The organism is Alloprevotella tannerae ATCC 51259 (assembly GCF_000159995.1).
In the GTDB taxonomy this organism is placed as follows: Bacteria; Bacteroidota; Bacteroidia; order Bacteroidales; family Bacteroidaceae; genus Alloprevotella; species Alloprevotella tannerae.
Genome location: NZ_GG700642.1, coordinates 1,116,926 through 1,174,596, shown reverse-complemented (window position 1 = coordinate 1,174,596; position 57,671 = coordinate 1,116,926). Strand labels below are relative to the sequence as shown.

General features: G+C 50.4%; 48 protein-coding genes, 1 tRNA gene and 1 pseudogene (2 of these 50 running past the window's edge). 11 read left to right on the top strand and 39 right to left on the bottom strand.

Annotated elements, in window-relative coordinates:
- Both GCWU000325_RS10975 and GCWU000325_RS12175 read right to left on the bottom strand, forming a co-directional pair.
- Positions 1-442, bottom strand: partial view of a CD225/dispanin family protein gene (locus GCWU000325_RS10975; RefSeq protein ID WP_006255093.1) — the 5' portion only. It extends 44 nt beyond the left edge of the window; only the first 442 of its 486 coding nucleotides appear in the window; the start codon lies at positions 440-442; its stop codon lies beyond the left edge, outside the window.
- Between the two features lie 64 nt (positions 443-506).
- Positions 507-917 (bottom strand): YwiB family protein, encoded by a 411-nt coding sequence (locus tag GCWU000325_RS12175; RefSeq protein WP_169303822.1) that lies wholly within the window; start codon positions 915-917, stop codon positions 507-509.
- Positions 918-1,040: 123 nt separating this feature from the next.
- On the opposite strand from GCWU000325_RS12175, the gene GCWU000325_RS12170 reads away from it, so the two are divergent.
- The gene (locus tag GCWU000325_RS12170; RefSeq protein ID WP_169303821.1) at positions 1,041-1,256 is read left to right on the top strand and encodes a hypothetical protein; all 216 of its coding nucleotides are present in this window, start codon (positions 1,041-1,043) and stop codon (positions 1,254-1,256) included.
- Positions 1,257-1,357: 101 nt separating this feature from the next.
- Here the strand turns inward: GCWU000325_RS12170 and GCWU000325_RS04925 are convergent, their stop codons facing one another.
- The 4 genes and pseudogenes from GCWU000325_RS04925 to msrA all read right to left on the bottom strand — a co-directional run.
- A complete protein-coding gene (locus tag GCWU000325_RS04925) occupies positions 1,358-3,238 on the bottom strand; it encodes a C10 family peptidase (RefSeq protein ID WP_006255091.1) in 1,881 nt (626 codons plus the stop codon).
- Positions 3,239-3,247: 9 nt separating this feature from the next.
- The gene (cls, locus tag GCWU000325_RS04920; RefSeq protein WP_006255090.1) at positions 3,248-4,663 is read right to left on the bottom strand and encodes a cardiolipin synthase; all 1,416 of its coding nucleotides are present in this window, start codon (positions 4,661-4,663) and stop codon (positions 3,248-3,250) included.
- A 28-nt stretch (positions 4,664-4,691) separates the two neighbouring features.
- Positions 4,692-6,212, bottom strand: a complete 1,521-nt coding sequence (locus GCWU000325_RS04915) for an ATP-dependent DNA helicase (protein ID WP_006255089.1) — start codon at positions 6,210-6,212, stop codon at positions 4,692-4,694.
- Between the two features lie 125 nt (positions 6,213-6,337).
- A pseudogene (msrA, locus tag GCWU000325_RS04910) lies at positions 6,338-6,853 on the bottom strand (peptide-methionine (S)-S-oxide reductase MsrA); the annotation flags it as partial.
- Positions 6,854-7,145: 292 nt separating this feature from the next.
- On the opposite strand from msrA, the gene GCWU000325_RS04905 reads away from it, so the two are divergent.
- From GCWU000325_RS04905 to GCWU000325_RS04880, 6 genes are all read left to right on the top strand, one after another.
- Complete coding sequence (locus GCWU000325_RS04905) at positions 7,146-7,322, top strand: DUF4250 domain-containing protein (RefSeq protein WP_006255086.1); 177 nt, start codon at positions 7,146-7,148, stop codon at positions 7,320-7,322.
- A complete protein-coding gene (locus GCWU000325_RS04900) occupies positions 7,316-7,696 on the top strand; it encodes a VanZ family protein (protein WP_154646580.1) in 381 nt (126 codons plus the stop codon). The genes GCWU000325_RS04905 and GCWU000325_RS04900 overlap by 7 nt, the downstream gene beginning before the upstream one ends.
- Entirely contained in the window at positions 7,693-8,490 is a 798-nt protein-coding gene (locus GCWU000325_RS04895; RefSeq protein WP_006255084.1) for a DUF3822 family protein, read from the top strand. Before GCWU000325_RS04900 ends, GCWU000325_RS04895 begins: the two co-directional genes overlap by 4 nt.
- 59 nt (positions 8,491-8,549) lie before the next feature.
- Positions 8,550-9,107 carry an RsmD family RNA methyltransferase gene (locus GCWU000325_RS04890; RefSeq protein WP_006255083.1) on the top strand — a complete coding sequence of 186 codons (558 nt, stop codon included), beginning with the start codon at positions 8,550-8,552 and terminating at the stop codon, positions 9,105-9,107.
- A gap of 631 nt (positions 9,108-9,738) precedes the next feature.
- Entirely contained in the window at positions 9,739-12,078 is a 2,340-nt protein-coding gene (locus GCWU000325_RS04885; protein ID WP_154646579.1) for a TonB dependent receptor, read from the top strand.
- 400 nt (positions 12,079-12,478) lie between these two features.
- A complete protein-coding gene (locus tag GCWU000325_RS04880; protein ID WP_006255078.1) occupies positions 12,479-14,146 on the top strand; it encodes a formate--tetrahydrofolate ligase in 1,668 nt (555 codons plus the stop codon).
- Between the two features lie 129 nt (positions 14,147-14,275).
- Here GCWU000325_RS04880 and GCWU000325_RS11950 read toward each other — a convergent pair whose 3' ends face one another.
- From GCWU000325_RS11950 to GCWU000325_RS04855, 6 genes are all read right to left on the bottom strand, one after another.
- On the bottom strand, positions 14,276-14,602 hold the full coding sequence (locus tag GCWU000325_RS11950; RefSeq protein WP_154646578.1) for a hypothetical protein: 327 nt from the start codon (positions 14,600-14,602) through the stop codon (positions 14,276-14,278).
- Positions 14,603-14,832: 230 nt separating this feature from the next.
- A complete protein-coding gene (locus GCWU000325_RS04875; RefSeq protein ID WP_006255076.1) occupies positions 14,833-15,390 on the bottom strand; it encodes a TlpA family protein disulfide reductase in 558 nt (185 codons plus the stop codon).
- A gap of 57 nt (positions 15,391-15,447) precedes the next feature.
- Complete coding sequence (locus tag GCWU000325_RS04870; RefSeq protein WP_040598937.1) at positions 15,448-16,266, bottom strand: purine-nucleoside phosphorylase; 819 nt, start codon at positions 16,264-16,266, stop codon at positions 15,448-15,450.
- 96 nt (positions 16,267-16,362) lie between these two features.
- Positions 16,363-17,484: a tetraacyldisaccharide 4'-kinase gene (gene lpxK / locus GCWU000325_RS04865; RefSeq protein WP_006255074.1), complete on the bottom strand. Its 1,122-nt coding sequence runs from the start codon at positions 17,482-17,484 to the stop codon at positions 16,363-16,365.
- A gap of 75 nt (positions 17,485-17,559) precedes the next feature.
- Positions 17,560-19,323, bottom strand: a complete 1,764-nt coding sequence (sppA, locus tag GCWU000325_RS04860) for a signal peptide peptidase SppA (RefSeq protein WP_006255073.1) — start codon at positions 19,321-19,323, stop codon at positions 17,560-17,562.
- A gap of 21 nt (positions 19,324-19,344) precedes the next feature.
- Entirely contained in the window at positions 19,345-20,097 is a 753-nt protein-coding gene (locus GCWU000325_RS04855) for an exodeoxyribonuclease III (RefSeq protein ID WP_006255072.1), read from the bottom strand.
- Between the two features lie 336 nt (positions 20,098-20,433).
- Between GCWU000325_RS04855 and GCWU000325_RS04850 the strand changes: the two genes are divergently transcribed.
- Positions 20,434-21,600: a glycosyltransferase family 4 protein gene (locus GCWU000325_RS04850; RefSeq protein ID WP_006255070.1), complete on the top strand. Its 1,167-nt coding sequence runs from the start codon at positions 20,434-20,436 to the stop codon at positions 21,598-21,600.
- 99 nt (positions 21,601-21,699) lie between these two features.
- Here the strand turns inward: GCWU000325_RS04850 and GCWU000325_RS04845 are convergent.
- The 10 genes from GCWU000325_RS04845 to GCWU000325_RS04795 all read right to left on the bottom strand — a co-directional run bounded on the left by GCWU000325_RS04845 (position 21,700) and on the right by GCWU000325_RS04795 (position 31,805).
- A tRNA-Pro gene (locus tag GCWU000325_RS04845) sits at positions 21,700-21,772 on the bottom strand.
- Positions 21,773-21,824: 52 nt separating this feature from the next.
- On the bottom strand, positions 21,825-22,883 hold the full coding sequence (locus GCWU000325_RS04840; protein WP_006255069.1) for a DUF1573 domain-containing protein: 1,059 nt from the start codon (positions 22,881-22,883) through the stop codon (positions 21,825-21,827).
- Positions 22,884-23,075: 192 nt separating this feature from the next.
- Positions 23,076-23,363: a GNAT family N-acetyltransferase gene (locus tag GCWU000325_RS04835; protein WP_006255068.1), complete on the bottom strand. Its 288-nt coding sequence runs from the start codon at positions 23,361-23,363 to the stop codon at positions 23,076-23,078.
- A gap of 565 nt (positions 23,364-23,928) precedes the next feature.
- Positions 23,929-25,656: an acyl-CoA dehydrogenase family protein gene (locus tag GCWU000325_RS04830; protein WP_006255066.1), complete on the bottom strand. Its 1,728-nt coding sequence runs from the start codon at positions 25,654-25,656 to the stop codon at positions 23,929-23,931.
- A 3-nt stretch (positions 25,657-25,659) separates the two neighbouring features.
- On the bottom strand, positions 25,660-26,682 hold the full coding sequence (locus GCWU000325_RS04825) for an electron transfer flavoprotein subunit alpha/FixB family protein (RefSeq protein ID WP_040599347.1): 1,023 nt from the start codon (positions 26,680-26,682) through the stop codon (positions 25,660-25,662).
- A gap of 170 nt (positions 26,683-26,852) precedes the next feature.
- Positions 26,853-27,725 (bottom strand): electron transfer flavoprotein subunit beta/FixA family protein, encoded by an 873-nt coding sequence (locus GCWU000325_RS04820; protein ID WP_006255063.1) that lies wholly within the window; start codon positions 27,723-27,725, stop codon positions 26,853-26,855.
- A gap of 701 nt (positions 27,726-28,426) precedes the next feature.
- Positions 28,427-29,302: an IS3 family transposase gene (locus GCWU000325_RS04815; RefSeq protein ID WP_040598933.1), complete on the bottom strand. Its 876-nt coding sequence runs from the start codon at positions 29,300-29,302 to the stop codon at positions 28,427-28,429.
- An 8-nt stretch (positions 29,303-29,310) separates the two neighbouring features.
- The gene (locus tag GCWU000325_RS11400; protein WP_006043733.1) at positions 29,311-29,679 is read right to left on the bottom strand and encodes a hypothetical protein; all 369 of its coding nucleotides are present in this window, start codon (positions 29,677-29,679) and stop codon (positions 29,311-29,313) included.
- 313 nt (positions 29,680-29,992) lie between these two features.
- Positions 29,993-30,805 carry a GLPGLI family protein gene (locus GCWU000325_RS10970; RefSeq protein ID WP_169303820.1) on the bottom strand — a complete coding sequence of 271 codons (813 nt, stop codon included), beginning with the start codon at positions 30,803-30,805 and terminating at the stop codon, positions 29,993-29,995.
- A 187-nt stretch (positions 30,806-30,992) separates the two neighbouring features.
- Complete coding sequence (locus GCWU000325_RS04795) at positions 30,993-31,805, bottom strand: GLPGLI family protein (protein ID WP_040598925.1); 813 nt, start codon at positions 31,803-31,805, stop codon at positions 30,993-30,995.
- A gap of 177 nt (positions 31,806-31,982) precedes the next feature.
- Between GCWU000325_RS04795 and GCWU000325_RS04790 the strand changes: the two genes are divergently transcribed.
- The 3 genes from GCWU000325_RS04790 (at position 31,983) to GCWU000325_RS04775 (ending at position 37,173) form a co-directional block, all read left to right on the top strand.
- Entirely contained in the window at positions 31,983-34,577 is a 2,595-nt protein-coding gene (locus GCWU000325_RS04790; RefSeq protein WP_006255054.1) for a TonB-dependent receptor, read from the top strand.
- A 573-nt stretch (positions 34,578-35,150) separates the two neighbouring features.
- Positions 35,151-36,002: a GLPGLI family protein gene (locus GCWU000325_RS10965; RefSeq protein ID WP_083787973.1), complete on the top strand. Its 852-nt coding sequence runs from the start codon at positions 35,151-35,153 to the stop codon at positions 36,000-36,002.
- 106 nt (positions 36,003-36,108) lie between these two features.
- The gene (locus GCWU000325_RS04775; RefSeq protein ID WP_006255051.1) at positions 36,109-37,173 is read left to right on the top strand and encodes a DUF2027 domain-containing protein; all 1,065 of its coding nucleotides are present in this window, start codon (positions 36,109-36,111) and stop codon (positions 37,171-37,173) included.
- 140 nt (positions 37,174-37,313) lie between these two features.
- Here the strand turns inward: GCWU000325_RS04775 and GCWU000325_RS04770 are convergent, their stop codons facing one another.
- The 17 genes from GCWU000325_RS04770 to GCWU000325_RS04685 form a co-directional block, all read right to left on the bottom strand.
- Entirely contained in the window at positions 37,314-39,095 is a 1,782-nt protein-coding gene (locus GCWU000325_RS04770; protein ID WP_006255049.1) for a biotin/lipoyl-binding protein, read from the bottom strand.
- A 165-nt stretch (positions 39,096-39,260) separates the two neighbouring features.
- Positions 39,261-40,940 (bottom strand): leucine-rich repeat domain-containing protein, encoded by a 1,680-nt coding sequence (locus tag GCWU000325_RS04765; protein ID WP_006255048.1) that lies wholly within the window; start codon positions 40,938-40,940, stop codon positions 39,261-39,263.
- 776 nt (positions 40,941-41,716) lie between these two features.
- On the bottom strand, positions 41,717-42,610 hold the full coding sequence (locus GCWU000325_RS04760; RefSeq protein ID WP_006255044.1) for a carbon-nitrogen hydrolase: 894 nt from the start codon (positions 42,608-42,610) through the stop codon (positions 41,717-41,719).
- Entirely contained in the window at positions 42,607-43,737 is a 1,131-nt protein-coding gene (locus GCWU000325_RS04755) for an agmatine deiminase family protein (RefSeq protein WP_006255043.1), read from the bottom strand. The genes GCWU000325_RS04760 and GCWU000325_RS04755 overlap by 4 nt, the downstream gene beginning before the upstream one ends.
- Before the next feature lie 21 nt (positions 43,738-43,758).
- Positions 43,759-45,357, bottom strand: a complete 1,599-nt coding sequence (locus GCWU000325_RS04750; protein ID WP_244832876.1) for a bifunctional metallophosphatase/5'-nucleotidase — start codon at positions 45,355-45,357, stop codon at positions 43,759-43,761.
- A gap of 10 nt (positions 45,358-45,367) precedes the next feature.
- On the bottom strand, positions 45,368-48,244 hold the full coding sequence (locus tag GCWU000325_RS04745) for a bifunctional fucokinase/fucose-1-phosphate guanylyltransferase (protein ID WP_006255041.1): 2,877 nt from the start codon (positions 48,242-48,244) through the stop codon (positions 45,368-45,370).
- Positions 48,241-48,639: a GtrA family protein gene (locus GCWU000325_RS04740; RefSeq protein ID WP_006255040.1), complete on the bottom strand. Its 399-nt coding sequence runs from the start codon at positions 48,637-48,639 to the stop codon at positions 48,241-48,243. The genes GCWU000325_RS04745 and GCWU000325_RS04740 overlap by 4 nt, the downstream gene beginning before the upstream one ends.
- A 761-nt stretch (positions 48,640-49,400) precedes the next feature.
- Positions 49,401-50,714, bottom strand: coding sequence for a UDP-glucose dehydrogenase family protein (locus tag GCWU000325_RS04730; protein WP_006255037.1), 1,314 nt, complete (start codon positions 50,712-50,714; stop codon positions 49,401-49,403).
- Between the two features lie 67 nt (positions 50,715-50,781).
- Positions 50,782-51,111 carry a preprotein translocase subunit SecG gene (gene secG / locus GCWU000325_RS04725; protein WP_006255036.1) on the bottom strand — a complete coding sequence of 110 codons (330 nt, stop codon included), beginning with the start codon at positions 51,109-51,111 and terminating at the stop codon, positions 50,782-50,784.
- A 1-nt stretch (position 51,112) separates the two neighbouring features.
- A complete protein-coding gene (locus tag GCWU000325_RS04720) occupies positions 51,113-51,865 on the bottom strand; it encodes a hypothetical protein (protein ID WP_006255035.1) in 753 nt (250 codons plus the stop codon).
- Between the two features lie 7 nt (positions 51,866-51,872).
- Complete coding sequence (gene lptE, locus GCWU000325_RS04715) at positions 51,873-52,388, bottom strand: LPS assembly lipoprotein LptE (RefSeq protein WP_006255034.1); 516 nt, start codon at positions 52,386-52,388, stop codon at positions 51,873-51,875.
- Positions 52,372-53,568, bottom strand: coding sequence for a sigma-54 interaction domain-containing protein (locus tag GCWU000325_RS04710; protein WP_006255033.1), 1,197 nt, complete (start codon positions 53,566-53,568; stop codon positions 52,372-52,374). The genes lptE and GCWU000325_RS04710 overlap by 17 nt, the downstream gene beginning before the upstream one ends.
- A gap of 334 nt (positions 53,569-53,902) precedes the next feature.
- Positions 53,903-55,669, bottom strand: a complete 1,767-nt coding sequence (locus GCWU000325_RS04705; RefSeq protein WP_006255032.1) for a hypothetical protein — start codon at positions 55,667-55,669, stop codon at positions 53,903-53,905.
- 40 nt (positions 55,670-55,709) lie between these two features.
- Positions 55,710-55,895: a hypothetical protein gene (locus GCWU000325_RS04700; protein WP_006255031.1), complete on the bottom strand. Its 186-nt coding sequence runs from the start codon at positions 55,893-55,895 to the stop codon at positions 55,710-55,712.
- 499 nt (positions 55,896-56,394) lie between these two features.
- Complete coding sequence (locus tag GCWU000325_RS04695; RefSeq protein WP_006255029.1) at positions 56,395-57,132, bottom strand: nitrilase-related carbon-nitrogen hydrolase; 738 nt, start codon at positions 57,130-57,132, stop codon at positions 56,395-56,397.
- A gap of 24 nt (positions 57,133-57,156) precedes the next feature.
- Positions 57,157-57,468: a hypothetical protein gene (locus GCWU000325_RS04690; RefSeq protein WP_006255028.1), complete on the bottom strand. Its 312-nt coding sequence runs from the start codon at positions 57,466-57,468 to the stop codon at positions 57,157-57,159.
- 174 nt (positions 57,469-57,642) lie between these two features.
- Positions 57,643-57,671, bottom strand: the final stretch of a protein-coding gene (locus GCWU000325_RS04685) for an ROK family protein (RefSeq protein WP_006255027.1). The gene runs 943 nt beyond the window's last position; only the last 29 of its 972 coding nucleotides appear in the window; its start codon lies off the right edge, out of view; its stop codon occupies positions 57,643-57,645.

The following is a 57,671-nucleotide window of genomic DNA, read 5'->3' as shown; positions in this document are numbered from 1 at the left end:
CAATTATCGGCATCAAGAAGATGGAGAGAATTGCGTATATGACTGCGAGGGCGATCCCCGTGATGCAACCGGCGATGCTCCAATTCATGGATTTCTTAGCCATTGCCTGAGCCTCCTCATACTTGCCTTGCAAATAAAGGGGGTCAACTTTCATTGAGTAGTATACACCTACAAGGCCCAAAGGTAGGCAGAAGAGTATCGTGCTTAAGATTGCCCAAACTAAGTTGCTATCGGGGCGCGACGGGCGTATGCCTACCGCGTTGAAGAGTTGGCTTTTGGAGAAATAAGGCTGCAACTCAATAATCGTGCCTGCTAGTTGCCACTGCGCCATACCGGCCGTCCAAACGTAAGTAGTAGGCGTGATGCCGTAAGCTGCAAATTGTGTCGGCGGAATCGGGCCGCATTGCCGCTGTTGCGCGTCTATGTAAAAATAGGTGCTCATATTTGAGCAGCAAATATAAAAAAATCTATGCAAAGGTCAAGATTTGCTCCTTAGATTTTTTAATTTATTTGTATACTTTCCAAGTAATAAGGAGTTTGTCGTGGGAAATGAAGCGCCCGGAGAGGTAAAGTTCATACGCCGTTTCCAATGTTCCGCCTTCGGTATCGTGCTTTGTATGATACTGTTTCGTGACTACGTGCATCTGCAGCGGACCGTGGGGCGTCTGATACGTAGATTCGAAGCGCCCGCCTTGGGTAAAACGCATCGCCGAACTGAAACTTCCATTTCTGCGAAGCTGTGCGCGCTCCTCAGATACGAGTAGGTGCACCTGCGTCTGTTGATCTTGCTCCGTAAAGCGCAACATATGATTCTCAGGGCCTATATCGAGCAGTCCGTCTACAGCTTGCTCAATGATTTCCTCCTCGTTGTCGATTCGCGTCACCAAGCGCGTGGTGATGGCTATCTGTTTTGACATCGTTATTTTCTTTTTAGTTATCAAATACAAACCACTTGGCTTTGCCGCCCGTGGGGTTTGTATCGCTTCCGGTGCGCTGCGGGTTTGCTTTGTCTTGTTTCGACGGGCCGCAAAGTCAACTTTTTGAGGCAGAAGACAGATTTTGTCATTAGCCGACCAATGCGGAGCGTCGTTTGCTCGGGCCAAACCATCGTTTGCCGGCAGCATACTGTGGTTTGTTGGCAGCATACGATGGTTTGCCGGCACCAAACGATGACGAATGCCGATTGCGGCGAAATAGTTTCGCGGACTGACAACGTAAAGGTCGCTTCTCGTGGGGTGCACGCTGACGTCGGCTGAAGCAGCGCCGGTCGTCCTCGTTCGCTCGCCTTATTGTCTGATTACGATTGGCGGCCGCCTCGTGCGCATTTGCATCGATGCGGCCCGATTAGTCGGACGTTTTAGGGCCGAAATACTTTCTTCCCGCGATAAATGTATACGCCGCGCTGTCGTGGAGCGTCGGCGGCGCGCCCATTCGTATCAATCCATTTTGCCGGCGCGTCCTGCGCTTTGTGAATTGGGTCGAGGCTTGTCGTAGGCATTGTGAAACTGATTTGTTTTACAACTGCCCAAGGATAGCGAACAGACAGCGTGTAAGGCTCGCCCGCTTTTAGGCCTTGAAAATGCACCGTGTCTTGCGCCGTTTCGCCTGCTGCTACGTAGAGATAGCGCCCGTGGCGCGTGCCTTCCCGCTCCCTCTTCGCCGTAAGTTCGTAGGTGATAAGCGCACCCACACGCTCGTCGCCGGCCGTAGCCGATAGGACGAAGCGCACGGCGTGGTCCGAAAGAAAAGTAGGTGCTGAAAGCTCAAAATTTAAGTTGGCCGCGACGGCCGGCAAAATATTCGTACTCTCCAAATTGCGCCAACTGACGCCGTCCTGCGTGATGCGCAACAAACGTTGGCCTCCGGCGTCAGCCCGCACGTGAACAAGGAGTTCACGCTGCGCCCCCGCTTCGAGCGAAAGCCCCGTAAGGCCGATAAAATCGCCTTGTTGAATGGCGGCTGTATCAGTTTGCAAATTCGTAAACAAGACCAAGGGCGTGGTGAGTGCGTGCGGAGCGGCGTTGTGTACATAAAGGCGAAGCGGCGTATAAGTGCCGACGCGCGGAGCAGCCTCCCAGCGAATCGAGTCGACGACAATCTCGCTCCCTGTCCGCTCCAGCGAATCGGGCATTGCGACCTGCTGCGCGTCAGGGTGGAGCAGGAGAGCCTCTTGGTTGCAGAAGAAACCGTTAACCTCGTCATCAGGTTGCACATCATAGGCCGGTGCGGCAGCACATAAGACGTTCAGGTCAAAATAACCATCATACTGCCCACCATATCCCCACAAAACGTGGAAACGTCCGGCTTCGTCCACGCCATCTATGATAAAAGCGTGACCATTGAGGCGCATCGTGCTCCCCGCATAGTAGATCGGCCGCCCGCTTTCAAGTTCGCGGTAAAGCATAGGCAGCCACACGTCCGGCGCATAGCGATAACTATCGACATAATGTACGTATTGCCAACCAAAACTGCGGCGTAGCGGCTCGGCAGCCCGCTGCGAGTTGGCGCTGCTTGCGTTTAGTCCCCATTTCATGTGGACGGCCAGTCCTAACCAATAGCTCAACGTGGCCACCGCCGCACAGGCCTCCGGCGAAGATTGATCATCGTAGACATCTAATATATGTTGCGTGTCGACTTGCGAGCCCGCCGCGACGTCAGTTACGGTGTAGTGCGGCGTAGACCAGCCTCGGAGCGGTTCAAGCAAAGAGATGGGGCGCTTATAGTGCGCCACGATCTGCTCCAAAGCCGTTGCCACGCAGCCCACAATGCATCTTTCCGAAGAAAGTGTGCCGTCATCTTGTAAATAATAAGGACATAGCGCGTTGAAAGGTGCTTCTTGGTGGCGAATCGTTTGCAGCAAGGGCGCAACGGTCCGATGAGGCGGAGACGCAGTAGGGCGCATAGGCGCTGCAGAGCGAAGCGCGTGGAGGCGGAGTGCTCGATCATAATCGTGGATCAAGTCCTTGAGTGCCGGCGGCAAGTGCCCGTCGCGGCAGCGCCCATAGCCGATGACCTCGGGTAAAGCATCGTCGGCAGCCGTCAAGATAAAATGATCGCCGAGTGAGAAAAGATAGGTCGCTTTTGCTTGGTGGCGCAAAAGCGGTCTTTGCATCGTTTTCAGAGATAAAGCCTTGCGGAAAAAAGCTTGCGCCGTTTGCCGCGCCGTGAGCGAATCAATCGGCGCCGTTCGCGCGCAGCAAACGTAAAAACTAAACAGAAGGAAAAGCAAACTACGCATAAGCAGCAATTAAAGTAGGGGCGAGAGAATCCGCGTATGACTCTCAAAATATTTACGCCAGAGCGCGCGGCGCTTCCACCGTTCCGGGTCGATGGCTTCGCAGCGTTCGGCATCGCGAAGAAAGACCGCCTTCACCTCAAGCGCTAAGCGGGCGTCGTAGATAAAAGCATTGGCCTCCATATTGTCTTCAAAGCTGCGAAAATCCATATTCGACGAGCCTACAGAACAGCACGTGTCGTCGCAAACCAAGACTTTCGCGTGGAGAAAACCCTCCTTGTAGAGCAGAACCTTGACGCCGGCGCGCAAAACGTCAGTGAAGTAGCACTCATTCGCCCACCGAAGCCAAAAAGCGTCGGGCTTCTCCGGCAGCATCAGGCGCACATCGACGCCCATCATAGCCGCCGTTTGCAGCGCTTGAAGCACCGGCTCGGAAGGCATAAAGTAAGGCGTCTGAAGGTAGATATAGTGCCGCGCATTCTGCAATAGCCACGTAAAAGAATACATTATTGATGGATAGCGAGAAAGAGGGGAAGTGGCCGCTATCTGAACCGGTAGCATCGTATCCGCACTTGCTCGTCCGGCAGGGAAATATTGCGCACCGGAGCAGAGTTGGCCTGTCGTGAAATGCCAATCTCCCAAAAATATTCTTTGCAGTTGGCCGACGGCATCACCTTCTACGCGAAGCTGCATGTCTTTCCATTGATCCGTAGCGTATCTTAGGGCGATATTCATGCCGCCTATGAAGCCTACGCTCCCATCTATGACGCAAATCTTGCGGTGGTTGCGATTGTTAACGCGCCTCGTCAGACGCGGGAAGCGCACGGGGAGGAACGCACCTATGGCTATGCCGGCTTCCATCATACGTTTGAAGAAGCGATCCGGCACTTTCCAGCAGCCTACATCGTCGTAGAGCAGGCGAACTTCGACGCCGCTGCGCGCTTTGTCGATCAAGGCGTCGGCAATCAGGCTGCCAACGGCATCTTCTTCAATAATGTAGGTCTCAATGTGGATACTATGTTTCGCGTTGAGAATGCTTTGTAGCAGCGAAAGGAAAAAAACGCGACCGCAATCCAAGACTTCCACGCTGTTGTGTGCGGTCAAGGGTTCGCCGCCATTGTTGTGCAAAAGCTGAATCAAGGGGGCGTAGTCGGGCACCGTGTCGGCTGAAATCTCAGGCGGGGCTTTGCCGCGCATACTTCGGACAATGTAGTCGTAATTCTTGCGGATGAGCTTGTATTTCTTTCTTAAGTCTTGCCCGAAGAAGTAAAAGAAAATCAAGCCTGCGCCGGGGAGCAACATAATCACTACTAACCACGCGATCGTCTTGGCCGGCTGGCGATTTTCGAGGACAATGACCGTCGCCGTACTGATTACGAGTACGGCGTATAAGGCTAAAGCCACCCAAAATATCACTTCAGTCCACATAGATCGGAACAAAACTACTGAAAATTAGTCATTCTGGCAAGTTTTCTTGCTGTTCTTCGGGCCAATTCACAAGATAGAGGCGGTCAGTCGTACGTGTGAACGCCGTATACAGCCATCGGAGATAATTATCTCCCATCATCTCGTCCGTAACGTAGCCTTGGTCTACAAAAACCCTTTCCCATTGGCCGCCTTGCGCCTTGTGGCAGGTCACGGCATAGGCATATTTAATTTGTAGCGCGTTGTAATAGGGGTCTTGGCGCAAGGCTTTCATCCGTTCGCGCCTTGTCGGGATCGATTCGTAGTCGTCTAATACGTTCTCGTACAACGTGCGGCGCTCCTCCGTTGTGAGTGATGGCGATTCAGACGTGAGTGTGTCGAGCAAAACCCGACATTCCATTTCGTAATTGCGATAAGCATCGAAGCGGAGTACGCAGTCGGCGAAGTGAAACCCAAACTGGTCTTGCCGATTATGGACAGCGATTACCTCCGCCGTTTCTCCGTTGGCGATGAAGTCGAACGGCGGCCGCTCTGCTGCAAATTCCTGCTCCCGCGGTAGGAGTCCGGCTTTCAAGCGTGCTTCTCGCCGCTTCGCTTCCGCTTTTTCGATGGCCTTCAGTAGGCGTTCAGTCCAAAAATAATTATTCTTGACGATCATAATTCTATCGCCGCGCGTCAGCGGTCCTTCGCGGTCGAAAATACGTTCGCGAATGCCGGCGTTATATACGTTTGCCCGTTTGTTAGAACGCGTTATAACGATCGTATCTGAGGTTCCGCAGTCGCCATACGCTGTAATGAGCGTCTCGATCAGTTCATCTCCCGGCACGAAGCGCACTTCTCCTGTCTCGCTGCCTTGAATTACGGGCCGCCCCGTAAAGCCCTCGGTCAGCAAAGTGCGGATATGCGTGGCGCCCGACAAGACATCCGATCCCCGATGTTGGCGCACAACTTCCGTCAAGTCGATTTCGCCGACGGCAAGTCCGTAAGCGCGTAAGTTGTTTGCGTTGAGCGCCGGACTCTCTTCGTCTCCGACCGGCGGAAGCTGAGCCGTGTCGCCCACCAACAAGAGTCGGCAGCCTTCGCGTTGGTAAACGAACTCGATCAAGTCGTCTAAGAGTGCACCCGATCCGAAAAGCGAGTCCGCCGCGTGCTCTCCCGAAAGCATCGAAGCCTCATCGACGATAAAAAGAGCATCTTTCAGCCGATTAAAATTAAGGTTGAAGCGCGTCTGTTCGCCATTAAAAGTTTCTTGGCGGTAAATGACCTTATGAATCGTCGAGGCCTCTTGCGCAGCGTGCGCTGCAAAAACTTTCGCCGCCCGTCCTGTAGGCGCAAGGAGCACCACCGGGCGTCCCAGTTCGCAAAGCGTTTTGACCAGTGCCCCGATGAGTGTCGTTTTGCCCGTACCGGCGTAGCCGCGGAGTATGAAAGCGGGCCGCTGTATCGGCGTATAGACAAACTCCGCCAGCATTGCCGCCGCCCGCGCTTGCTCCTCCGTGAAGGAGAAATGAAATTCCGCCGCTAAGCGCTCAAATAGTTCTTCGTAAATCAACCTCTTGCTAAATTTTAGCCTTTATATATGTCTACTTAAGTTGGGTTGCGCGCCGTTAGAACAGTCTTTGCACCCACTTTCGTTGGTTTTTCTGCCTCTCAAGCTTTGTCCTCCTCCGTTCGCAGTGCGTTCGCTTTCGCCGCCCATTGGAAAAGTTCGGGTCTGAGGTGGCAATAGCCGTCAGGATGTTTGTCCAAATAATCCTGATGATAATCTTCAGCCGCATAAAAGTTCTTTAGCGGTAGCAGTTCCACCACGATTGGGTCCGCATAGTGCTTTGCCAGTTCGTCCAAGGCTTGTCGCGCCTTCGCTTCGTCTTGCGGATCCGTAAAGAAGATGCCCGTTCTGTATTGCGAGCCGGCATCTCCGCCTTGCCTGTTCAAGGAAGTCGGGTCGATCGCTTTGAAATAGAGTTGCAACAGCAAGTCCAGATCCACCTGCGTCGCATCAAACGTCACGCGCACCGTTTCCGCAAAACCCGTGCGTCCCGTGCAGACCTCCTCATAGTCGGGGCGTGTCCGATTACCATTCGCATAGCCGGCCTGCGTTTCCACGACGCCGCGCACCTGTTTGAAATAATGCTCGACGCCCCAAAAACAGCCGCCGGCGAAGTAAATGATATGTAAATCTTGAGCTTTCATTGGATTTTGTTTGTGTTAAATATAAGGGCCGATGTCCGCGTTTTGAGGCAATTCCTACGGCTTTTCGCCGCTTGCGCCTACGTTTTGGACGGCTCGGGTTTTACAATGCGCGGCAATATTACGACTTTTCTTTGGATAGCAGGCTACTCCGCCCGCGAAAGTTAGCCCTTTCTCCCTTTCTATAGGGAAAAAGGCCCCTTAAGTACGCATTCCGTTGATGATAAGCACTTATCCCTCGCTTTTTTATGTACCTTTGCGGCTCACAATATATATATAATAGCGCATTAAGAAGATGGAATTACCCAAAGATCCTGCGATGCTGTTCAGCGTAATCAACATGAAGCTGCGCGACAATTACGGCTCGCTCGACGAACTCTGCCGTAAGATGGACATTGATCAAGATTGGCTTACGCAAACACTCGCTGCAGCGGGTTTTGAGTATAGCAAAGCAAACAATAAGTTTTGGTAAAAGTTCTGCGTAGTTATCCCTGTTCGCTGCTGTGTGTGGTGGCGATTTTGTGGCTCTGCCTCTGCCGGCCGCCCCACGTAAGTATGAGCGGCGTGAGTGGACTTGACAAGGTGGCGCATTGCATGATGTTTTTCGGCCTTTCGAGTCTCATCCTCTGGGAGTATAAAAAACGCCACGCGCGTGAAAATCTGCGCCTGCTCTTGCTGATTGCCTTTGCCGCACCCTTGGCTTTTGGCGCACTCATTGAGGTGCTGCAAGGCGCGCTTACCGATTATCGCAGCGCTGATCTGTTTGATTTCCTGGCTGATGCCCTTGGCGTGCTTCTCGCTTGGCCTTTGGTGCGCTTCTTTCTGAAAAAATATTATCGCGAATGAAACTTTATCTCCGCCTCTCTGCCGGCAGCCTGTCGATGGCGCAGTACGAATTGGGCCGCGAGCCTTATTTCGCCTTTTCCACGTATCGCTTGCGTACGGAGACTTCCCTTACCGTCAATTTGCAGCACGCACGAGAGACCGAAGAAATCCTCAGCCGACCTACATCCGGCATTGAAGTCTTGGTGACGGGCCCCGTGGTGGCGGTGCCTTTAGCAGATTTTCGCGAAGAAGACTGTGATGCACTTTACAACTATTGTTTCGCTTCGCAAGTGCGCCGCCGCGTTTTCTATGATACCTTGCCGTTGGCCAATGCCATCTTGCTGTTCGCCTTAGACGAGGATAAGTGTACCGCCGTTGAGGATGTCTTTGGCGAAGTCCATTACCGCTCGGCCCAGACGGCCGTTTTGCGCTATTTTGGTGCGAAAGGCATTGCCGGCGCTCGCAGTCGGCGCCTCTTTGTTCATCTGCACGAGCGTCAGGCCGACATCGCCGTTTTCGATGGTGGGCGCCTGCTCTTCGTCAATACGTTTGACGTGCGCGAGGAGGCTGACGTGGCTTATTACGTCTTTAATGCCGTGCGTCACGTCGGGATGGACGTGCGCCGCGATCCCATCTTTGTCTTCGGTGCGGCCGATTTGCGCACGCGTATGGTCAACGAATTGGGCCGTTTTGCTCAGCGAGTGGTCAGCATAGACCCACACGAGGAGTTTAACCACAGCATTGTGACGGCCAATGCCGCCGTGCCTTACGATATGGTCTGCGAACTGTTGCGCTTAGAGTCTCGCTTCCAATAAGTCGTCTAAGGTTTTTATAGCCGAACGCTTGTTTTACGCACCTCTTATAAGTAATATTCATGCGAGTCATTACCGGAAAATATAAAGGACGACATTTCGACGTGCCGCGCACCTTTAAGGCGCGCCCTACGACCGACTTTGCCAAAGAAAATCTCTTCAACGTCCTGCGCGCCTATATCGACTTCCCGTCGACCCGCGCGCTCGATTTGTTTGCCGGGACGGGATCTATCACGCTCGAGTTGCTTTCGCGCGGCTGCCCGCTTGTCGTTTCAGTCGAGAAAGACCGCCAACATTTTAGTTTCATCAGTGCCGTACTTCGCAAACTCGACGATCCCGGCGCCCGCCCTTATTGCGGCGATGCTTTGCGCTTTGTGGCGCGTTGTCGGGAGCAGTTTGATCTTATTTTCGCTGATCCCCCTTACGCCCTGCCCGAATTGCCCGAACTGCCCGACCGCGTGATGCAGAGCAGTGTCCTCGCGCCCGACGGCATCTTCGTCTTAGAGCACGGCGCAAGGCACGATTTTTCGGCCCGCCCCGATTTCTTGGCGCACAGGGCTTATGGCAGCGTCAATTTCTCCTTCTTCCGCCACCCGCAAGTGGCCGATGAGGAAGAATAAGCAGGGCTAATACTTGCCAACATTCAAAGTAAACAACGGCAGCGGCGGACTTCAGCATCCATCTCTGCCGTTTTCTTTTTGCCTGCTTTGGCTGGCGTGCGCCTTTCTCCTTCTTTCTTTCGCTGAAAGTCTCACATTGCCGGTCGCCGACTTCGTTTGCTTCCTTTTTTATCACGAGCGCAAACCTTTTCTCTCACGAGCGCACACGCTTTTTATCGTGAGCGCAAACCTTTGTTGTCGTGATAAAAAAGGGTAGCGCCCAATCTTAGTGACTTGCAAAAGGCGGCATAAACGGTGAAAAATAAAGTTGCGCACGCTCCATTTGTCAACCTTACCAAATCGGAGGTGAACTTGTAGACGAGCAATGCCGTATGCAGATAGAGCAGATCTTGTTACGGATCAAAAGACATGGCACTTGCGGGTTTCAATTTGCCGATTTTCTCGATGGAAGATGAAATTTTCTTGTTAAAATAGTTGTATCGGGGGGGGGATTATTAACTTTGCAGGCGCGAAAAGACTATTGACGATTTGCGAAAGGCAAACGCCGATGGCTATTCGCTTGATTTAATGCACCATAAAACGCACTTTGATTAACCTTTTCTCCTTTGAGGAGATTGAGAACCAAGATAAAATGAAATATAGAAACCTTCGCAGCGCCTGCTGCCTGATCCTGTTTTGCTGTCACTTCGCCATTCTTTTTGCGCAACGCATCGACGGACGCGTCACTGACGCGCAAGGCGTGGGACTGCCTTATGTAAACATCAGTATCTTGACCTTGCCCGATTCGGCTTTTGTCGTGGGGACAACAACCGGCGAGGATGGGCATTTCCGGTTGGACATACCGGTTGGAAATCATACTGTAAAAATCACAGGCCTTGGCTACGCCGCGCAGTATCGCGCCTGCACACCGCAGGACTTGGCCCGCATTGTGCTGCAAGATGCCGACAGCCAACTGGGAGAAGCCGTCGTGCGCGCAGAGCGCCCCAAAGTGTTGGTCAAAGGCGAGGGGCTGAAAACCATCGTGGCCGGTTCGGTGCTCGAAAAGAATGCTACGATAGAACGACTCTTAGAGTGTATCCCCAATGTCAGTGTGCAGGGCGACAAAGTCGTCGTCTTCGGCCGCGGCGAAGCTTTGATCTATATCAATGGTCGGAAGATGAGAGACAAAAGTGAGTTGGACCGACTCACACCCGATAACATCAAAGACGTAGAAACGATTCTCAACCCCGGTGCACGCTATCCGGCGGCTACGAAAGCCGTCGTACGCATCACTACGAAAAAGCCGCTCGGCGAGGGGTGGGCCGTAGATGCTCGCCTGCACGCTGATGTCAATGAAAAAGGCACGTGGAACGAGTGGACGCGCGTGGGGCTGAATTATAGAAAGAAGCGCTTGGATCTAAACTGGTACTTGGAGGCTAATGATTATGACAACTATAGTGAGAAATGGTTTGAATTGGATGCTTACTTGGCGCATACCTGGCAACAGTCTCTGTCTATCTCCGGGCATAACAGCGCGAAAGCATTTGATACAAATTTTTCTGCAGCTTATCAGATAGCTCCCGACCACTCTATCGGAGGGCGTCTGACTTTTTTACCGGATCGTCCATCGATGTCCTTTCTTCAAAGTAACCAAATAAGGCGAAACGGCGCGCTGGTTGAAACCGGTCTCGGCAAATTAGAGCAGGGGGCAGGAAGTTTTGAGCACTCGTGGGGGAGCAGCTTGTATTATGTGGGTAAAATCGGCCCCCTTATGATCGACTGGAGCGGCGATTGGTGGCAGAAAAATCAGCGCGATGCGCTTGAAACGCAAGAACAGTTTACGCCGGCCGGTGGCGTGATGCAGCAGAATGAAGTGAAAACGCAAACTAAGACTGACAACAAACTACTGGCTTCAAGGCTGGTTCTGACTGCGCCAATTTGGGAGGGATCTCTCTCCGTCGGCGGCGAATATTCCGGGACACGCCGCTTGACAGATTACACCATTCTGCCCGTAGGCTTGATACCGGAGACTCATAATCAGTTCAGGGAATATTATAGCTCGGCCTTTGCCGAATATGGACGCAGTTTCGGCCCGCTCGATGTAAACCTTGGCCTGCGCTACGAGCACGTAGACTTCAATTATTACAATGCCGGTGTCCGCGTGGCGGAACAAAGTCGCATCTACAACAACCTTTTTCCCTCCATTACGCTGTCTATGCCGCTCGGAAAGCTACAAACGCAGCTCTCCTATGGGGCGGATATCGAAAGACCACCTTATTATATGCTCGGAAGTGGGATTCAATATGACAACCGCTATACGTACGAGACGGGAAACCCATTTCTTGTGCCTGCAATCAGTCGCAACTTGTCGCTGACTTTGTCGTATAAATGGCTACTCTTTAACGCCATCTATCTGCATTTGACCGACCCGCTACTGACTATGATGAGATCTTACGAGAACAACCCCGAGATTATGCTGAATCGACCCGAAAACGGCCCGAAGGCAGATCGTTTGTTTCTGTCGGCGACTTTGCAGCCCGTTGTAGGCATTTGGCATCCACAATTTCGCGCCACAGTGACCAAACAATGGTTTAATATGCCTACGCCTTTTGATGTGGGGCTTTATCGCGCCCAAGCTACGCTACGGATAGATAATGCTTTTGATACGAAATGGGGCTATTGGCGCCTTATAACCACGCTCCAGACGACGGGAAATGAAGATAACGGATATAATCCCAAGCCTTATTTCTGCACGTCCTTGTCTTGGTATAAATCTTTCTTGAAAAACAAACTGTCCATTGAGTGTTACTTGTATGATCTCTTTGGCACGGGCGATAATTATGGGAGGATTTATTCGGGTGCGCAGTATACTGCGAAACAACATATTTATAGTATGAGCAATTTTTCTATCACGCTGCGCTATAAATTTAATACGAGTTCCAGCAAATACAAAGGAAGTTCTGCCGGCTCGGCGCAGCGTAATCGTATGTAAGGACTTGGTGCGGGCGTTGGCGCAATGTGTGGTTGCGGGCGCTTGATGCGGCAGATCGAAGCTGGGCAGGAGGGCGTTTCGTTGCGGGACGTGCCGGCCGGCATCTGCGTGGCGGTGGCTTACAACCGAAGCGGGAAGCGCTTGGCGAGCCTGCGCATCGCACGCTGATCCGTCTTCGTTTAACAAGCGCAAACTTTCAGCCTGATAAATTATGCTTTCAAAATGTTTGTAAAAGGATAGAGTGGTCGCAAAGTTTAAGTCGCTTAGATTTCTATTTGAAAGGCGGACGAAAAAAGTGCTTTTTCGTCCGCCTTTTTCCGTGTCTAAATTTTGTGTTTCCTGCACTATTCCACTATATTTGTGCCATTATTAACCCAAAACACGTTAAACACACATTAGAATGAAGACTGATTTTGAGATAGCCAGAGAAACGCCGCTCAAACCCATCACAGAAATAGCTGAATCAATCGGCGTGCCGACGACGGCTTTAGAGCCTTACGGCAAATACATAGCCAAGGTGCCTTATACGCTGATTGACGAGGCGAAGGTAAAACAATCGAATCTGATCTTGGTCACTTCGATCACGCCAACCAAAACCGGTAATGGCAAAACCACGGTCAGCGTCGGTCTGGCTTTAGGTATGAACAGGATAGGCAAGAATGCGATCGCCGCATTGCGAGAACCATCGCTGGGCCCTTGTTTCGGAATGAAGGGCGGTGCAGCCGGCGGCGGCTATGCCCAAGTATTGCCGATGGAGAAAATAAATTTGCACTTCACGGGCGACTTCCACGCGATTACTTCTGCTAACAATATGATCGCGGCCTTGCTTGACAATCATATTTATCAACGTCGCGAGGAAGGATTCGGTATGCGCGAAGTTCTTTGGCGCAGAGTCTTAGACGTTAATGACCGCAATTTGCGCAATATCATCACCGGACTGGGCAGCAGAACGGACGGCGTAATGAGCGAGGGCGGTTTTGACATCACGCCGGCTTCAGAAATTATGGCGATTTTCTGTTTGGCAAAAGACGAAGCTGACTTGCAGCGCCGTATAGAAAACGTTGTGCTCGGCGTGACGCTTGATGGAAAACCTTTGACGGTAAAAGATCTCGGCGTGGCGGGCGCAATCGTCGCTATCTTGCACGATGCGATTCACCCGAATTTAGTGCAGACGACGGAGAACACACCGGCGTTTATCCACGGCGGACCTTTCGCCAACATCGCCCACGGCTGCAACAGTGTGCTCGCTACAAAAATGGCGATGACCTTTGGCGATTACACCATTACTGAAGCAGGCTTCGGCGCAGACTTAGGTATGGAGAAGTTCTTCGACATTAAGTGTCGCAAGGCCGGACTCTCTCCCAAGTTGACCGTACTCGTAGCTACGGCGCCTGCACTGAAGATGCATGGCGGTGTAGATGAGAAGGAGATCAAGACGCCTAACCTCGAGGGCATCAAGCGCGGATTGGCTAATATGGACAAGCACATTGAGAACATCAAGGCCTTCGGCCAGACTGTCGTAGTATGCTTGAACCGCTTCCCGACCGACACTGACGAAGAACTTGATCTCGTTCGCCGCCATTGCGAAGAGTTGGGCGTGGGCTTTGCCATCAACACTGCCTTTGCGGATGGTGGAAAGGGAGCTGAAGATTTGGCACGCCTCGTCGTGGAAACGATCGAGAAAAATCCTTCTCGTCCGCTCACCTTTATGTATGAAGATGAAGACGACATCGAAACGAAGGTGCGCAAGGTTTGCCAGAAAGTTTACGGCGCAAAGGACGTAATCCTCAAGCCTGCTGCCAAGAAGCAGTTGGCTCGCATTCGCGAGTTGGGCATCGAGCATTTCCCCGTCTGCATCGCGAAGACGCAATATTCCTTCTCGGAAGACCCGAAAGCATACGGCATGCCGAAAGATTTCGACATAACGATTCGCGACTTTGTCATAAATTCCGGCGCCGAAATGATTGTTGCCGTAGCCGGAAGTATTATGCGTATGCCCGGATTGCCCAAGAGTCCGCAAGCAGAGCGCATCTACGTGGTAGATGGTGTGATTGAAGGACTATCATAACAAAGAGCAACAATTCGAATTTTCGATATACAGATCCAAAAGATTGCAGGAGCGCAGCGCAAGCATTGCTCCTGCTTTTTTTGTGCTCAAAAGTAGAATCGTTGGGGCGGTTTGCTTGTCCCCGCGATCTTAGCTGCCGGTCTGTTGGCGGCCATTCCGAAGTCTTCCGTCGCATTGTTGCAAGCGGCCGGCGAGGGCTTTGCTTCTTAAACATCCTGCTGTGAAGGACTCGTTCTCACGCGTTATCTCTTCCTTCTGATTTACCCTTCGCCTTGTCGCCGGCTTCGTCTGCAACGCGTGGAATAGTTCGTTGCTATGCTCATCTTCAGTAGGCCTTAGCCTTGCTTCATTTATCGTTTGCTGCCGGCAAACGATAGTATGCTCGCACCCAACCATCGTTTGCTGCCACCAAACCATCGTTTGGCCCGAGCAAACGAAGCAAAAGCGGCAAGGCATAGCGCGAAAAGCTACCTTCAACGTTCGCAATGACGCGGCCGGCTGTTTGCAAGCTTAGCCTTGCGGCTCATAGAAAACGCTGTCGGAGAGTCCTGCAAGGTAGCATCTTGCAGAAGTCGTGTCTACGTCTTGCGTAGCCTTGTCAGCCTCTGTTAGAAAAGCCACGAAAAAGCCCGACAGCTGATGGGTCAAGCTGTCGGGCTAAATGTTGTAGTCGTTAAACTACCGGCTTATTTAGACAAAGCTACTTCCAACTCGTTCTGTAATAGCTCATTGCCCGGGTATCCCCCTTCGTTGAGGTTGTCCCACGCCTTGCTGCCGTCTTTATTTATGATCATGTAAGACGGAATGCCGGGCACTTGCAACAGCGTCAAGAGGTCTTTCCACTGTGCATCGGTCAAGCGGTAGTGATCCCCGGCAATGTTGGGAATCATTTGATCCCAGTTGGCCTTCGGACTGGTTTCGCCCGTGACATACACGAACTCAACGCCCTTTTTCTGGAGGGCCGGCTTAATCGCATCGACCTCTTTCATCGCCATACGGCACGGGCCGCACCAAGTAGCCCAAAAGTCGATGAGCACTACCTTTCCGGCATAGTTTTTCTTGATGGCATCGAGAATGGCCATACCTTTCAGTTTGCTGTCGACCGACTTTATATTGTAAGGACCTGCATTTGTTTGTGCTTGTTCCGTTTTTGCCGGCGCTGCTTCAGCGGCCGGCTTATTTTTTGCGCATCCCGTAGCTGCTGTGAGCAATAAGGCTGCGGCAAGAATCATTGTTTTCTTCATACTTTTTTGACTTTAATTAAATAGATGACGGACAAGATGCCCTAATTACTACACGCCTTAGTCGATTTTTTTGATCAACTCGCGGAAAATCTCGGCCATCAGGGGCTGAACTGCGTTGGCAGCCTTCTGAACTTCTTCGTGACTTACCTCAACTATTTTTCCCTCTACGCCTAAGTCGGTGATAATGCTGATACCAAAGCAGCGGATGCCGCAATGGCGCGCTACGATTACTTCTGGAACAGTGCTCATTCCCACGGCGTCGGCACCAAGCAGTCGATACATCTTATATTCGGCCGGCGTTTCATAAGTTGGGCCTTGGTCGGCCAAATATACGCCTTCTACAACCTTGATGCCCTTTTCGCGTGCTATGTTGCGCGCAGCTTCCAAAAAGGCGCGGTCGTAGGCTTCCGACATATCCGGAAAACGCGGTCCCGTCGGGATATTCGGTCCGTGGAGCGGGTGCTCCGGTTGGAAGTTGATGTGATCTGTAATCAACATCAAGTCGCCGATTTCGAAGTCAGGGTTTGTGCCGCCTGAGGCATTGCTTAAAAAAAGATTCTTGATGCCGAGCGCATACATAACTCGCTCAGGGAAAGTTACCTCCTGCATCGTGTAGCCCTCGTAGTAGTGGAAGCGTCCTTCGAGCGCCATAATGGGTTTGCCGCCCAAGTGGCCGAAGATTAAGCGGCCGCTATGGCCTTCCACAGTAGAGACGGGGAAATTAGGAATGTCCTTGTAGGGAAATTCGTCGACCACGTCTATTTCTTGGGCCAATTTGCCTAAACCTGTACCGAGAACGATCGCTGTTTGCGGACGTAAGGCAGTGTGTGCCTGAATCCATTCTGCCGTTTCTTGAATTTGTGCTAAGTAGGTCATATGAAAAGTTTTTATTGGTTTGTTATTGTCTTGTAAATTTTGATTCTCGCCCCACACATCTTTATATATAGAGGCGCGAATATTAGCCGGTCGGCTTCAATGCTTGGTGGCGGGCCGTACGTTTCTTAATCGCTTACGGAGATCTTGCGCAAAGGCCTCTTCTTTCTCTAACAAGAAGCGTACCGTGATGGGCTGAACGAGCAAATGATTGCGTATTTCGTCGCTCAGACCGCGTAAATGGCGTAGGCGCGCTGCATCTTTCTCTGTCGTGATCGCCCATTTCTCTTTTCCGGGCAAGTCCTCGAAAGCGCGATTGATGTGCTCAGCGTCGCGCACGGAGAAACGGTGATGATCCGGATAGTTGAGGGATTTCACTTGTGCGCCTTGGGCGGATAGGTGATGGAGTAGGGGCGCAGGATGTGCGATGCCGCTGACCACTAATAGCGCTTTGTCGGTCAACGATGGCACGGCTTGCTCTGTAAAGAGCGCATAAGGCGCGCCATAGGTCATCGTCGTAAAATAAAGGCTTTGCTCTGGTCGCGGGGAAAGCAAGGTGCGAATGGTGTCGGCCTGCGCGACGGTCAACGAGTCGGGACATTTGGTGACAATGATCATATCTGATCGCCGACTGCCCGAAATCGGCTCGCGTAAACGGCCTGCCGGCAACACGCGATCCAGTGGATAGAGGCGGGAATAGTCAGTTAGGAGGATATTAACGTCGCGAAAGATGTACCGGTGTTGATAGGCGTCATCTAATAAAAGGAGTTGGGGCGGCCGATCCGTCTTCTGCAAGCGCGCTGCGCCGTTCACGCGATTCTCATCTACCGCTACGACCACGTCAGGATGATGCAACTTTAGTTGTAATGGTTCGTCGCCGACCAAGGCTGCATCCTCTTCTGCGGAAACCAAGCGAAAGCCGCGCGTCGTCCGACCATAGCCGCGGCTTAATACGCCGAGGCGAAACGCTGGTTGGAGCAAGCGAATCAGATAATCGACGTGGGGCGTTTTTCCCGTTCCCCCGACGGCCAAGTTTCCGACAGAGATTACCGATACATCGGCTTTCTTTGTCGGAAGTAGCCCGCAATCGAAGGCTTTGTTGCGCAAAGTCATCACGCCGCCATATATTGCCGCCAAAGGCGCAAGCATCCCATAGCCGCGCTTTTGAAAAAACGGTGCAGCGATGGGATGCAGTGGTGTGGTGGAAGGCGGTGTTTGCATTGGCGCAAATTGAATTGTTCGAATAAGGCTTACGGCGCGAGTCAGAAAGAAGACTTGCTCACGCCGCAGCAGGCCTTAGCGAATGTTGAGTGCGCTATACATGCGAGCTTGCAAGCAGTCGCGTCCTTGAAGTGAGGAGACGAAGCGCAGCGGATCGTAGTAGACGCCCAAACTGCGGCGCAATTTGCGATCCATATAGTCGTCTTGTTGCCGTTGTAGATAATCTGTCAGCCAGTCTGTGATGTAAGGTACGCGGCGAACGTCATATTTCTCCAGTTTTGCCAAGCGTGCAGCCTCTTTGATGGCATCTTCTAAAGTGCCCAGTTGATCTATGAGGCCTAATTTCAAGGCTTGGCGTCCTGTCCAGACACGTCCCTGTGCAACCTGATTGATTTGCTCCACAGTCTTGTTGCGGCCGTTGGCCACACGCTTGAGGAACAATCCATAACCCCGGTTGACGTAGTTTTGGAGGGCTTCCCCCTCTGCTGCTGTCATACCTCGGCCCATCGCACCAAAGTCTGACGCTTCGTTAGTCTTAACAATGTCGAAATGCAGCCCGAGTTTCTCTGTCATCAGCCCACTGAAGTCAGGAATCATTCCGAAAATGCCGATGCTACCCGTAACCGTGGTGGGGTCAGCAATGATTTTGTCGGCGCCACAGGAAATATAGTATCCGCCTGAGGCCGCAGTACCGCCCATAGACACGACTACGGGCTTTTTCTTCTTTAGCAATTCAACGGCGTGCCAAATCTGCTCGGAGGCATACGCACTGCCACCGCCTGAATTGACGCGCAGAACAACAGCTTTAATGTTGTCATCGTTGGCCAGTTCATCCAGATCTTGAATTACTTGATTGCCGACAATTTCATCGCCGCGCAAGCCGCCTGAACTTGTCGACGCATCGACGATATCTCCGTAAGCGTAGTAAACGGCTACCTTATTTTTGCGTCCTTTTTCAGTTTCGAGTAGCGAAAGCGTGAAAGGATCTACCATCGAAACGCGATTTCCGCCTACCATATCGCGCAGAACGTTGCGCACTTCTTCAATGTAGACGAGTTTATCCACAAGCTTTTCATTGATATATACACTTGGGTCGGCAAAGTTTTGATACTGGTTGGCGTAATTATTGATGGCCTCAACCGGTAAGCGGCGCGACTGCGCTACTTCTGTGCAAAGATCTTTCCAAAGTCCGCCAAGGAGGAAGGCCGTCTGTTCGCGGTTCTCCGGACTCATCTCTGTGCGTGTATAGGGTTCAACAAAACTTTTGTACGTCCCGACGCGGAATACTTGCATCTTGACGCCTACCTTTTCCAATAAATCCTTGTAGAAAATGGGGTTAGAACTTAAGCCGTGCCAATCAAGCATGCCTACCGGATTTAAAAGAACTTTGTCAGCCACCGAACAAACGTAGTAAGAACCTTGTGAATAAGAGTCAGCATAAGACACAATAAACTTACCCGATTTCTTAAAATCAATCAGCGCCTTACGGATCTCCTGCAATGAAGCCACGTCCGTCGAAACCACGCCACCGTCCAAGTAAATTCCTTCGATGCGCTTATTATCTTTAGCCACGCGGATAGCTGATAAAATATCGTCGAGCCCTTGTTCGTCCGCCATCGGGTTGCCTAAAATCGAGGCGAGCGGATTTGCGCCAGCCGATCGCTCGGATATGGTCCCGCTCAGCGTGATTTTTAAGACAGAATGTCGAGCTATGGTAGGCTTCATACTGTCTGATAATGAAACAACAAATAACATAACAAGGCCCATCGCCATAGTAAATGCACCCATGATAAACATGCCGAGCATCGTGGCCAGTGTATATTTAAAGAAGTCCTTCATAAGGTTTTGTTTGAATCGTTTTTATTTGAGGATGAGTTCTACGGGGCAGTGATCAGAGCCCATAATATCGTTGTGGATATTGGCTTCGACCAATCGGGGTTTGAGTCGTTCTGATACGAGGAAATAATCGATGCGCCACCCCGTATTTTTTTCGCGGGCCCTAAAGCGGTAGCTCCACCAACTGTAAGCTCCCGTCAAGTCGGGATGGAAATAACGAAAAGTATCGATGAATCCGTTTGAGAGCAGTTGCGTCATTTTTTCGCGTTCCTCGTCTGTGAAGCCTGCATTACGGCGATTTGTCTTCGGGTTCTTGAGGTCAATCTCCTGATGCGCCACGTTCATATCTCCACATACAATCACCGGTTTATGAGCATCCAGTTTATGCAAATGCGCTTGAAAGGCTTCTTCCCAAATCATTCGATAGTCCAAGCGGCGCAACTCATCTTGCGAGTTGGGCGTATAGACGCAAACCAAATAGAAGTCGTCCAATTCTAACGTGATTACGCGCCCCTCGTGATCGTGCTCATCTATGCCGAGTCCTATCTGAACGCTGAGCGGCTTGTGCTTCGTAAAAATCGCCGTACCCGAATATCCTTTCTTCTCCGCATAGTTCCAGTACGACTCATAGCCATCAAAGGCGATGTCCAACTGGCCTTCCTGCATCTTTGTCTCTTGCAGGCAAAAGAAGTCGGCGTCTATCGCGCGGAAGATATCTCTGAAGCCTTTGCCGTCGACCGCTCGCAGACCGTTTACATTCCAAGATATAAATTTCATGTTGTTTATCTGTTGAAGTAAGTTATCAACGCTGCTCCGTCTTTTTTAGAACGTTCAGCGCTGTCTTTTGTTTATTCGGAGAACAATTTGGAAACATTCCATTTTCTCGAACGTAGGCAAAGGTAAACAATAAATCCTGAACTACTTCCTTTTTCTTTTATTTCTCACATCCTGGTGTTTGAGAGGCGTTTTTCGCAGAAGCGAACCGATAAAGCCGCTTAGTGTTATTTTTCTACAATGAGCCGGCGCGGCAGATTTGTAGAGGTAGACGCTTGAATTTGTAGAGAGAATATGTATTTTTGCTTCCTGCTGTTTAATTGCAGTGCGAAATTGACAATGAAAATATTGTTTGACTACCAGGCCTTTTATATACAAGATGCAGGTGGAGTATCGAATAGCTTCGTCCAATTGATGCGCCATCTGCCCTCATCTACGGAGGTTAAGTTGGCTATGCGCGAAAGCGACAACGTACATTTGCAAGGGCAGTCCTTTGCGCAGGACGTTCACCCCGCAAGTTGCACGAAGCGCAATTTTATTTCTACCCGCCACTATCCGCTCAAGGGCGACTTGTATAAAGTTTTCAGTAAGTTAGCTCCGGGATCCACTACGCTTGGCCGTAATAAGCGCTATGCCATCCGGTTGCTCGAAGCGGCCGATTATGATATTTTTCACCCCACCTTTTTCGACGAGTATTTTCTGCCGCATCTCCACGGCCGCCCCTTTGTCTTGACTATTCATGATATGATCCCCGAGTTGTACTTCAAGCGTGGGGATATGCAGATTGAGCGTAAGCGCCACTTAGTAAAGCATGCGGCCCATATCGTAGCCGTTTCGGAGCATACGAAAGCTGATATTGTGGAGCTGTTGCACGTTGATCCGCAGATGATCAGCGTGATTCATCACGGTCCTCCCGCACTGTTGAAGCCCGCTCATCGGCAGATTTTTGACTTCCCCTATCTGCTTTACGTGGGCAAGCGAACTTCCTACAAAAACTTCGCCGCGATGCTCCCGGCTTTGCAGCATTTTTTTCGCGAACATCCTGATTGGCGTATGGTTTGCACGCTGGTGCCGTTCACGAAAAAGGAGTTGGCAGCCTTTTCTGCCTTAGGTCTTGCGCAGCATTTCGTATTCGCGCGTCCTGATGATGCGGAGTTGCTGGCCCTGTATAGAGATGCGCAGGCCTTTATCTTCCCTTCTCTTTACGAGGGTTTCGGTATTCCCATTTTGGAGGCATACCAAATGGATTGCCCCGTATTATTGAACCGGAAGAGCTGTTTCCCGGAAGTGGCCGGCGAGGCTGCGCTCTATTTTAATTTAGATGAGACGCAAGATAATCTCTTAGATTGTTTGCAAACTTTGACCGCGATGTCGACGACTGCAAAAGAAGAACTCTTAAGCCGGCAGCGCGGGCGCTTGAAAATCTATGCTTGGCAAAAGGCGGCCAATGCACTGCACGACGTCTATCTGAAAGTGAAAGCACAAGGTGGCAGAGCTAAAAGATAAACGCTTGGCGATGAAGCCCTTTGTCGGAAAAAGTGGCTAAGGAATACAAAGAAAAGAGCAGCTTACTTCTTGAAAGTAAACTGCTCATTCTTACTCTTGTCGGAAAGAGGCGATTCGAACGCCCGACCCCTACGTCCCGAACGTAGTGCGCTACCAACTGCGCTACTTTCCGATTAAGCGTTGCAAAAGTAAGGAGAAAAACTTATACCGCCAAGGGTTTATCTTTATTTTTTTACGTTTATATCAATCACCATCTTGGGTTGCTTTGGATCGTTCGTGATTAGCAGAATGCGGTGGCGACCTTTGACTGTCTGTGCCGTAGCGCTGATAGAGATGCGCATGCGTTCTTGTGCGCCGGCCGGAATCTTGCGATGATTGATTCTTACGCTAATGCCCGGATTGTAGACCTGCAAGGCCTGAATCAAGAGGGGTGCAGTGCCCTTATTGGTGAGCCATAATTCTGTGGTCACCTTCTTCTTTCCCTGCATCGTCAGGTTGACCATCGTGCTGTCAAGCACGGCTTGCGGCTGATTACCTCCTTTTTTCGTAGCATCTACTTTGGGTAGCAGCGTAGTAGATACGTTTATTTCGTTCGTCTTGCGGATACGGTCACCGGGATAAGCAGACAGATAGACGGCCGTTTGCGTTAAGCCCATATTACGTAGCAGGTTCGAGTTTAGGCGGAATATGATTTTACCTGCTCTGTTTGGGTGAATAGACGTGGGAACAACCGTTGCGCTCAGATATTTAGGCAGGTGCATCACGGTGGGCCGCATACTTTTCGTTCCGGCGTTGAATATGCGCACGACGGCTTCCGGCTGGTCGCCTCTGTTCACATCGTCAAATTCTATCTCGTCCGCGTTAAAACATAAGTTTCCATCGCGGTACGCAAAGTTGCTCACATCGTCGACGTCCTCCATCCTGACGACGCCGAAAATCGAAAGCAGAAACGGCGCAGTCTGTTCGTTGGTATATATCTCAATGTCTCGCGTGAAATGGCCTAAGAGTTCAGCATCGTAGCGCACACGAATCGTCGTCGAAGAATCGGGCGCAATCGGCTTATCGTCCCATTGGGCAGCCGTACAGCCGCACCCCGTCTCCACCGCTTTGAGGATCAGCGGCGCATTGCCCTTGTTGGTAAGCGTAAAATTTGCTTCTTTGGCATTATGCCAAATCAGTTTGCCCAGATCTATTTGCTCTCGGGAGAAAACGATGCGCGGTTGGGCCTTTGCCGTCAAGCAGAGGGCAAAGACTATTGAGAATAAGGAGAGGATACGCTTCATCAGAAGTAGCTATTTTCGGCGAAGGTACGAAAAAAACAAGACTTTTGCCCCGTCCGAGCGCATTCTAAGCATAGGATGGGGCGAATTATGAGGTTTTCAACTCGTGTCGTCGCCCTTTCATCGGCCCTGCCGGCCGCTTTTCCACTGAATCATAATGTGCAAGGCAGGACTTGCCCATCGTCGCTGCAAGTATCAGATGGCTACATCTTTATATTGTTCCGCATAGCGCGTAAAATACAATTCTACAAACGAGCACCGGGGGCGTATCTTCTTACCTTTTTGGCGCGCATAATCGACGGCTGCGGCCAAAAGTTCTTTTCCCAAACCCTCGCCTTTGTGTTCGGGGCTTACTTCGGTGTGGGTGATGACGAAGACGTCAGGGTTTTCCCAATGAAACTCCATAATGCCCACTTCTTCATTGTCGATCAGTAGCTTGAAAGCTCCCGTTTTGCCGTCGTCTGTCGTTTGAATGCTCAACATAGTCTTTTGTTTTTTCAGTAAATGACAGTTTGTTATCTGCTACGAATGTATCATTTCTTCCTGAGCTTTGCAAGAAATGTGCCGAGCTTTGTTTCTTCTGCTGCAAGAAACGCCATTCTGCACCGCCTTTCCCCATTGGAAAAGAGGAATAACGGACAAAAATAATGACGCTCCGGATTGGTAAAGGCAGAGGACAAACTATGCGATGAGGCAAAGATGGAAAACCGAGTATCAAAAGTCGACTTCTCGAGTGTGTTCTCGTGATAAAAATGGTTTACGCTCGTGATAAAAATTGCTTCACCTCACGAGCGTAAACTCTTAACTTGGATTTTTCATCCTTCCATTACTTATGCTTGTGTGTGTAATTTTCTGATTTTCTGTGCTTTTAATCCAAGTCTTGGGCGCTGCTAAAGACCGGGCCTAAAGATTAGCTCAAATGCGGCGTGCGCGGTCTAAGTTTGAAGCGCCTACAGCTGAAGCTTGCCGATAAAAAAGCCCGACAACGAAACTGTAGCTTCGTTGTCGGGGATGTATATTTTGCAGCCTTGGCAGCTGTTGTCAGCGTTTATTGCTCGTTTTCAGGCAGGTGCTGGCGGTAAGCTTCAAGCTGCTCGACCGTCGTGTTGAGGATGAACGTATTGTGCTTAGCAATCTCAGCTTCAACAAAGTTGGCGTAGACGCGCACACTGTTGTCGAAGAGTTCCGGAGCCTCCGTCGCGTTGTGGAGCAAGAGGTGGAGCATAATAACATTGGCTGCAATCTCTACCAAGTGGCGCGCGCAGAAATCGAGCGCTTCCTGACTTTCCATTGCTTTGACATGGTCTACGGCTGCTGCGAAGGTGTCGGCCATAGCGCGAGCGCGTTCTTGGATAGGACGCAGTGCTTCGCTTACTTCAGCTTGCTCGAAGTCGCGCATTTGTTTGAGGTAGCTGCCGTTGGTTACGTAGCGGATGGCGGCTACTACCTGCAACTGTGTCGTACCTTCGTAGATGCTCGTGATGCGGGCGTCGCGATAGAAGCGCTGGATAGGGTAATCGAGCATAAAACCTGAACCGCCGTGGATCTGAATACTGTCGTAGGTATTCTGGTTGGCGTACTCGGAGTTGATACCCTTAGCTAACGGCGTCAAAGAATCGGCCAATTTAGCATATTCTTTCTGCTCTTTGCGCTCGTCTGCCTCTAACTTGCGCTCGCGACTGATGTCTTCGAGGGCTTTGTAAAGGTCTACGTAGCGGGAGCATTGATAGAGGAGGGCGCGACCTGCGTCTAATTTAGCTTTCATCAGGGCTAACATATCGTAGACTGCGGGGAACTCGATGATGGGCTTGCCAAACTGCTGGCGATCTGCGGCGTAAGCCAAGCCTTCGTTGTAGGCCGCTTGCGAGATTCCTACGCTTTGGGCTGCGATGCCGAGGCGTGCGCCGTTCATCAAAGCCATCACGTATTTAATCAAGCCGAGTTTGCGGTCGCCACAAAGCTCTGCGTGTGCATTCTTGTAGACGAGTTCGCAGGTGGGCGAGCCGTGAATACCCAGTTTGTTTTCTATGCGGCGCACATTCACACCGCCTTGGCGCTTGTCGTAGATAAACATTGAAAGTCCGCGGCCGTCGGTCGTTCCTTCTTCAGAACGTGCGAGGACCAAATGAATATCTGCATCGCCGTTGGTGATGAATCGCTTGACGCCATTCAGCAACCAGCAGCCGTCTTTCTCGCTGTAGGTGGCCTTTAACATTACGCGTTGGAGGTCAGAACCGGCATCCGGCTCCGTTAAGTCCATCGACATTGTTGCGCCTTCGCAAACGCGAGGAATGAAGCGGCTGTGTTGATCTTCATTGCCAAATTCGTAAAGCGTTTCGATGCAGTCTTGCAGACTCCAGATATTGCTGAAGCCGGGGTCAGACGCGGCTACGAGCTCTGCACACATCGTGTAAGGCGTGATGGCAAAGTTTAAGCCGCCGAAGCGTCGGGGCATCGTCATTCCATTCATACCGGCCTTGACCATTGCCTCCATATTCTTTTCCGTACCTGAAGCGTAACGCACGCGGTCGCCTTCGTGGTGCGGCCCTTCCAAGTCTACGCCTTCTGCATTATCGGCAACTGTTGTCCCGGCAATGTCTCCTACGATGTCCAAAACGCGCTCGTAAGAGTCCATTGTGTCTTCAAAATCAAGCGGGGCATAGTCGTAGGTTTCTTTGTCGTGGAAATTGCGCTCCTTGAGTTCGACAATGCGCTTCATCAATGGGTGGTTCAGCTCGAAACGCAGTTCGGGGTGATCCGTATAATTGTTGGCCATAGTTTATTTGCTGTTTTCCTTGTAATACTTAATTAACTTCGGCACGACTTCTTCGACGCTACCCGTGATAACATAGTCGGCAAGCGCGTTGATCGGCGCTTCGGGATCCGTATTGATGGAGATAACGATGCCGCTCTCCTTCATACCGGCTACGTGCTGAATGGCGCCGGAGATACCGCAAGCGATGTATACTTTAGGACGCACCGTAACGCCGGTTTGTCCGATTTGCAGGTCGTGTTCGCAGAAACCTGCGTCGACGGCTGCGCGACTGGCACCGACTTCGCCGTGAAGTTCGTCGGCCAAATGGCGGAGCAAGTCGAAGCCTTCTTTAGAGCCTACGCCGTAGCCGCCGGCAATGACGATTGGTGCGCCCTTCAGATTGTTCTTCGCCTTTTGTACTTCGCGCTCAATTACTTTTACAACGTAATCTTCGGCGGGCACAAACTTGTCAACCTCTTCATAAACGACCTCGCCCTTGTAGTTGGGGTCTACGATTTCTGCCTTCATCACGCCGCTACGCACAGTAGCCATCTGCGGACGGTGATCCGGGTTGACAATCGTTGCGACGATGTTGCCGCCAAAAGCGGGGCGGATCTGATAAAGCAGGTCTTTGTACGTCTTATTGTTCTTCTTGTCCTCAAAATCGCCGATTTCAAGGTCTGTACAGTCGGCCGTCAAGCCGCTGGTCAACGAAGAAGATACGCGCGGACCCAAATCGCGGCCGATAACCGTAGCGCCCATTAGGCAAATCTGCGGCTGCTCTTGCTTAAAGAGGTTTACAAGAATATCCGTGTGGGGCTTTGAGGTGTAAGGAAAGAGTCCTTCGCCGTCAAATACGTGCAGCTTGTCGACACCGTAAGAGAGAATTTCCTTCTCCACCTTACCTTTGATGCCGGATCCTGCAGCAACCGCTTCAAGCTGTACGCCGAGGCGGTTAGCAAGTTTGCGACCCTTTGTCAGCAGTTCGAGACTGACTTCTTCAATGGTCGTCTTGTCTATTTCGCAATATACAAATACGTTATTCATAATGATAAGCCCTTCTTTTGCTCCCTTTTCTGCTTGCTGCCCGCCGAAGCTTGTCGGCGCTGCGCACACATTATATTATATATAAGGAAGCGAGAGGTTTTGTTGTGATAGCTGAATGTGAGTATAAAGGTGCGCCGTGCCTCCTTGAAAGGAGAAGGCCTTGCGAGCGCTTAACCAATAGTGTTGTTCTCTAAAAGTTCTTTGACCAGCGTTTCAACATCTGCGTCTTTACCCGTCAGACGTTTGCTCTCTTTAGCCTTAAAGACAATGTTACGAACGGCCTTTACCTTAGTCGGCGAGCCCGATAAGCCGCATTGCTCCAGATCAGCGTCGACGTCAGTCGCACCCCATTGCGTAACGTTCAGATAAGGCTTCCGCTCATACTCTTCAGCGTAAGGCAAACCTTCTTTAGGGCGTTCCATCGGTGCAGAAGCGCGTTTGTACTTCATCACAAGTTTGGCGTTGCGTGGGCGGCAAGGCGCTGCGTCGCCGTTAACTGTGAGCAGAATGGGTAGCGGAGCTTTTACGCGCTCCACGCCGCCGTCGATGTGGCGCGTGAGCGTAATCTCCTTATCTTTCACTTCGTCAATGCTCGTCACATAAGTCACTTGATCCAAGCCGAGCTTCTGTGCCACTTGCGGGCCCACTTGCGCCGTGTCGCCATCGATAGCTTGGCGGCCGCCGATCACAATGTCGGGAACGCCGATTTTGCGAATAGCCATAGACAAGGCGTAACTCGTTGCCAAAGTATCTGCACCGGCAAAGGCGCGATCTGTCAGCAAATAGCCGCCATCTGCGCCGCGGAAAAGTCCCTCGCGGATCACGTCAGTTGCGCGCGGAGGTCCCATCGTCAATACTTGTACAGTAGATCCCGGGTGAAGATCTTTCAGGCGTAGCGCCTGCTCCAGTGCATTTAAGTCTTCCGGATTGAAAATAGCCGGCAGCGCCGCTCTGTTCACGGTGCCTTCCGGCGTCATTGCATCCTTTCCGACGTTGCGTGTATCGGGCACTTGCTTAGCAAGCACAACAATTTTAAGACTCATACTTACGATTGTTCGTTTTTATATTCTAATAATCAACTTAATCGCCGCAAAAGTACGTAATTATTGCCGATGAACCAAGCTGTAAGGTGCTTTTTCTGCACAAAACCACCCGTATCTGTGCGAAATTCGTCTTCTTTTTTGCGCAGTTTTACAAATCTTTTGGATCGGTGATCACGACTTTCGCCGCCCGATGTGCGGAAAAGCATCAATAAATGATGGTGTCCTGCAAAAGAGCCGCTGTCTCGTATGATTTTATATTTGAAGCTGTAGAAAAAAGATGATGATCGAACTTACACATACGCAAACAATAGCCGCAATATACGTAAGTTTTGCGGCTTCAATAATAAGTTTTGAAATTCAAAGGGTGGGGACAAAAATTCCAAAGGTAGGAACTAAAATCCGCACAAGTAGGAATTGAAATTTCTATAGGTCGGAATTTTACGCCCAACCCATAGCGGCGTCAACGATAAAGCATCCCATTGTAATGTCCTAGAATTAGTTGACAACTTTGGTTTCTTAATTTCATTCTTCTTTGACAAGTTTATTTGCTAAGTTCAGCTAGGCTTGTCGTGTTCTTTTCTTAACTACATAGTTAGTTGACAGTTGTCTTCTAATTGCAAAATTACTCTTTTATTTTCTTGTTGCGGTTGTTTCTGCCTCCTTCTTTTATTGTTTGACATTAATAATGTGTGCCGAGGAAGTTATGCCGTCAACCTTCCGACTTCTTCCATTGGCGTTCTCATCTGCAGACTCTGATGCGGTCTGAGCGTGTTGTACAGGTCGATGGCTTTCTTTGTAAGGCGCCTGACCTGCTGCAGACTTTTGTCTTCTGTACTGAAGAGCCATCCGTTCTTGAGCGTATTGTTCATCCTCTCGGCCAGGGCGTTGTGCAATGGGTCTCCGGTTTGTGTCATACTTATTTGTATTCCAAGAGATTTGAGTTTGTCGACGTACTCATTGCAGCAGTATTGCACGCCGCGGTCGGAGTGGTGTATGAGTTGCGAGAGTTCGACATTATACTTTCTGTAGAAATCGATGGCCATAGAGAGGGCTTTCATCGGACCTTGTCTCTCAAGGGTCGGATGCAGGCACCAGCCCACGATCAGACGTGAAGCGGCATCGGTTACCAAGGAGAGATAGGCCCAACCTGAAGAGGTTGCCACGTAGGTGATATCCGTAACGCACAGCTCGCCGAAGCGGGTGGGATGTAGCTTGGGCCTTGTGTTGAGAAGGTCTTCATAGATGTGGTAGTGGTGATTGGAGTTGGTCGTCCTTGGGCGCTTGCGACGGCGAAGGCACAGACCGTTAGAGCGGAAGAGCTCATAGCATTGGTCGCGCCCGATGGTAAACTTATCTGCATATTTGCGACGGCATAGCTCGTAAAGGATGCGTATGCCGGCCTTGGGTAAAGAGGTGCGGAGCTCCTGCGCATAGAATACGATGCTGCTGCGAAGGACGTCCAACTCCAAAGAACGATCCACATGGCGATAATATCCTTGTCTGCTTATGCCAAGATAACCGCAGAGTAAACTGACAGGATGACTTACTAGTTCCTGTCTTTCTTCTCCCTGCGACAAGGTCTTGATTACTTGGCAGCGGAGTTTTTTCGTATGCGGATGTTGTATTTCTTCTCGGCAAGGTCGATCATCGTCTTGTTGGCCAAACCATAAAGTTTTTCAACGGCCAATTCTTTTTCAAGACGTTTGATCTCTTTTTCATGAGCCTTGCGCTCGCGTAATAGCTGCGCTTGGAGCTCTTCGAGCTGAACGGGGATATCTTCTTTTTTCATAAGATATGCTACTGACGAGACGTCGGGTGAGCCATATTCGGTATAAATACGATGGAAAGTGCTTAAAGGGATACCATGACGAGAAGAGAACTCATGCAAGGTTAAGCCACTTGTTACATACTGATGTAATAACAGTATTTTCTCTGATTCATTGTACTGAGACATAAATTTTTACTCCTTTTTTGATTTAGAAAGTGTCAACTTATTCAGTACACTACACATTGCGCCGCCTTGCCTTTGTTGGCGTGTGGAGGCCTATTGGATTAGGCCGCGGCCTGCATCTTTTCCCGATAGATACCGTGTAAAGTGGCAAGCATTAGCACTTTCTCTCAAGTCTGCGCTTTGTATCTTTTTCGGTCGGTTTCTTCGCCTCCTTATCGAAGCTAAAACCGTAAGGAAAGAAGTAGAAAAGCAAAAAGACTCACCGCAATAGTCGGCAAGTCCTTTGCATAATTTTTCGTTGAGGGCCTTTTTGTGCTCAATAAACCTCGATATATTCCGCCTTTTCCGGCAGTTTTTCAGCTTTAAGTTGCTGTGCCGGTGTCGTTGATTCGCCTGATTTTCCATTATATCTCTGCATAAATTCGCTGAAGTGCTCGTGGCTCATTCTTAGCAAGTAGAAATATTCCTTGGGCTTCATTGTCTCATAGTTTTTCTTTGGGACGGCAATAGGTTGAGCCGTTATATTTTGAATGCCGGCACAGTCAAAATCATACCAGCCCGTATGGTCCGTTGCTTTGAGTATAAGTCCGGGTAAACCGCCCAGTTTCCACGGCCCGTTAGGTATAGGAATGTCTAAGGTAAACCAAGCTCTCCACGTCCTTCCGCGAAAGTTTGTCTCCGCCAGTTGGCAGGGATAGCCGGCGATGACCGAATCTTTCCCCAACATCTTCCATTTCATTTTGCTTATCGGCTCTTCATATTTGAAGTTGCATATATCTGTATAGAGATAAGTTAGTCTTCCCTCGGCCGGCAGTCCTTTGTACACATAATACCATTGCCCATAAATGTAAGGTTGAACTAGTTTGTGGAGCTGCGCTGTTGATACACTTCCGCGACGGTTGAGGCTATCCTCTATAGCTTTTAGGCGATGATGAAAATAGCTATAAAAGACAGAGCGTTCGTCTTGAATGTCAAGATACTGTACGTCTTTTGATTCATGAATAGCAATAGGGTCGGTATACTTCGTATTATAAACGATGCGCAAAGTCTTGACTGTAGATTCCTGCGCCCAAAGATTCTGTACGAACAATGCGGTGAGGATGAAATAAAGGAGGCGTTTGGCTTTCATAGCGATGTCTTTATTGCGTTTTTTGTTAATGACTTGGTTTCGTAAAACTAAAGAAGTGCTTCTTCTCTTTCCCAAATGAGGGCGGAAAGCCTTAGCATGAAACTTCATGTTGGCGATTAGGGTGAACTAAGCTTTGTTTACCTATTCCTTTTTGCTGAGATGTTGTACTAAATGAATATGTTTGGGTTCAATAAGTTTCAATATATGCCTCTTTGTTAAAAGGCTTGCCTATTTTGATTGGCTTTTCTTGCGTCTCCGCACTGATGGGAATAAGTCCAATTCTGCGCATAAACGCCTTGGGATCTTCATTCAGAAGCCTTTGTAAGTAAAAGTAGTCTTTGGGCTTTATTGTTTCATAATCTTTCTTGGGTATAGCGATCGGTTGAGCCGTTATGTTTTGGATGCCGGCGCATTCAAAAGAATAGAATCCCTTACTATCCGTTGCTTTGAGTATGAGTCCGGGCAAACCGCCAAGTTTCCACGGCCCGTTGGGTATGGGAATGTCTAAAGTAAACCAAGCTTTCCAAGTCTTTCCGTGAAAGTTTGTTGTCGCGAGTTGGCAGGGATAGCCGGCGATGATGGAATCTTTCCCCAACATCTTCCATTTCATATCATTCTGCTCTTCTTCGTACCTGAAATTAGCCAAATTCGTGTCGATAAATGTCAGTTTTTCTTCAGTTGGAAAGCCTTTATATATGTAATACCATTGTCCTTCTCGATAAGGAGAGGTTAGTTTCCTATCCTGTTCTAAAGTATAGGCGCGATGCTGATTGAGACTATCTATTATAGCCATAGTGCGGTGATGGAAATGGCTGTAAAAGATGGAGTGATCATCTTGTATTTCCAAATACATAGCGTCTTTATTTTGTTTGTTTTGTATGGGAATGGAATAGATGCTATTATAAACGATGCGCAAAGTCTTGACTGTAGATTCCTGCGCCCAAAGATTCTGTGCGAACAATGCGGTGAGGATGAAATAAAGGAGGCGTTTGGCTTCCATAGCGATGAATTGTGGAATTTTTTGATTGACATTTCCTTATTTGCAAACTTAAGAAAACAATTCCGGGTTGCAAAATAAAGTAAGGCAAAACGACTAATTCCCTCTTTTTTCTGAAAAAACGCTTTGTCAGTACTGATTCTCTGCTTAAGTTTGTGATGCCTAAAATTGCGTACAGCTATGAATCAACCAAACACGCCCTTCAATTGGCAACGGAAGTCAGCCTTTCGTCTCCTTTTTGTGCTTTTGCTGACAACCCTTGCTTCGACACTTTCCGCACAGACGTTGCACGGCATAGTGACAGATGGCAGTAATCATCGACTGAAAGGCGTTTCCGTCTCACTTTTAGACTCCTCCCGACTGATTCTCTCCTTTGCGATGAGCACGGCGGATGGGCGCTTTTCGCTGGAAGTGCCTGAGGGGAAGCGTGGAGCGCTGCTTCGCTTCAGCAGAATGGGTTATGCCGCCGATACATTAGATTTACAGGCGTTCAAAAACGGACAAACCGTAGTTTTAGGTGCACGCGAGCAAGCTTTGCGGGAAGTACAAGTCAGGGCGCAGGCCATTCGGCAGCGCGGCGATACGATCGATTATCTCGTCAGTCGATTCAAAAACGCCCAAGATCGCTCTATCGCCGACGTACTCAAGAAAATGCCCGGCTTGAAAGTGAGCGAGGATGGCGGCATCTCCTATCAAGGCAAGCCGATCAATAAGTTTTACGTCGAAGGTATGGATATGATGGGCGGCAAATACGCTATGGTCAGCGAGAACCTATCGGCCGACAAGGTGAGTAAGGTGCAAGTGATGGAGAATCATCAGCCCATCAAGGCGCTCAAAGATGTCTCTTTCAGTGAGAATGCTGCGCTCAACATCATCTTGAAGCCCGATGCCAAAGACGTATGGCAAGGCGCTTTAGACGGCGCTATCGGCTGCCAACTACAAGGCGATAAAGACCTTTTGGGCGATGTGCGGGCCATAGCGATGCTCTTCTCGCGGCGCAAGCAAAGCCTTTCGATGTATAAATTCAACAATACGGGCAAGGACATCCGCCAAGAGATCTCCCAAAAGTCGATTTTCGATGCCGCCGCGCCTACGGCGAGCGGATTTGTCTCTAATCTTTCGGCCGGCAGCGACGTTTTAAGCAATGAGCGCACCGCTTTTAACCGCACGCATATCTTTGGCAACAGTTGGTTGTTCAAACTTAGTAAAGATGCCGAACTGCGCACGCAGTTGACCGGCCTTTGGGATAAAAGCGCGGTCCGGCAACAATATCGCACAATCTATACCGACGTTGTCGGCGATTCCGTTATCGACGAAGTAAGCAGCGCCAACAGTTACCGAGCAGCGTATAGCGGCGAACTACTTTATATTATCAATTCCGACAAACTCTATTTGCGCAACACAGCGGCGGGCTACATCGACTTCAACCATAGCTTTGGCCAAGCGCAGCTCAACGGGCGCAGCGTCGTGCAGGCTGTCAGTCCGCACCGTAGCTATTTTAGCGATTACATCGACTTTGTTCGCAGATTCAGCGGCGGCAAATCATTCGGCATGAAGGCCTATTTTTCTTACAACTATCTGCCTTCTTCTCTCTTGCTCGCCGATAATTCTTGGCAGGTCCTCAATCAACACGCGCTCTATTGGGGCTTGTCCACCGACTTCCGCCATCGGCTCTTCGGCTTCAATATTACGTACGATGCAGGGCTGAATGGCGTGCGTCAACAGCTGCGTCTGCACAACTTTATGGCCCATCAGCGCTACATCGCAGCTGACAATAAGGCCTACCTTATCCCGCGTTTCGCCTACAAGACCGAGCGTTTTGAAGTTGCGCTCGATGCTGACGTCAACCTCTACCTGCGCCGACTCGACGACGAGCGGAAAGTCGACCTGACCGTCAATCCCACTTTTTTATTGGCCTATAAACCGACGGCCCGCTGGAGCTTTCGCTGCTATGCCGGACTGTATAAGGGCTTGCTCGAAGGCACGAGTGCCCTCGAAGCCCCGATTTTTACGAGCTACACGAGCCTGCGCTGCGGCAACGGGAAGCCCGATTTTGTGCGTTCGGCCAATCTTTCGGCCACGATAGCTTATAAAAATGTGCTCAAGGGTTATTTTGCCAATCTTAATATGCATACGAGTCGCACGGGTCACGTGTTGCTCTATCGCAATGCCTTACATCCCACTTACTTTTACTATCAAACCGTGCCGACCGATCTGCATACGCACAGTTCCAATTATAGTTTGGAGGGCGAAGTCAGCAAAAGTTTTGATTGGAAACACTTGCTGCTTTCCCTATCCGGCCAACAGAGTTGGAACAATAGTAACATGCTGCTCCAAACCTCCATCATTCCCCTCCGTATGCTCAATGGCGGCGCCAGAGCCTCCGTCTCTATACGCCCCGTGGCTTGGCTTTCATTGTTTGGCAAGACGGAATTTTCTTACAGCAAGCAGCAACGCCGCGATGCGCTCCGTGCGGCTTCGCCCACCTACTTATATTATCGTCATGCCCTGCGAGCCGGCGTCGTTTTCGGTGCGTGGCAGTTGAATTGGAACAATGAATTGTTTCACGACAACGATGATGCCTCCTCGGCCCACTTTTTTGCCGACGTGGATCTCCGGTATGTCAAGAAGCAATTCGAAGTAGGCTTTTACCTGCACAATATTTTCGGCCATTCCACCTTTGAACGCCGCTACATTACTTCGACCCAGCGCTCCTATACGCTCACGACGCTCCGCCCGCGCGAGTTCCTCGTTCGTGCAGCCTTTAGTTTCTGATGCGTACGGCTGATTTTTGTTTCCTTTTGTCCGTATAAGCCGGCAAAGATTCAAGCCTTTTGTCCACCTAAAGTGGAATATTTTCTACCCTCTACCACAAATAGCTTTATCGGCGTAGTCCTTTGCTCGCTCGAGATAGAACTTTGCGTTTTTTTCATCACAAACACCCCCTAAGGGTTCGTCTTTCAAAGCACTTAAGGCTTGGATTAAAAGGCAAAAATCACGAAAACGTGCGCACGAGCACAACCAATGGACGGGTGAAAATCCAAGTGGGGAGTTTGCGCTCGTGAGGTGAAACCTTTTTTCTCGTGAGGTGAAGCCTTTTTTGTCGTGAGCGCAAGCCTTTTTTATCGTGAGAACAAACTCGGCAAACCAACTTTTGAAGCTTCGTTTTCCTCCTCTGCATGCTCTCATTGCCTGACTTTCGCCTTAGGTAAATAGATCTTTTGTCGATAAACGTTTGTGCTTTCATGATATTTTTCTAATTTTGAGCGAGCATACAAGCTCCTGACTATTCGCATCTCTTGTTTCGCAGCTTCTTGCTTGCAAGAAAGCGGTAAACGACATTAACTTATGCAAACTCTAACCCTCACTTGCCGAATTAAAATCGTTTGTTGTCTGCTGCTTTTTGCCCTGTCTGCAATGGGGCAAAAGCAAAAGGCCATGCGTATTACCTACAAAGTTGTCTATACTTATAGCTCCGATTTAGCTCCTCGGCACGATGTAAGTTATTTAGACGTACAAGATGATGGCGTCTCTTGCTTTTACAGTCATTATTTTGTAAAAAGTCAGGAGATTCAAGACAGCATCAATCGTAGAGGGAGCGTTTCTGATGATATGGTGAGTAAGGCCATTGCGCCTTACGATGGTGGGCAACCCAACTTTGTATATAAGCATATCCCCGCAGAAGGGAAGTTGACGTTTACCACTTATCACGTGGATTGGTTCAAATATAGTGAGCCCATTCCCGCATTGCAGTGGAAAATAGAAGGAAAAGATTCGGTCATTGCCGGTTATCATTGTCAAGCGGCTACGACCTCCTTGCGCGGACGTCGGTGGCGGGCGTGGTTTACTTTGGACATCCCTGTATCTGACGGACCTTGGAAGTTGTGCGGCTTGCCCGGCTTGATTCTGCGCGCGACGGATGAGCAAGGATATTTTGATTTTGACTGCACGGGTGTTGCTTCGATTGAATTTCCTCCTATTGAATTAGCTAAAAACAACTATGTAAGTTGTACGCCCGAGGAGGCTTTCAAAATGGAGCAGGAACGTCGAGAAAATCCTTTAGCTTTTTTAAATCGCCAATTTGGAGGTCAGCAGCAATTTCCTGATGAATTGGTACGCAAAGCAGATCGCAGCAACAATGAGGAGGCAAAGAAAAAATTTACCTACATAGAAAGGTATGATTTGAAAGAGACGCATTGAATGGTATCGCGTAGTTAATCAACAAATAGGGAGGCAAGCTGAGCTTGCCTCTTGTCATAATCAGCCGTTTTTTGTACATTCGCCCAAGAATTTAAGCAGACAAGGTATGAAAATAGGAGATAAAGTACGCTTCCTCAATGAGGTGGGAGGCGGTATCGTCGTGGGATTTGAAGGAAACAAGACGGTCATCGTGCGGGATGAGAGTGGCTTCGATATTCCCTTTCCCATCCATGAGGTAATAGCAGTAGAGACGAACGATTATAACATTGCGAAAGTAAATACGCGGAAGTCGGTCGAGCCAACGCAGGTTGTGGCGGCGCCGCCGACGGAGGTGGAACCGGCCGATCGGCCCGTCACGTTCAAAGCAAAGCCCCAAGAGCGCCGCGGAGCTGAGTTGCTGAACCTCTATTTGGCATTTCTGCCTGCGGAGGTGGGCAGTGAGACGTCGGAATTTGAGGCTTATTGGGTGAATGATAGCAACTATTATGTGCGTTACCTGCTGCTCAAGCAGGAGGGTAAGGCGTTTAGCGTGCGCCACGAAGGACTGATCGAACCGAATACGAAGTGCTTCATCGAAACTTTTGACCGCAGCGAATTGGAACAATGGGAACAGCCGACGATACAGGCGCTGGCTTATAAAACGGAGCGAACTTTTTTGCTGAAAAGTCCGCTTAGCGTGACACTCAGATTGGAGGGTGCAAAATTTTATAAGCAGCATACGTTTAAAGATAACGACTTCTTCGACGAACCGGCACTACTCTTTGACGTAGTGCGCGATGATAAACCCGTGCGTACGGTCTTCGTAGATGCAGAACAGCTGAAAGAGGCTATTTTGGACCGTCCGCAGCGCCCGCAGAAAGCACCGGCGCGCAAGGAAAAGGCAGCTCGCAACGCGGTGATTGAAATTGATCTGCACGCGGCCGAAGTGTTGGAAACGACGGCGGGCATGCAGCCAAAGGATATCTTAGATTATCAACTGGATATCTTTCGTAAGGCGATGGAAGAACATAAGCAGGAGCGCGGCCGCAAGCTGGTCTTTATCCACGGCAAGGGCAACGGCGTCTTGCGCAATGCGATCGTGGCGGCCTTAAAGCGCGACTATAAAACTTGTACGTTCCAGGATGCTTCGTTTCAAGAGTACGGCTATGGTGCTACGCTCGTGAAGTGCTAAGCGCGGCAACTGATCTTGCCCCATAAAGCAGGCGGCGTCGGGAAGCAGACTTCCTTGGCGCCGCCTTTTGTAAAAAGCAGCGCCGCGCAGGCCTTTGATCGGTTGCGCGGCGTTGTTTATATTATGTATTTGCGTTGAACTTAAGCGATACCCGGTCTTTCGAGGTAAGCTAAGACATCGCCTTTGGCCACGTGGCCTCCTTGTTTCGCGGCAATCTCTACGAGTTTTCCGCCCAAGGCAGCCGGAATTTCCAAGATGCGCCCGTGGTTGTTCTCAATGTAGCAGAAGAAGTCGCCCTCTTGATATTCTTTGCCCAAGAAGGGTTCTATACTCTTCACTGCCTCACCATCGCCGTTGATTTCCCAAAGGACGATGCCGCTTTCGGGTGCTACAACGGCGTCAGCTTTGGCGTGCTTGGCAGCAGCAGCTTCTTCGGGCGTCATACCCTTGGCCATCGCTTTATCTTTAGCGGCTTGCAGGTCGGCCAAGAAGCGCTTCTTCGCCTCGCCACTCTTGTAGTCGCGGTATTGACGCTCGTGCATCGCAAATTCATAGAGTTCTTCGTCGTCCGGCCCGAGTTCCCAACCGTTTTCTTCCATTTCCTTGCGGAAATCTGCGAGGCAGTTGGGGTAGAGTTCGTGCGGGTTGCCCGTATAGAACTCCTTGCCTTGTTCTTCTGCGAGTTTGACAATCTCCGGCGCTACCGGGCCGGGCAGTTTGCCGCTCTTGCCGAGGATCATACCCCACATATTCTCGTCCATCATAGAGAAACGCGGCTTGTCCATCGACTCTGTGAGCAGATTCATCAAAGCGATGTTCTTCACATATTGACTGAAAGGCGTCACCAAAGGAGGATAGCCGACGCGCGGCCAAACATAGCTGACTTCGTCGAAGAGCTTGATCAACATTTCGTCGTCAGTGAGCGCTGCTTCTCCTTTCTTCTCCCTATTGGCATTGATGGCGCTCATTGCACCTTTGAGATCGGCCATCATTGACCCCATCATGCCGCCCGGAAGTCCGCACCCGAGCAAGAGAGACGTCATAAAGTGGTTCTGCGGATTGATGAAGTAGCCCAAGAAATCGTCGATGAACTCCTGCGTCAAGGCGCGCGCCTCCATATAGGCATTCATATTGATTTCCGGAACATCGAAGCCGTAGTGTTTCAACATACTCTGAACGGAAATAATGTCCGCGTGGCCTTTACCCCAAGAGAGCGGCTCCATCGCTACGTCAATGATGTCTGCTCCGTTTTTGCAAACTTCGAGAATGCTGGCCATTACGAGTCCGGGGCCGTTGTGTCCGTGATACTCTACAATGATTTCCGGATGATTTTTCTTGATCATCCCGCAGAGTTTTCCGAGCAAGGCGGGCTGTCCTATGCCGGCCATATCTTTCAAACAGATTTCCGGCGCGCCCGCTGCGATGAGTTCGTCTGCAATGGCGCTATAGTATTCCGCCGTATGAATTGGTGAGTTGGTGATACACAGCGTTGCTTGCGGCGTCATGCCGGCTTCTAAGGCCCATTTAATAGATGGGATAATGTTGCGCACGTCGTTGAGGCCGCAGAATATACGCGTGATATCTACACCTTGAGCGTGCTTAACCTTATATTGAAGTTGCCGTAAATCGTCTGCACACGGGAACATTCGCAGCGCGTTCAGACCGCGGTCAAGCATATGCGTCTTGATGCCTACCTCGTTGAAAGGTTTCGTAAAAGCACGAACTGCATCGTTAGGATTCTCACCATATAGGAGGTTAACCTGTTCGAATGCGCCGCCATTGGTTTCTACGCGTGCAAAGCATCCCATCTTGATGATCACGGGTGCGATGCGCTCGAGCTGATCTTTGCGTGGCTGAAATTTCCCGTAGGACTGATACATGTCGCGATAGACGAGACTGAATTGGATTTTACGGTTTGCCATATTTGTCTTGATTTAATTCGTATTTTGCTTTGAGACCTGCAAAGGTAGCGTATGAAGAAAGAAATGCAAAGCAAAAATCTATTTTTCACTTCACATTTCTTTCTTTTTTGTGCAAACTGCCAACGCTGTAAGGCAAACTAACCTTCTCAGCCTTATTGGGCGCTTTTATTTTTTGATAATCTTCTTGCCGTTAATGATGTATAGGCCGTCGGGGAGCTTTGAGAGCGGACCTTGCTGCAAGTTGCCGTTCAGATCATAAATGCGTTGTTTGCCAGCCGTTGATGCTGCGTCGTTCTCGATTTGATGGATGCCAACGGGATCAAACTCTTCGATGTTGGGGGAAAAGTCGGCCCATTGTTCGGCTGCTTCATATTTGTCTTTGCTGCCGGCAGGCACGCGCAGCGTGCAAGTGACGGCGCCAGAGCCTCTGAAAAAGGCCATCAATCCCAGAGTAATCGAAGCCGGGTCCGCAACTTGGGTCGTAAATGAGCTTATATTTCTGCAAAAACCAAAAGCAAACGTGTCGATCTTGTTTAAATTGGCCGGCAGCGTGACCGAAGTCAGATAAATATTTCCAAAGAATGCGTAACCGGCAATCTGTTGTAAACTCGTCGGGACTATAAACGTCGGCGTCTTTTTGCCGCCTGGATATTGCAGGAGCGTAGTTTGGTTCTTATCATATAAGACTCCATCTATAGAGATATAAGCCTGATTGCTTTTTGCTACGTTAATGGCCGAAAGTTGCAGGCAATCGTGAAAGGCTGACTCGCCTATCATTTCTACGCCGGCGGGAACGTTGAACACCGATACATTACTACATCTGGCGAAAGCAAAAGTGCCGATGTGTTTGACTTGTTGGGGAAGAATGATCTCTGTTAGTTTTTCGCAACCTCCAAAGGCGTAATCGCCAATCCGAGATACATTTTCGGGAATATTAAATGTAGTGATTTCTCTGCCTACAGGATATTGTATCAAGTGCTTTTTTTCTTTATCGTATAAGATGCCATCTTGGTCCACGTAGTTGCTATTTCCGCTTTTAACTGTGATGTGCGTAAGCTTCTTGCAATCGTTGAAGATACCGGCTCCTATAATGAGCGTGCTTGCGGGTATTGTTGCTGTCGGCAACTGCTCACAACCGCTGAAGGCTGCTGCATCTATTGTTTCCAATCCTTCAGAAAGGCGGAGACTTTGTAGGCCAATGCAGCCGGCAAAAGCGTTATCGCCAATTGTTTTTACGCTTTCGGGAATATCGAGTGAAGGTATGGCTATACAGCTGTTGAATGACCATCGACCGATGTTGATCAGCGTAGCGGGAAGTTTCAGTTGCTCTAATTTATAGCACCCTACAAAAGCAAAGCCTTCAATGTTTTCCAATCCTTCTGAGAGGTTTAGTGATATCAGGTTCGTACAATCTTCGAACGCCCCATCGTCAATTGTTTTCACGCTGCCGGGAATGGTGGCCGATTCCAAAGATACGCAAGCCAAAAATGCACTCTCACCTATGCGTGTCGCAGTATTAGGAATCTTAATTTCGGTTATTGCAACACAATTGCCAAAAGCGTTATTGCCAATGTTGGTAATGCCTTCTCCCAGTGTGATCTTTTCTATGTTTTCTTTGTATTCCTCCCAAGGAGATTTGCCAAACTCGTAATCGGGCATATCTCCTGTGCCGGAAATGGACAGCTCTTGAAGGTTTTCGTCATAAGTCCACGACAGCGGTCCTGTCGTACCACTCGTTTGCGCCGAAATCTCGACGATGCTCATTGCCAATACGGCAAAAAAAGTAAGCATTGCTTTCATAATGATGGTTGTTGTTGCGCACTGTCCTCGAGCTTTCTTTTGCATTTCTTAGTCCTGAAGATGGAAAGTCGGAGACAGGCAGGTTAATAAAAGGAATGTTTTTAGGTTCGTACTAAATTTTCGACCGTAAATATAGGTATTACTGCTATAAATACAAAGCAGATTTCGTTCTATTTGCACTATTTTGTGCTTTCACTTTGGTTTTAGTGGAAAAATCCTGACAAATATTCGCTGTGTGCCTCAATATTAGTCTCTTCTCTCTGCATCGCGAGCGCGCAGGGTAAGGCGAAGAGATGATTATAATAAGGCAATCGTAGATCAAGAAGCGATAACTGAAAATGGAGGTAAGGATGAGTGTGCGGATGATGGATTGCGCCTCCTCTTGCGCTTGATTTTAATGGAGAAAGTGGCAAAATCGAGTCTGCATGGGGTGAATAATGCTTGCACTCGTGGGCTATGTTGTTTTGTTTGCTCCCACCAAACGATAGTTTGCCGGGGAGAAACGATGGTTTGCCGGCGCCAAACTATCGTTTGGTGGGAGCAAACGAAAAAATAGTTTGTCGGTAGATGTCGACCATCAGTGAAGCGAGTGGAAAAGACAGCAGAAAATAGTTGTGACCATTGAAAGGTCGGCCCGGATTCGGACGCTTACATACGCCTCTTGCCAATTGGCGGAAGCGATGGGGAGTGTTGGGGCTATCGGCGTCGGACTTGTGCCATAAAAAGTGGAGAATAAGCAAACAAACAAGGGGAAATACAGCTGCCTCATCAAAGAGACATGCGTGTATTTCCCCTTGTTTGTTATTAGAAAAAAGTGGTCGTTAATCGTCGATGAAGCGGCGCGTCAAGTCGGTGAAGGATTCGATGCGGCGATCGCGTAGGAAGGGCCACCAGCGCCGCACGCATTCACTGCGATGCAAATCCACTGTGACGACGACGACTTCTTCGTCTTGCGTAGAGGCTTGCGCGAGCAGTTCGCCTTGAGGTCCGGCTACGAAACTTGAGCCCCAAAAGGTGATACCTTTCGTCTGGCCGGAAGGATCTGCTTCGTGGCCGACGCGGTTTACGGTGATCACGGGCAGACCGTTGGCCACGGCGTGGCCGCGCTGCACGGTCGTCCACGCTTCTCTTTGACGCGTCTGCTCGCCCGGCGTGTCGGAACTTTCGTAGCCTATCGCCGTCGGATAAATCAGGAGGTCGGCTCCCTGCAAAGCCATTAGTCGGGCGCCTTCGGGATACCATTGATCCCAGCAAACTTGCACGCCTAATTTGCCAACGCTCGTTGTTATCGGGTGAAAGCCCATATCGCCCGGCGTGAAGTAGAACTTCTCATAATAAGCCGGATCGTCGGGAATGTGCATCTTGCGATACTTGCCCGCAATCGTGCCATCCTTTTCCAAGACGACGGCCGTATTATGATACAAACCCGGTGCGCGGCGCTCAAAGAGAGAGATGACCAGCACGATGCCGTGTTGCCGCGCCAGCTCACCAAAGAACTCTGTCGACGGGCCGGGTATGGGCTCTGCCAAATCAAAGTTGTCGACATTTTCTACTTGACAGAAGTAGGGCGTATTGTGCAGTTCTTGCAGCACCACGAGTTGGGCGCCCTCTTTTGCCGCAGCGCCGATGTGTTCAGCCAGTCGTTGGCGGTTGTCATATCCGTTGGCCGAGCAGGCTTGTTGGATTAAGCCTACTTTTAGTTCGTTCTTGTTCATAAGTGTAGGATTCCTTTTGGAAATTGCATAGTGGCGCAGTGGAGAGAGCCGTGCTGCCTGATTAGCGGACGGCAATCAATGCCCACCAAGTCATATTTTGGGAAGGCTTGGTGCAAGGCTTTTTGCGCCAAATCGTCCTTAGCCGGTTGCCCATAAGTGGGAAAGAGCACGGCTTTGTTTAATACGAGATAATTAGCATACGTTGCGGGCAGGCGTTCCCCATCTGCTTCGCAAATATCCGGAAGCGGGAGGGGAATAAGTTCGAAGGGTTCGCCGTCGGCATTCTTGAAAGTTTTCAATTCTGCTTCCATCGCGCACAGATCTGCATATTGCGGGTCGCTTTCGTCGGTGCACTGCACGTAGACCAGCTTATTGCCGGGGCAGAGTCGGGCCAAGGTGTCGATATGGCTGTCAGTGTCGTCGCCGATGAGCGCTCCGTGCGATAGCCAGAGCACGTTGGGGGCGCCAAAATAGTCTTGTAGCCTCAGCGTAATCTGCGCTTGATCGAGGCCCGGATTGCGATTTGGATTCAGTAAGCAGGCTTTCGTGGTAAGAATCGTGCCGCAGCCGTCGCTTTCTATGCTTCCGCCCTCTAAAATGAAGTCGAGACAATCAATATAAGAGCCTTCGAGGCGACCGCTTGCGTAGACGCCGCGGTTGATGGCATTGTCGGCCGCAGCTTCAAACTTCCCGCCCCAGCCGTTGAAGCCAAAGTCGAGTAGTTCCGGCTTGCCCGTATCTAAAACCGAGAGAAAAGCGTGGTCGCGCGCCCACGTATCGTTCGTGGGACAATCTATATATATAATATTGTCTGTCGCCCGCTTCGGCAATTGCTCTTCCAGATGTCGGCGCACAGATTCCGTGTCGGGCGCAACAATCAGGAGCAGCTCACGCGTGGCAATTTCGTAGGCCAAACGTTGATAAAGCGCCGTGATTTCGGGCAGCATATAGGCCCAATCGGTATCGGCGTGGGGCCAAGTGAGCTGCACGCCACTCTGCGGAAACCATTCCGGCGCCAACATCCGCTTGTAGCGCCCGATAGGATGCTCCATTTTCTTCCCGCGCAGGAAGTTTTCCAATTCTAAATCAGCGCGTGGCGGTGTCGGGGGTAACGTAAAAAGAGCCATATTCGTAGGACGGCTTAAAAATTAAAATGGAATCTGCGGCAGCCGCTTCAGATAAGCGATGAAAGCGTCTGTCGTCGTTGGCAGTTTGGCGTTGATGAGTTGCTCTTTGGGGAAATACTTCGTCGGGTAGCCATCTCCGCCCGTCGTCATAAACTCATCGGCTATCAATATAACCTTGGTGTTGTCTTTAATCTTCACTTTCTTGCCTTTCGGACTGATATACGTGATCGCTGTCACTTCGCCCTCGTCATTGCGCTTAATGGAGAGGTACGCCGACTGCATCCAGCCGTAGCGTTTGTTGTGGAAACCGAAGTTGACCAAGTCTTTCAGTTGTTTTCCTGAGATGGCATAAGCTTTCAGTGCGTTGGCAAAGGGCAGCGCTTCGCCCACCTCCAGCACACTTACGTTGCCCTTGGAAAAACCTGCGCGTATGCTGCCGAAATGACTGCATCCGACGATGACATCTTTGTCCTTCCGCCCCGCAGCATTGCGATAGGCTTCCGCAAACGAAGCGCAGACGAGCGTACCAACTTCACTCAGGCGGTAAGATTCCGTTCTGTCGTGCGGCATGTCGCGTGTGGCCCGTGTGAGTTTGGTGCCGATGGGCACGCCGGCGGGTGTTTTCGTCGTCTGGAGCAGCGAGTCAATCTGCATTTGCAGACGTAGCGGCCCGGCAGAGAGTTGGTCGCGAGATTTCAACGGGACGCGGCAGATTTCCGGCTCGACATCCAAGACGCGCATCGCAGCGGTGTCGACCGTAAACTTCATAATGCTGATGTAATTGCCGTGCCACCAACCTTGCACAACGGGATATTGCGCTTTGTTGATGCGTCCGCAAACCGGCTCGTGGCTGTGTCCGGAAAGGATGCCTTGATATAGTTTGTCATCGATGCGCGCTAAGTTTTCCTCATCTTTATCTGTCCAAACGGGTTTGCCGCCTTTCATAATTGTTCCGATGTGTACGAGCAGCATTCTCAAGTCAGCCTCCTGCACCGCCTTGAAGCCGGGCGTTTGCGCCAAACTATCGAGAACGTGTGTATAGTTGCCGGAGAAATGTAGCCCTACTACGTTGTTCGCCCGTATTTGTTCGGGCGCAGAAGACGCTAACAAGCCGACGAAAGCCGCTTTCAAAGTTTTCGTGGGCGAGAGCTTGATTTCCGTTGTAGCGAAAGGCTTCACATAAGGCGGAATGTGCCCGTTGCTGTCATAGACATTGCTACAAACATAGGTGATGTCCCAACCCCGCGGCAAGAGCGGGTCCGCGCTCCACTTTTCAGCAAGCGAGGCTTGCCCGTCATCAAACTCGTGATTACCTAAGGCCGATATGCGAATACCTAAATCGTTGAAAAAAACCGGCAACAATTGGCCTTGCGTGGCACGATAAAAATAACTCCCGCCGAAATTGTCGCCTGCAGCCACCGTAATGTTGTAAGGATAGACCGCTTTGAGTGAATCTAAAGTTTGCCAAATGCTTGGCGCACCGGGAATCCCTTGACTTACGTTTTGCACAAAGGCTCCGTGAAAGTCGTTAATCGAAAAAACAGCTACCTTGATCGTACCTTTTTGTGCAAAAGTTGCGAGCGCAAGGCAGAGAGAACAGAGAAATAGTTTGAAACGCATATACATTAGTTTATGAACGGCTGATTTGTAAGCCCTTTTCAGAAATAGATAATTCTACGAAACGCGAATTTTCCGTGAGCGGGTTCGCAGTTAGCGTGCGCCTGATGCGCATTGCCGCCTCCGGATCTTTCGCTACCATATACATAAAGCCGCCACCGCCGGCGCCGGGGAGCTTATAGCCTAAGCAGAGGTCGTCGATTTGATCGGCCAAGGCCGAGATGGCGGCGGGCGAAGTGCCTTTGTCGAGTGCTTTGTTTTGTTCCCACGTCGTTCGCACCAATCGGCCGTAGCGTTCGAAGTCGCCGAGCTGAATGCTCTCAAACAATGCTGTCGCGTGGGCTTTCATTTCGTCGAGCAAGGCTAAATGCTGGTTGGCATTGAGAAACATTCCGCGCACGATCTCCGCTAAAATATGCTTTGCGGTGCGTGTAATGCCCGTATAATATAGTAAATGGCAAGCGCTATATTCCGGTGCAGTAAAGAGATCCGTGGGTAGATAGCGCGCCACGGCGTTTTGGTTGAAGCCCGCTTCTGTTTGCAAGAGTTTGACGCCGCGCAATACGCCGCCATATTGGTCTTGCCAGCCGCCGCCGGTCGTTAATAATTGCTCAAGAATAAGTGTACGGTTGCAGATCTCGTTTTTATCCCAGCCCAAGCCGCAGCAATTGCTGAGTGCGCCCAAGACCGTGGCCGCCAAAATCGAACTCGTACCCAAGCCGGACCCGGCCGGAATGGCTGCAAGCAAGGTTAGTTCCAAACCGCAACCGAATGCTTCCAATTGATGACGTAAGGTCGGATACGTCTCACTGCAAAATTCAGGCAGAAAGCCACACAAGGCCAGTGCCGCTTTCGGTATGGAGAACGGATCGCCTACTGCATCGTAAGTGCGCAGCGCCTCAAACGTCTCAATCGTCACCGACGCGCCCAAATCTATGGAACGGCAGCGAATCAGCGGCTCCGGGCAAGGCCTGACGTAGACTTGCAGCGGCTGTTGTCCGTTCATTTCGATGGCCACATTCACTACATTACCGCCGTTCATCAAACTATAGGGCGGTGTGTCCGTCCAGCCACCGGCCAGGTCTATGCGCACGGCTGAGCGTGCCCATACGATTTGATCCGCGAAGGTCGTGCGGCGCGGCAAGCACGTTTGTTGGCGTACCTCCTCCGTCATTCCGTCACGCAAGCGTCCGAAGGCTTCCGCCGAATAGTGGTCGGCCGTGGCGCGATCAGTCGTGCGCAGCGCTTCAGAGCGAAACATCGCGTCCTGCATCAGTAATCCCGAAGGAGCATCTGCGGGTAGCGCATCCGGCAGCGGCAGTTGAGCCGCCGCATATTTGGCCGCCACGTCTTTTAAGTCCAATTGATAAAAGACACTCTTGCGCCAATTTGCCGCCAGTTGGGGCAGATTTTGCTGACGTAAGCTTTCCCGTTGCGTAAAGAGGCGTTTGAGGTTGGCTTTGATCATCAAATCGTCGGCCGAGAGGCGTGGCAGGCGCAGGAAAGCAGCGCGCTCGTCGCCTTGCCCTGTAACGATCCAATGGAAGAGGCGCTCCAGTTCGTCCAAGTCGCTACTTACGGGGAATAAGTCCGCCGTTTGCAAGTCGTCCGTCTGCTTGAAATCCGACAACGACAAGCCGCGTGCAGCCGCCCAGTCGGCAAACGGCCGACCGAGATAAGTTGTTTCGTGAGCAGCCAAGTTTCCACGAAAAGCATCATCGTAGCCATAGACGCGAAGCGCGTAATCTTTCTCTCCGATGGGCACGAAATCAATGCAGATGCCTTCCGGTAGCTTGACCTGCCATTGGTTTTGCGGAATCCCTGTAAGGATATGGTGTCGCGAGAGTTGCCAACCCGCGCAGAGGTAGGCATTTTCTATCCAAATATATTCGTTGTCCGGCGTGCAAGGGTTCGCCATCAAAGTGTTTTGTGTGAAGACGGAGGCCCGTTGTTTGACGCCGCGTTGCAATATTTGCCGTTGATCTTTGACGAGGGCTTGCAAGGCAATGCTTGAGGTCAGCATATCAGGCCCTGTGCCGTAATGGTAAAACTCTCCGCCCGGCAATGGGACGATGGCCACTTTAAGTGGTGGAAGATCGGCTTCCGGTTGCGACGGGTGAGCGCCCAAGGCGCGCCCGAAGTCGCTATATAGGTCGTAGTATTGCAAGTCTTCTGCCCGCGGCACTTCGTTTGAGGCCGAGGCCTGCTGACTGCGCCGATCCGACTTCTGCGCAAGATAGGCTACAGCTCGATCCGAGAGCAACCATACGCCGACATCGATGAGCGCCATGTGCGTTTGCATCAAAGCCGCTTGCTCTTCCGTAGAAGGCTTTTGCAGCATGAAGTCGAGTTCGTCCGGTCGGTTGCGATCAATCATAAATACGCCGTGGTGCGCGATTTGTTCCGGCGAGGCCCAGAGACCGTAGCAGATGACGTCGGCTTCGGGCAATTCTTGCAAAGGCTGTGTTGCACGGAGCAATACGTCGCCGCCGGCTATGAGTGTATGGATATGGCTTGGCGCCTTTTCCAGCATTTTTTCATAGAGTGGCACTTGCAGATCGAGGAGCGTCTGATCGATCCGTTGCCCTCTGGCCCAGCGAAACACGGGTATCGGCGTGAGCGATTTTCCACCGACCGCGTAAGCCGGTAGTCGTCTGCTTTGCCCACCGGCGTGGAGTAGCAGTCGCTTTTCGCGCCCCAACCAATCGGCAAAAGCCACGTCGGGCGCTTCAGCTGCGCGGCATTGCTGCAAAAGCCAAACCGTCCCGCCACCCGAGCCGAGCCTGTGGTTTTCAGGATCGGACGTGCAGAAATAAGCATCTTCGGGGAGATGCGTTAGGTCGTGAAATTGTTGAACCGGATTAGGCGGTAGCGAAAGCAACTTTTTCATACGCGGTTGTTTCTTTTGAAAGTGACCAGTCTGTTGTAGAGGTAGTTGAGGCCGGGATAGACGCACATTCCGATAAGGTAAGCTGCGCGCTCACTAAGGCAAAGGAGGAGCAAACGAAAAGCGACCCACTGCAAAGCCCAGCAAAGTGCGGCGCCAAAAAAGAAGACTGCCCCTTCGCGCAAGTAGCGATTTTCTCGACTACGAAAGACCCACAGCCGGTTAAACACATAACTGTTGAGGATACCGGCAAGATAGGAGAGAAAATTGGCCGTATCCAGTCCTACGCCCACGCGGCGGAGGAGGAAGTAAGTCGCGATCGTGACCAGCGTATTCAAGATGCCGACCGCGCCGTAGCGAACTATGAGTAAGGCCTCTTCCTTTTTGTTGATTTTCATCTGATATGTATGCCTCTTTTCCCTCTTTTTGTAGGCTAAAAATGGATAGGCAAAGATAAAGGAAAAAGAGGATAACGACAAGGAATAGCCCTGCAAATCCTATGTCTCTTTCTCGTGGGTACTTGGCTTTGTGGCGGTCGCTACGTCTCGGCTGCCGCAGACCTCCGTTGCTGATCGTCAGTTTTTGGGCGGAAAAGGATTGCCCCTTTGCTGACCGGTCTTTGATTTTATGCGATGTTTTCTTTCGGCGCTCGCTGCTGATCTGCTCTCCGACTCGTGGGCGGTCGGTGAGGACTTTTTTGCGGATGATAAACGCACTGAAAGTGATGGTTTTCGATGTGCGAAAAAGGGCGCAAATCCGGCCTTCTTGCTTTTTTATCGTGAGCGCAAACCTTTGTTCTCACGATAAAAAAGGTGTGTGCTCACGATGAAAAGGGTTTGCGCTCACGATGAAAAATGGGGAAGATAGGATGAAGCAACTTTCAGTTCGGGCTGTGCGGTGGGTAATTGTCAGTATTTCAGTGTCGTTTAGTGTGTGGTTCTAAATTTGGCGTTGGAGGAGCAAAGGGGTCGCGCGAGACGGGGTGGGCGAGTGGGACGGAGAAATGCATATAAATTGGGAGAGCAAAAAATAAGTCTCAAAACGGCTGCGATGTGAGCCATCTTGAGACTTGTAGTTCGTGGGAAATACGGGAAAAATCGTTGTGGTTACGTGGGCTGAAACACGCTGGTAGGCCTTGATTTTTCGCTTTTGCGCCGACTTATTTGCGCCCTATGGAATAGTATTCAAACCCATTTTTGCGCATTTCTGCAGGGTCGTAGATGTTGCGCCCATCGAAGACGATCGGATTGCGCATCAAATCGTGGACACGCACCCACGAGGGGAGGCGAAATTGCTTCCATTCCGTCAGTAAAAGTAGAGCATCTGCCCCCTTTGCTGCGTCGTAAATGTCGGAAGCATAGATGACGGCGTCGCCCAGTCGGCGGCGGGCTTCATCCATCGCGGCGGGGTCGAAGACGCGAACGGTGCAGCCGGCTTCGAGCAAGTGGCGGATGGTTACGAGACTGGTGGCCTCGCGCATATCGTCGGTTTCGGCCTTGAAAGCTAAGCCCCAGAGGGCTATGGTCTTGCCTTGCAAATCGCCATAGTGGCGGCGGAGCTTTTCAAACAAGACGCTCTTCTGTCGCTCGTTGACTTCCTCCACGGCTTTCAGGACGCGCATATCGTAGCCGTTTTGCTCGGCAGTTTGCACCAAAGCTTTGACGTCCTTGGGGAAGCAAGAACCGCCGTAGCCGCAGCCGGGGTAGAGAAATTTTGACCCGATTCGCGTATCGGAACCAATGCCTTTGCGTACTTGATTTACATCGGCGCCCACCAATTCGCAGAGGTTGGCGATGTCGTTCATAAAAGAGATGCGCGTGGCCAGCATAGAGTTGGCAGCATATTTGATCATCTCCGCACTGGGTACGTCGGTGAAGATCACGCGAAAGTTGTTGAGCATAAAAGGTGCGTAAAGCCGCGTCATAAGTTCGCGCGCCTTTTCGCTTTCTACGCCGACAACCACGCGATCGGGCGACATAAAGTCTTTGATGGCTGAGCCTTCTTTGAGAAATTCGGGATTGGACGCTACGTCGAAGGGGATGTCGACACCGCGCTTGCTCAATTCTTCGCGAATGGCGGCTTCTACTTTGCGCGCAGTGCCAACGGGGACGGTGCTCTTGGTGACAACGACGAGGTAATGTTGCATATGGCGGCCCACTTCTCGAGCCACCTCCAAAACATAGCGGAGATCGGCGCTGCCATCTTCGTCGGGCGGCGTGCCCACTGCGCTGAAAACGGCTTCAACGCCGTCTAAGCAATCGGCTAAACGCGTCGAAAAATGCAGGCGGCCTTCGTGCGTGTTGCGCAAAACCAGTTCGTCAAGTCCCGGTTCGTAAATGGGGATGTCGCCGACGCGAAGGCGCTCGATTTTTGCTTGATCTATATCGACGCAGGTCACGTCAATACCCATTTCTGCAAAGCAGGCGCCGGAAACCAAACCGACATAACCTGTTCCAACTATTGCTATCTTCATCGCTTAGCGCAAGGTCAAATGTATGGAATAAAAGAAAAGGAAGAGGAGGCCTCTTCCTTTGTGGATTTTACTGTGCCGGTGCTGTCGGCGTTCCGCCACCTGCGGGTTGACCGGGTAGCGTTTGTGGCGCCGGAGCAGTTTGCATGTTAGTCACAACGTTGACTGCTTGATCCTGCTTCGGCGTGAAGAAGGTGGAGGCTACGCTGAAGATGACTAATAATGCAGCTAAGGTCCACGTAGACTTCTCAATAAAGTCGGTGGTTTTGCGCACGCCCATAATTGCATTTGAAGCTGAGAAGCCGGAAGCTAAACCTCCGCCTTTTGATTCTTGGATCAAGACGACCAGCGTCAATAGTATACCTGCAATTACGGCTAAGATGATTAAGACTGTATACATCCTACTTATTTTTATGTTTGTTATTTACAATTAGTTTCTCGAGGAAGCGGATTTGGTCTGCAAAATAAACGTTTTTTCTTGGATTAACCAAGTTTAAGCGCCGTATTATTTCAGCAGCTTTCTCGTAGCGTCCCTGTCTGATATAGATGCGCGCTAATGTTTCTGTGAAGAAATCTTCGCCAATTTCGCCGTTTTCGTCCTCTTCAGCAAGCTCGGGCGTGTACTCAGGCTCTTCTTTGAGCGTGATCTTATCATTCTTTTCGATGAATGTGTTGACCAGCGTTTCGTGACGCTTGCTTCTCTCATTTTTATCCGACTCTTGGGCAGCGGGAACAGGCTCTGGGCTAATGTCATCCATTTCGTTGAGAATGGCTGTATAGTCGGTCGTGGCGTCAGCTGGGGTTGGTGTGCGCCGAAAGGGGACAGTAGGCGTGCCGCTATTGTTGATAAAATCGTCAATCAGCGTCTGTGTGCGGCCTTTTTGCGAATTTTTCGCTGACACAGGGGGAGAAATGGGCTGCAATAGGCGATTTTTATCTTCGACCATTGCGTATAGTACGCTCCGATCGGGAACAAAAAGAGCGGCGCGGCGGAGTTCGTCGCCAAATGAGGGGTCGTGGAGTAAAAAAAGATTCTTGAGAAACAATAAGCGTGCGACAGCATCGTAAGGATGCCGCGCAACGGCTTCGCGCAGTTGGAACAGCGTTCGCTTATCCAGCGCCTCCGGATGGGAAAGATAGTCGGTTAATCTCACGTTGCTTTTACCAGTCGGCCACAGTGGCGTTGAAAATTTGGTCGGTTATATCGTTGGTCATCTCTTTTACGAGCCGCTCCTGCACAGCAGAGAGTTGCTGGGATGAATCATATTGCGTTGTAGCTGAGAATTGGCGCTCCCAACTTTGATTCGTTTTGCTGTTGGTGAAGCGTATGTTGACGGTCATTCTTAATTGCACTTGTGAGGAGAGGCCGTCGGCGGATATGCCTTTATTAAATTGATCGTAGCCCGTGATTTCTCCGGCAATGTGTAAATCTCCATTGCGCTTGACTTGCCGCAAACGGGTCTGGTTCGCGTAGATGTCGCGCAGACGATTGTTGAACATAGCTTCCATCGGCGCCCACCCATAGGGCGCGCGGTTGGATATGTTATCTATTTGTATGGTCTGAGTCGTCGCGTAGTCGATCGAGGCACCGGTAAATTTATAACTGATGCACGACCCGAACAAAAGCGTTGCGAGCAAGATCAACAAAGGACCGACATACTTAGTTTTCCAAATCATACTCTTTTATTTTGCGATAGAGTGTGCGCTCCGAGATGCCCAGTTGTTCAGCCGTCAATTTGCGGTTTCCCTTGTTTTGCTCCAACACGCGGCCAATGGCTTCTTTTTCTTGCTCTTCAAGCGATAGGATCGGTTTTGTTTCTTCTCCGTCTCTGACTTCCTCAGCTTCGGCAAAAGTTTGGGGATCTACGTAGTGGCTATTGAACGCCGGTAAACCCTTTCGGTCACTAAGATCGCAGGATTGGCCCTTGAGTTGCTCGTTGACGGTCTTTTTCAGTTCAGTAACGTCGCGGCGCAAATCGAAAAGTATTTGGTAGAGAATTTCTCGCTCGTTCTCGAAACTATGCTCCTTGACTTGCGGATCAGAGACAACTAACTGGTTGTGCGGACGCTCTTCGGGAATGTATTGACGCAAGACTTCAGCCGTGATCTCCCGTTCTTCGGCCGTCACAGACATATTCTCGGCGACGTTACGCAGTTGGCGGATATTGCCGGGCCAAGAATAATGCATTAAAACTGCCTTGGCGTCTTCCGTAAGCCGAATGGGCGGCATTTTATACTTCTCGCTCATATCGAGCGCAAACTTCCGGAAGAGCAAAGTCGCGTCTTCGCCGCGTTCACGCAAAGGCGGAATCGTTATGAGTATGGAATTGAGGCGATAATAAAGGTCTTCCCTGAACTTTCCATCGCTGATGGCGCGGTCCATGTTAACGTTCGTGGCTGCAACGATGCGCACGTCAGTCTTTTTCACCTGACTTGAGCCGACGGGGATAAATTCGCCGGTTTCCAAAACGCGGAGGAGGCGTGCTTGCGTTTGCAGGGGCAATTCGCCGACTTCATCTAAGAAAAGCGTACCGCCATCTGCCACGGAAAAATAGCCTTCGCGTTTTTCTACAGCGCCGGTAAAAGCTCCTTTCTCGTGCCCAAAAAGCTCCGAATCAATCGTTCCTTCCGGGATGGCCCCGCAATTGACGGCAAAATACTTCTTCGTCTTGCGCGCACTATTATCATGAATAATGCGGGGAAAGATTTCCTTTCCCACGCCGTTTTCCCCCATAATGAGCACCGAGAGATCAACGGGCGCAATCTTAAGTGCGACGTCGATGGCCCGATTAAGCCCCTCGGCGTTGCCTACAATTCCGTAGCGTTGTTTGATTCGTTGCAGTAACGTTTCGTTCATAAGTTCCTTTTGAGCAGACAAAGTTAGCCCAAATCAAGTAAAAGACAAAAGAAAAACGAATTTTCCCATCCGCTTGGTTGCACCTATTATATATATAATGACTGCCCGTAAAATCAGAAAAGCGATAAACGGCATCGCCTTAGTACCAATAAACAGGGGTTTAATACAATATAAGTTATCCGCGGTGCCCGGTATCAAGTGCAACTTCCGCACATGGCGGACGAAAAAGCCCCGCTCCTGCGAGCAGCAGGGGCGGGGAGGGTTATTGTTCACCGGTAAGATACTGTCTTACGGGCGGGATCGACTTGTGCGTCGCGTCTTGTGCGCAGCTTCCTTAGCGGTCGGTCGGCCACATCACGCTGAGTCCCCATCTGCGATCTGTTTTAGCGATCATGTAAAAAGGGTGGAGAGACTCCAGTTTCAATATCAGGCAATATGCCAGACCGGGATCTCCGGGAGCCGGCGTACTCGACCAGTAGTAGGCTTTTTCTCCCAAACCGAGTATACGGCTGGGGGATTTGAAATCATACGGTTCAGGTCCGCCATATAGTCCCATAGCAGGGAGGAGGAAGTATTCATCCATTGTCGTACCTTCCGGCAGCTTGGAACCAAGACCATTACTTACCATAAGAAGATGATCGGGCATTTTGGTACTTCTGGTGTAGTCGACGCCGTCGGGAGCGTGAGATTTTAAATATTCTACCGTCTTACCCTCGCTTTTCGCAATGGCACTCAACTTCCTTATCCGGTATCTACCGGCATAGGGAGAATTCATTACAGAAAACAGTTCGGGACTGTCCTCCCAAGCCATTCCTTTCTCCACATACCAGAGTAGCTCATTGATGTTGGGGCAGTCTTTACAGCCGCGGGTGGCAGCTACGGCCGGGGCGGCACCGGTAGGATCGGCATAGGGGGCCACTTCGCTGCACCAACGAGGATCGTTCTTGTCTTTCGGATTCTTGTCACTTTTTCCCGGTTCGTCGTAATCGGGCTGTTCGTGGTTGGGGCCGTCCCATTCGTAGCCTTTCCAATAGTGCTCGGCGGCATCCCACATATAATACTTATCGGCGGGGTATTCGGTGCTTGTATGTATGTTCTGACTAATCACCTTGTTCTTACCGGCGGTAAAGGTTACGCGCGGATAGGTCTTGGTGACGTAACCATACCCACCAGGGACACGAGTAGGGATCCAGTATCTCACGGTGAAGTTGGTATATGTGCCGGGAGCAATGCTCATTATGGCGTAGAAAGGGGTGTCATACTTGTGGCCCTCGCCCGGCACTGGCGGCACTGCGGGAGGATTCCCTACAGTAAGCCGTAAGAGGCTATTATAATCGTGATAGCAGGTGCTCTTCTTGTATTTGTCGTCGACGGGGCGCGAACTCAGGTCAATGGTGTCGCCCTTGATTTTAAATCGGCCGCAGAGAGCCTGGTCGGCCGATACCTCGATAAATCGAACATACAATCCGCCCCATTTCGTGAAGGGTGCATGATCGGAGTAGGGGCGAAAGGTTATGTAAGAGCCTTTGTGCTCGAGCGTGAAAGTATAATTGCCGTCGGGTTGCCGGTGCGCAATGCCCGTGGCGAAGTCGCCATGTCTGGAGCGTTTCACACCGTAAATGAAGGGGCCAAGATAATTGAGATCTTCCGGAATATATATTTCGTCAAGATCGTGGTATGCACCGTGGTTCTTACCTAAGTAGCGCACGCGATATTCAGGTTTGGTAAATTCGCCTTCGAACCAGAACTTGGCCCTCGGAGTGCGGCCGGGACCACCACTATCAGTTCCTGCCAGCTCATGAATGTTATTCCATTTATCCCTCAGCCACTCGCGTGAGGGACCTTCGGCGTGGGTATTCACAAAGAGGTTATCGTCATCTGACCAATAGAAGTCGACGCCCGAACCGGTATATTCGCCCGAGAGGCGGGTTTCAGGGCCTTCGTTGGGCTTTACCATGGAAAAAGCGGTAAGCCCTGTGGTGTCGATCTCCGACCCCGGCTTCTGCTTGCCCGGGTCTAAATCGTCGGTGGCGCAGGCTGCGAAGAGCAGGGCGGTGAGGGACAACAGGGATAAAATGTTTGTCTTCATCTTTCTTTTCATTGTTTTGTAGTTTTTGTTCGTTACCAATTGTTTCCGTCTTCTACAGATCTTCTTCGTCCTCGTTGTCGGGGAGGTCGTCGAAGCGCGGAGCATGCAGGGGATCGCCGTCATCGCCGACACTTTGGTGATCGCCGGAGAAATACAACAGCTGGAAGCTGTGACCGAGTTCGATAAACTCCGCCTGCGGCGTCACGTAGGTGCGTTTCTCGTTTTCTTTCTGTTTCATATGCTTTATTTAATGGATTAAATCTTGCTGATTTCTTCGCTTGCCCCAGGAGGCAAAAGGGTATGACAAAACGAACAAAGGGAACTCGCCGGAAGCCCTTTGCTCGCTAAGTTTACGGCACGCTTCGCGCGCGCGTAGGAAAGGTTTAATAAGTATGAAGTTACGCCGGGTGCCTTGTGTGTGTGTGTGTGTGTGTGTGTGTTAGCAAAATCTCCGAAGCGGCCAAATATAAACCGTTAAAAAGCGAGGAAGAGCCAACACTACTCCTCGTCACTTCCTGATTGGATATGTTTATATTTGTTTTTGCCATCATCTTCACGCTCACCCGCCGACACCTAATTGGCGACAAAGGTAAGGCGTTTTATTGAAACCTGCAAATATCGTGGGTAAAAAGATGCTTTGTAAAACGTGTTATACGCTTAAAAATCAGCGGTGATGGTCCTGCTGCATTCAGCTAAAGGTTAAAAGAGAAGACTTACGTATCCCTTTATGGAAAACCTTAATACATATCAGCATCTTGCAGGAAGGGGAATTTTTGTCGGAAAGAGATAAGAGATGGCAGGTCTATCTCGACCGATTTTGCACAGACTTTATCTTCCAAATCAGCCATCAATGCTCCGGAAAAAGAATAGGCTACACTGCCGCCGGTGTAGTGTAAGTGTGGATCATCGCCCGTTCGGTTAGCCCCTAATACGTAGCATTGATTTTCTATGGCTCGCGCCTTTAGTAAAGTTGTCCAAGCATCTTGGCGAGAGGATGGCCAGCTGGCTGCATAAAGAGCTATATCGTAATCGTTGCGGTTACGAGAAAAGCCGGGAAATCTTAAGTCGTAGCAGGTTTGTAGTAGTATTCTGAACCCCTTCCAATTGACGATTGTACGCCTTTCGCCCGCTGTAAAGAGTTGCTTCTCATGACCAAATAAATGGCGCTTGTCGTAATGGGCAGAACTTCCGTCCGGTTTATAAAAGTAGAAGCGATTGAAGTATTGGCCATTTTCTTTGACAACAAGCGTTCCGGCGATAGCGCAACCATAGCGCTGCGCTGCATCCTGCATCCACTTTTGAGCTTGCTGGTCATAAATAGGCTCCGCTACGGAGAAGCCTGACGCCCACATTTCCGGAAGAAGAATAAGATCAGACTTTATGGCGCCTGTTTTTACGATGAAGTTTTCTATAAAGGAAATGTTGCTTTGCGCATCTTTCCAAATAGGGGAGGTTTGCAGGATAAAGGCTTTCATAGAGAGATAAGTCGAGTATGCGTCTTAGGATTGATCTGCGGATGATTGCCGTTTCCAGTCAAGGTATAGTATGATTAGGTTATGCAAGCCATAGGCTTTCATTTTGTTGTGATATATCACGTCAATGCATAGGTCTAAGAGGTCTTTAGCATCTTCGGTCGAGCGGGCGATCAAGGCTCTGACGTTCAATTTTAGCTTGTCTAAGACGGCTTCGTTGACGTAGCCATGACTATCTACTAGATCTCTGAACAAAGCATAGCGATCGATCGTTTCAAGGTTCTTCGCCGTAATTTGCAGGTTGTGTGAACCTTTTTCGTTTAACTGTATGGTGTACATAGGAATGGGTTGTTTTATCGTTTGTTTACTTTGTTATCAAGCTTAAGATTGCTGCTCATCGCATAATAGGCAAAGATAGACGTTTCTTGGCTATCTTTCGTGAAAATAATAATGAATTTCCCATAAAGCGCACAAGGACTCCTGCGCGCTTTATGGGAAATACGTAGAGCTATGTTATTCCCAGCCTAAAGCGGAAGCACCTA

Bases quoted from the DNA above. Each gene is read 5' to 3' on its own strand.
- GCWU000325_RS12175 (WP_169303822.1), bottom strand. From the start codon at position 917: ATGTCAAAACAGATAGCCATCACCACGCGCTTGGTGACGCGAATCGAC.
- GCWU000325_RS04925 (WP_006255091.1), bottom strand. From the start codon at position 3,238: ATGCGTAGTTTGCTTTTCCTTCTGTTTAGTTTTTACGTTTGCTGCGCG.
- cls (WP_006255090.1), bottom strand. From the start codon at position 4,663: ATGTGGACTGAAGTGATATTTTGGGTGGCTTTAGCCTTATACGCCGTA.
- GCWU000325_RS04905 (WP_006255086.1), top strand. From the start codon at position 7,146: ATGGAATTACCCAAAGATCCTGCGATGCTGTTCAGCGTAATCAACATG.
- GCWU000325_RS04895 (WP_006255084.1), top strand. From the start codon at position 7,693: ATGAAACTTTATCTCCGCCTCTCTGCCGGCAGCCTGTCGATGGCGCAG.
- GCWU000325_RS04890 (WP_006255083.1), top strand. From the start codon at position 8,550: ATGCGAGTCATTACCGGAAAATATAAAGGACGACATTTCGACGTGCCG.
- GCWU000325_RS04885 (WP_154646579.1), top strand. From the start codon at position 9,739: ATGAAATATAGAAACCTTCGCAGCGCCTGCTGCCTGATCCTGTTTTGC.
- GCWU000325_RS04880 (WP_006255078.1), top strand. From the start codon at position 12,479: ATGAAGACTGATTTTGAGATAGCCAGAGAAACGCCGCTCAAACCCATC.
- GCWU000325_RS11950 (WP_154646578.1), bottom strand. From the start codon at position 14,602: ATGCCTTGCCGCTTTTGCTTCGTTTGCTCGGGCCAAACGATGGTTTGG.
- GCWU000325_RS04875 (WP_006255076.1), bottom strand. From the start codon at position 15,390: ATGAAGAAAACAATGATTCTTGCCGCAGCCTTATTGCTCACAGCAGCT.
- GCWU000325_RS04870 (WP_040598937.1), bottom strand. From the start codon at position 16,266: ATGACCTACTTAGCACAAATTCAAGAAACGGCAGAATGGATTCAGGCA.
- lpxK (WP_006255074.1), bottom strand. From the start codon at position 17,484: ATGCAAACACCGCCTTCCACCACACCACTGCATCCCATCGCTGCACCG.
- sppA (WP_006255073.1), bottom strand. From the start codon at position 19,323: ATGAAGGACTTCTTTAAATATACACTGGCCACGATGCTCGGCATGTTT.
- GCWU000325_RS04855 (WP_006255072.1), bottom strand. From the start codon at position 20,097: ATGAAATTTATATCTTGGAATGTAAACGGTCTGCGAGCGGTCGACGGC.
- GCWU000325_RS04850 (WP_006255070.1), top strand. From the start codon at position 20,434: ATGAAAATATTGTTTGACTACCAGGCCTTTTATATACAAGATGCAGGT.
- GCWU000325_RS04840 (WP_006255069.1), bottom strand. From the start codon at position 22,883: ATGAAGCGTATCCTCTCCTTATTCTCAATAGTCTTTGCCCTCTGCTTG.
- GCWU000325_RS04835 (WP_006255068.1), bottom strand. From the start codon at position 23,363: ATGTTGAGCATTCAAACGACAGACGACGGCAAAACGGGAGCTTTCAAG.
- GCWU000325_RS04830 (WP_006255066.1), bottom strand. From the start codon at position 25,656: ATGGCCAACAATTATACGGATCACCCCGAACTGCGTTTCGAGCTGAAC.
- GCWU000325_RS04825 (WP_040599347.1), bottom strand. From the start codon at position 26,682: ATGAATAACGTATTTGTATATTGCGAAATAGACAAGACGACCATTGAA.
- GCWU000325_RS04820 (WP_006255063.1), bottom strand. From the start codon at position 27,725: ATGAGTCTTAAAATTGTTGTGCTTGCTAAGCAAGTGCCCGATACACGC.
- GCWU000325_RS11400 (WP_006043733.1), bottom strand. From the start codon at position 29,679: ATGTCTCAGTACAATGAATCAGAGAAAATACTGTTATTACATCAGTAT.
- GCWU000325_RS10970 (WP_169303820.1), bottom strand. From the start codon at position 30,805: ATGAAAGCCAAACGCCTCCTTTATTTCATCCTCACCGCATTGTTCGTA.
- GCWU000325_RS04795 (WP_040598925.1), bottom strand. From the start codon at position 31,805: ATGGAAGCCAAACGCCTCCTTTATTTCATCCTCACCGCATTGTTCGCA.
- GCWU000325_RS04790 (WP_006255054.1), top strand. From the start codon at position 31,983: ATGAATCAACCAAACACGCCCTTCAATTGGCAACGGAAGTCAGCCTTT.
- GCWU000325_RS10965 (WP_083787973.1), top strand. From the start codon at position 35,151: ATGCAAACTCTAACCCTCACTTGCCGAATTAAAATCGTTTGTTGTCTG.
- GCWU000325_RS04775 (WP_006255051.1), top strand. From the start codon at position 36,109: ATGAAAATAGGAGATAAAGTACGCTTCCTCAATGAGGTGGGAGGCGGT.
- GCWU000325_RS04770 (WP_006255049.1), bottom strand. From the start codon at position 39,095: ATGGCAAACCGTAAAATCCAATTCAGTCTCGTCTATCGCGACATGTAT.
- GCWU000325_RS04765 (WP_006255048.1), bottom strand. From the start codon at position 40,940: ATGCAAAAGAAAGCTCGAGGACAGTGCGCAACAACAACCATCATTATG.
- GCWU000325_RS04760 (WP_006255044.1), bottom strand. From the start codon at position 42,610: ATGAACAAGAACGAACTAAAAGTAGGCTTAATCCAACAAGCCTGCTCG.
- GCWU000325_RS04755 (WP_006255043.1), bottom strand. From the start codon at position 43,737: ATGGCTCTTTTTACGTTACCCCCGACACCGCCACGCGCTGATTTAGAA.
- GCWU000325_RS04750 (WP_244832876.1), bottom strand. From the start codon at position 45,357: ATGCGTTTCAAACTATTTCTCTGTTCTCTCTGCCTTGCGCTCGCAACT.
- GCWU000325_RS04745 (WP_006255041.1), bottom strand. From the start codon at position 48,244: ATGAAAAAGTTGCTTTCGCTACCGCCTAATCCGGTTCAACAATTTCAC.
- GCWU000325_RS04740 (WP_006255040.1), bottom strand. From the start codon at position 48,639: ATGAAAATCAACAAAAAGGAAGAGGCCTTACTCATAGTTCGCTACGGC.
- GCWU000325_RS04730 (WP_006255037.1), bottom strand. From the start codon at position 50,714: ATGAAGATAGCAATAGTTGGAACAGGTTATGTCGGTTTGGTTTCCGGC.
- secG (WP_006255036.1), bottom strand. From the start codon at position 51,111: ATGTATACAGTCTTAATCATCTTAGCCGTAATTGCAGGTATACTATTG.
- lptE (WP_006255034.1), bottom strand. From the start codon at position 52,388: ATGATTTGGAAAACTAAGTATGTCGGTCCTTTGTTGATCTTGCTCGCA.
- GCWU000325_RS04710 (WP_006255033.1), bottom strand. From the start codon at position 53,568: ATGAACGAAACGTTACTGCAACGAATCAAACAACGCTACGGAATTGTA.
- GCWU000325_RS04705 (WP_006255032.1), bottom strand. From the start codon at position 55,669: ATGAAAAGAAAGATGAAGACAAACATTTTATCCCTGTTGTCCCTCACC.
- GCWU000325_RS04700 (WP_006255031.1), bottom strand. From the start codon at position 55,895: ATGAAACAGAAAGAAAACGAGAAACGCACCTACGTGACGCCGCAGGCG.
- GCWU000325_RS04695 (WP_006255029.1), bottom strand. From the start codon at position 57,132: ATGAAAGCCTTTATCCTGCAAACCTCCCCTATTTGGAAAGATGCGCAA.
- GCWU000325_RS04690 (WP_006255028.1), bottom strand. From the start codon at position 57,468: ATGTACACCATACAGTTAAACGAAAAAGGTTCACACAACCTGCAAATT.